We start from the raw sequence: 53,952 nt of genomic DNA, 5'->3' as shown, positions 1-53,952 counted from the left end.
GTCACCGGATGGTTACAAAATCTTGAACGGAGGCTGAGCGGAGCCGAAGCCGGAGAAGGTGCCATCGCCATCATTTTATTTTCTGACGGATATTTTTATAATTGAAAAAAAGTAAGATGCTCAAAACAGCTGTTTAAATATATCATACAGATAATCAGTCTTTTAATGTCACTTGTTTAACGAAAAGTGCCGATTTTTGCCATTTTTGAAGATCAAACGCTGCGAAGCCGCTAAAGGCGGCACTTCTGTGTCTTTGTGGAAAACTTTTACATCTCAATCCGCTGTTTTTACGCTCCAGGCCTTTTTTTAAGGGCTTCTATTTTCTATTTTTACATGTAATAGTGCTGCACAAGGAACATACTTCATCAACAAATGTAGGTTTTAAAGTACTGAAAATAAAATCTTTACCTGAGTAAACTTTTTTACGGTACACCGCAGTTTTTAATAAATATTAAATTTTGAGTACTTCAACTATGGACGAAAGAGACAGACAAAAAAACCGACCTTCCTTCAGAAAAGTTCCACAGCAGCAAACCGAGCGCCGCCGTGCACTGGAATACCTATACTTCGACAACCACGACATGATGGTGCAGTTCAAAGTATCTCTGCGGACCCTGCAGCGCTGGCGCGATGAAAAAATGTTGCCCTTTAAAAAAGTAAGTGGCAAGATCTTCTACCTGGCGAGCAAAGTGGAGGAGTTTATGGAAGGCGACACCGAAGATTAAACGCTGATCTTCAACAACGGCAAAACCGCAGAATTTTTCGATTTCTGCGGTTTTTGCTGTCTCCGTGGTACTGCAGTTTCCTACTGCACCATCAAAGTTCCCAGGTAAACTGAGTTGCAGGCTTCATCCTGCTCCTGCGTCTGAAAGAATGCATAAACATGCACCGTTTTTTCAGCCCAGATCTCGGGCAGCACCACCAGTGCCGCAGCCGCAACGCGGGTTTCCGGCCCTTCGCTAATCGCAAATTCTCCGGATTCCTCCTCATAAACCGCGGTACAGAAAATGTCTGTAGCTTTCGCCATCATCTGGCTGCTGTTGTCGGTCCAGGTAAAGTTCAGCGTCTGGTCTGCGGCATCAGCTACGGCGAGATTCTGGAAACCCGTAACCACACCTTTGGTGACGATCACCTTTTCCATGCGCAGTACCGCCTGGTCATTCACATAATCAACCACTTCGCGCAGCAGATAGCTGGCTGCCAGGTTGACTCTTGATTTCACACCGGCGTTTTCACCATACAGGCGGCTCTGCATGGAGCGGAGCGAGTTTTGAAATTTCACTGCCAGCGCAAACTTTGCGCGCTGCATCAGTTGAAGCGGCGTGCCTTTGCCGCCGGATGATTTCGGACGGCTTCTGATAACGTCCATCCCGCGCCAGTTCGCGCCTACTACCGTTCCTACGGTTCCGCTGAATCCTCCCAGGATTCCTTTTTTAATACGTGCCATAACTTTGAAGTTTAAATTAGATACAAATATAATTCGGCAAAAAGTTAAATGCAAGTAATTGATATACAGTGGCTTCACGTTTCGCTGATCGTCCTTTCATTTCTGCTTTTGGCACTCGCTGTCATCACTTGTCTGCGGAAATCTACATTTTTCCCTGGTTGTCGGAATCTGGCTTTCATCGGCGCGGTTTTGCTTCGTTTATCTTCATATTTCCATTAAAGTCTTTCATTGTCTTTAATGAACAGTTGCTGTCACTTAATGGCCGGGAATGTCTGCAAATGTCACTTTCTGTCCTTGTCAGAAAGCAGTTTGTTGCGGGATTGTTTCGGGATTGTTCGGGGCTGCTTCGGAAAAAGGCCGATTTTGGAAACAAGTCCCGAACGAGTCCCGAACGAAACTGCCGGAAAATAACTAAAAACAGAAAGGTCATCGCTGACAGGAATTCTGTGAATCGCGTTTTTTATTTTTCAAAAATCCTATTACAGAAACGGATCGCTTAGATAATTGCATAACCGGCGCTGAAAGATGTGTCAGCGCCCGGTTGGCCTTTAAAAATGATTATCCGGTGCCGCAGTACGTTCGTTGTACCGTTTAAAAAAGCGTTATTTTTACAAACCTGAACCTCCACATAAAAACCGGTTCTGTTCACCAGTCTGAAGGAATGAAAATGATAAAAAGCTTTACACGAAACGAATTCTGCCATCTGTTTGTCCTGGTTCTCACCACTACTGCTCTTTACTCCTGTTCCGCGCGCAGCGTTAACACCGACTCATCTTACCGGTCGACCACCGTGTCTTATTATGCCGACAAGTTCAACGGTAAGCAAACCGCAAGTGGCGAAGTTTACAGACATTCCAAAATGACAGCCGCCCACAAAAGTCTGGCTTTCGGCACCGAAGTGGAAATCATTAATCCCGAAAATTCAAAAAGGGTAGTTGTAACGGTCAACGACCGGGGTCCCTTAAAAGCCGAACGGACTTTCGATCTGAGTCAGGGTGCCTTTAAAAAATTAGGAGACTTGAAGGAGGGAATTTTGAAGGTGAAGTATAAGGTGCGGAAGTACTCTGCACCTGGTGATCTGAAAATTGCCACTTTCATAAAATAATGTTAATTTTAGGGATTACGAAAAACATTAAATGGCCAAGAAAATTACGAAGTCGAAATCCATCGAAGAAACGCTTTGGGATTCCGCAAATAAACTCCGCGGATCTGTAGAATCTGCAGAATATAAACACATCGTCTTAAGTTTGATTTTCCTGAAATTTGCAGGAGATACCTTTGAAGAACGAAAACAGGAACTCATTGCAGAGGGTAAAGAACAGTTTACCGATATGGTGGAATTCTACACCATGAAAAATGTCTTTTATCTGCCGGAAGAAGCACGGTGGTCTTACATTATGCAACAGGCAAAACAACCGGATATTGCCCTAAAAATTGACACCGCACTTTTTACCATAGAACAAAATAATCCAGCGTTAAAAGGCGCTTTGCCTGATAACTATTTTTCCCGTTTGGGCTTGGATGTCAGTAAATTATCTGCTTTGCTTGATACCATCAATCAGATTAATACGATTGCAGATAAAGAGCACGATCTGGTCGGTCGGGTGTATGAATATTTTCTTTCCAAATTTGCTTTGGCGGAAGGGAAAGGAAAAGGCGAATTCTACACGCCAAAATCTATCGTTAATCTTATTGCAGAACTCATTGAACCTTTTGAAGGAAAAATCTATGATCCGTGTTGCGGTTCTGGTGGGATGTTTGTGCAGAGTGTGAAATTTGTGAACGAACACCAAGGCAATAAAAAACAGATCTCGGTGTACGGACAGGAATATACGAATGCGACTTTTAAACTGGCAAAAATGAATCTTGCCATTCGTGGAATTTCTGCGAATCTGGGTGACACGGCGGCAGACACTTTTTCTAACGACCAGCACAAAGATTTGAAAGCCGACTTCATTATGGCAAACCCGCCTTTTAACCAAAAAGACTGGCGCGCTGCAAATGAATTAACCGATGATCCACGCTGGAATGGTTATGATAGTCCTTCTACAAGCAACGCCAATTATGGTTGGATTTTGCACATGGTTTCTAAACTTTCAGAAAATGGAGTGGCTGGATTTATTTTGGCTAATGGTGCTTTAAGTGGTGATGGAACAGAAAAAGCCATACGCAAAACTTTGGTTGAAAATGGTTTGGTTGAAGCGGTTATTATTCTGCCGAGAAATATGTTTTATACCACCGATATCAGTGTAACTCTGTGGATTATTAATAAAAATAAAACGCAGAGAACCGTTGAAAAAGGAAGCGAAGTTCGGCGCTACAGAGATAGAAAAGACGAAGTTTTATTTATGGATCTACGGGAAATAGGCGTTCCTTTTGAAAAAAAATTCATAGAATTTTCGAAAGATAACATTAAAGAAATTACTGCCACATTTCACAACTGGCAAACGGAGAAAGCCTACAAAAATATTCCTGAATATTGTTACGCTGCCAAAATAGAGGAGATCCAATCTAAAGATTATTCTTTGGTGCCAAGTAAATATATTGAATTTATAAACCGCGATGAGAATGTAGATTACCACGAAAAAATGACAGCTTTGCAGGAAGATGTAATGAGTTTGCTAAAAGCAGAAAAGGAAAGCAATGCGGATTTAAAAAATGTGTTTGAAAAATTAGGATATGAAGTCGGGATATAAAAGATTGGGGAATTATATCCGATTATTGGATGAGCGAAATAGAGATCTTGAGGTAAAAACGCTTTTGGGTGTAAGTATTAGAAAAATGCTGATTCCTTCCATTGCTAACGTTGTTGGCACTGATATGTCGACTTATAAAATTATTAAAAAAAATCAGTTTGCGTATGGAACGGTAACTTCCAGAAATGGAGATAAAATTTCTATTGCTTTACTTAAAGAATTTGATAAAGCGATAGTTTCTCAAGTCTATTTAGTTTTTGAAGTGATCGATAAAGAATTGCTATTACCAGACTATCTAATGATGTGGTTTCGCAGACCGGAGTTTGATCGATATGCAAGGTTTAAAAGCCATGGAAGCGCACGGGAAACTTTTGATTGGGCAGAAATGTTGGAAACAGAATTACCAATTCCTTCTCTCGAAAAACAAAAAGAAGTGATAGCAGAATATGAAGTTATCGAAAACCGCGTACAACTGAATAAAAAACTCTGCGCTACTTTAGAAGAAACTGCACAAACGATTTACAAACATTGGTTTGAAGATTTTGAATTTCCTGTTCAATCAAAGTCGGACCCTGAGCTTGTCGAAGGGTACAAATCTTCGGGCGGTGAGATGGTGGAGTGTGAGGAATTGGGCAAGGAGATTCCGGTAGGTTGGAGAGTGGATAATTTAGGAACAATTTGTGAAAATTTTGATTCTAAACGAATTCCGTTGTCGTCATTTGAAAGGAAAGATTTAAATAAGATTTATCCATATTATGGCGCATCTTCAATATTAGATTATGTCGATAGATATCTTTTTGATGGAACGTACATTTTGCTTGGTGAAGATGGAACAGTTATCACAGAAAACGGCACACCAATATTGCAATATGTTGTTGGAAAATTTTGGGTTAATAATCATGCTCATGTCTTAAAAGCAACAAATAATTTTACTGAAGAAAGTCTATATTTATTTTTAAAAAACAAGAACATAACAAATAAAATTACTGGAGCGGTTCAATTAAAAATAAATCAAGCAAATCTTTTATCCATTAGGATGATTATTCCAAACAATAATATTATATCTAATTTTAATATTATTGCTGAAATAATCTTTAAAAAGAACCAGAATTTAAAAGATCAAATCGAAAAACTGGAAGAATTGGAAAGTTTGCTCTTGGGGAAAATGGCGGTTGAAGATTAAAAACACAAAACAATATGAGCGAACTTTATCCAAAATTTTTAAAAAACGAACCCCTAGGGAAAGATCAATTTGAAGGGAAGTCTCAAGAATCGATGGCTGATATTATTTCTGAAACTCTGAAAAAACCTGATTATGGGATTATTGGAATTGATGGAAGTTGGGGTTCTGGAAAAAGTAATTTAGTTAGAATCATTGAAAAAAAACTTATTGAAAAAAAGTATAATTTTTTCATCTACGATGTATGGGGACATCAAGAGGATGAACAACGTAGAACAATTTTAGAAGAAATTACAGAATATATTAGTTTAAACAAATTAGTAGATCAAGAAAAATGGAATACTAAACTTAAAAAATTGCTTGCAAAAAACAAGGAAACTACAACAAAGCGAAAACCTATTTTAAGTTTAGGAATAATTCTGTCTTTATTTTCTCTGTTATTACTGCCATTTTTAAAAGTTTTGGGAGATAATGTGGATTCTGGTTTTAAATATTTTATTTATGCTTTTCCAGCACTAATTTTAGTAGCAGGTTATCTTTATTATTTTTTCAGATATTTTAACGTAAACGCGAACGTTTATTTGTATGCATGGAATAAATTATTTGAAATTTACAGTAAGGATAAAATTGAAGAAACAACTTTTGTAACTATTACAGAAGAAGAACCTTCAGTTAAAAAATTTAGAGATTGGATTTTGGAAATCAATATGGATTTGCAAGATGAAAAAGTTGTAGTTGTTTTTGATAATTTTGATCGGCTTCCAAAGCAGAAAATATTAGGTTTATGGTCATCAATTCATATATTTTTTGCTGAACAAAAATATGAAAACATTAAAGTGATCATACCATTTGATCGTGAACATATAAAAAATGCTTTTGGTGATTTAAACCACTCAAAAGATAAGACAGAATTTGGCGATTATGCAGAAGATTATATCAATAAAACATTTGATATAGTTTATCGCGTTGCTCCCCCAATTATGACTAATTGGAAATCTTTTTTTGAGATAAAATGGACTGAATGCTTTGGGGTTGATTATGATCGAGAAGAATTTAGACGAACTATACAAGTATATGAAATTCAAAACAAGAAAATAACACCAAGAGAAATAATAGTTTTGACTAATGAAATTGCAACTTTAAAACAAATTCATAAGGGTAAAATTCCAGCACAATATCTTGCTCTTTTTGTAATTAATAAGACAAAAATATTAGAGGATCCCGTTTCAGAAATAAGCAAACCCTCCTTTATAAAAGGTTTGGATTTTATTTACTCAAATGATATTGAATTGCCAAAATATATAACTGCGATAGTTTATCAGCTTGATCCAGAAAAATCTATGGAGATAATATTTGAGCAGAAACTTTATGATGCATTAATTAAAAAAGACCAAGAAGAATTAAATACAATTGCGGAATCAAACATTTTTACTTCGATCCTCGAAACCACATATCCAACGATTAATGATGAGTTTTTACCTAACGCTATTGAGTCTTTAAATACAGTACCATCCGACAAATTTAAATCAAATATAAGTGAAAATTTAATTTGGGAAGATTTAATAAAAAGATCATACTCTTTAGAAAATACAGATCATAAAATTAAAAATTTCCAAAAAGTTATTTTAAGCAAAATTGGAAGTAAAGAAGAACGGTTAGTATATGTTCAGCACATTATTTCAGAATTATCTTACGATGAAAATTGGGATACTTTAAAGTATGCTAATAATATTGACGAATTGCAGCAATATTTAACAGATCAAAAAATTGAAATAGAAGTTTTGGAAAATTTAGATTATCACGAAATAGATAATGTTAATGCATTTATTGAATTAGTTAGATCTAAAAAAGAACACTATGAAAGCTATAGAATTGATGTAGATGAAAATGAATTAGATGAATATTTAGCACTTATTAAAACCGAAAAATTACAAGAGATAGACTTTACCAAATATTTAAATAGAGATGAGTACAAACTTCCAAAATTTGAAAAGCAATTATATGCTGATCTCAAAACTAATTTCGCTGACAATGAATTGCTGGCAGAAATTTTAAGACTTTTAAAAGAATTTGGAAAGTCAATTAAGACAGATGGTTTAACAGACGTTAATTTATATTCTAGGTTTACAACCGTTACTGAAGAAGATGAACTATATTATGATTTACTCGCAATGAGATTGTCGCGAGATTTGGCTTTAGGCGGTTATAAATCTTATTTCACAGCAGCATTAGATAAAACAGAGGACTCATTTGTTGACAAAGTTGCGAAGGAAATTTTAAATTATAATTCTTTTTCCGATTTTATTTTAAAACATGAAATATTTAAAGACGTCCCTCTTTATAAAGAAGTTTTAAATAAACTTGTAAATGATGATGAAGATATTTATGGTTCTTACAGATTACTATTAAGCAAAGTTTTACCGCCGATAGAACTTATTTCAGAAAACACAGATATAGGATTAGAAAATTTAGTTAAAAAATTTAATAATTGGTCGCCATCTGATTTATCTAAAGCTTCTGTCAAAAATCTTTCAAATAATTTTTTTGAAAAAGCAATTGCAATTAATAATAGATTGACTTTAAAATGTATTGAACTAAAAGTACAGTACTTTGATGAACTGACAAAAGAGGAATGGAAAGAGGTTTTTTCAGATTCAGATTCAGAAGATTTTAAAATATTACAAACCATTGATTATAATAATTGGTCGAGCAGTTCTTTTGAAGCGCTTAAAGAAAATCTTGTGGAAAAATCCAACAATTTTTCTGCAGATGATATAGACACAAAGGATGATTATTCGAGTTTAATAAAGTCAATGGAGAGTAAAAATCATAAATTTAAAAATACTTTTGATAATATTAGAGATGAGTTTATAAAAAATAATAATATAGATAACGATTCTTTTTATTTCTATGGTGATTGGTTATTTAAGTATGCAAATTTGAAAGTAGAAGGTGCTGTGCGTACCATTTTTAAAACTGATTTTTTAAGTGATGAACATTCAATTGAGATATTAAACAATAACGTAAAAAAATTAAAAACGATTTTAGAATCTGCTGCAGATGAGGCACAAGATTTTATAAACGCTATTAAGGATAAATCAGAAAATAGTGAAGATGTAAAACTTTTAGGTGGACAATTAGGATTGATTAAAAAATCTAAAGGCAAATAATTACTATGAAATTCACAGAAGCCCAATTAGAACAAAGCGTCATTTCCCTTTTAGAAAAAGAGGCAATTCCGCATACGTCTGGGTTGTACATTCATAAAACTTTAGAAGAAGTTTTACTTCAGGACGATTTAAAGAATTATCTCTATCAAAACTACGCAGATATTTCGCCGAACGAAATTAAGCAGATCATTCTTCAACTTAAATATTTTTCTTCTTCAGCTTTGTACGAAAGTAACCGCGATATTCTGCGCATGGTTTCAGATGGTTTTTTGCTCAAAAGAGAAGATGCCACCAAAAAGGATCTGTTCATCCAATTGATCGATTATTCTTCCGCAGATCAGAACACGTATCGCTTTGTCAACCAGTTAGAAATAAAAGGTTTAGAAAAAAGAATTCCCGACGGTATATTCTACATCAATGGAATCCCTTTGGTTGTTTTTGAATTCAAAACAGCCATTCAGGAAAACACCACTATTAACGATGCTTATAAGCAACTCACCGTTCGCTACAAAAGAGATATTCCGGAGTTGATGAAATACAATGCTTTCGTAGTTTTAAGCGACGGCGTAAACAATAAAGCAGGTTCTCTTTTTGCACCTTATGAATTCTTTTACGGGTGGCGTAAAGCAGAAAGTGACGAGAAAATCTCCAAGGACGGAATTGGTTCTTTGTTCACCATGATCAAAGGGCTTTTTAATAAAAACAGATTGCGTGATGTCATTCAGAATTTTATTTATTTCCCCGATACGAGTAAGAAAAATGAAAAAATAGTTTGTCGTTATCCACAATACTATGCAAGCAGAAAACTCTATGAAAATATTCTGCTTCACCGTAAACCGGAAGGCGACGGGAAAGGTGGAACTTATTTTGGAGCAACAGGTTGTGGTAAAAGTTACACTATGCTTTATCTCTCGCGGCTTCTAATGCGAAGTACAGAAATGGCAAGTCCAACCATCATTCTCATCACCGACCGAACGGATCTGGACGAACAGCTTTCGGGAACTTTTACGAATGCAAAAAACTTTATTGGCGATAATCATATTGTTACGGTTTCCTCACGAGAAGATTTACGAAACCAATTGAAAAGTCGGGAAAGTGGTGGTGTTTTTCTTACGACCATTCACAAATTTACAGAAGATACCGAACTTCTTTCTAACAGAAATAACATCGTCTGTATTTCTGATGAAGCACACCGTTCTCAAATTAACCTGGATAAGAATCTAAAAATTACAGATACAGAAGTGCGCTCCAGTTATGGATTTGCATACTATCTGCATCAGTCTTTACCGAACGCCACTTATGTTGGTTTTACTGGAACACCGATTGATAAAACGCTTGATGTTTTTGGAGAAGTTGTAGATGCTTATACCATGAATGAATCGGTGCAGGATGAAATTACCGTTCGTATCGTGTATGAGGGCAGAGCTTCCAAAGTTATTCTGCAAACAGAAAAATTAAAAGACATCGAGGAGTACTATGCGACTTGTGTAGCAGAAGGATCCAGTGAATATCAGGTAGAAGAAAGCAAGAAAGCCACAACCAATATGAATGCAATTTTAGGTGATAAAGACCGCTTAAAAGCATTGGCTCAGGATTTTGTCGACCATTACGAAACCCGGGTAAAAGAAGGTGCAACTGTTTGCGGAAAAGCCATGTTTGTGTCCAGCAGTAGGGAAATTGCATTTAAATTTTATAAAGAACTTATGGTGCTCCGTCCGGAGTGGGGAATTGTTAAAACTCATGATGAAACTCAGGAACTTTCAGATAAGGAGATGAAAGAGTTAAAGCCTGTCGCTAAGGTAAATATGGTGATGACACGGGACAAAGATGACGACGATGATCTGTATGAAATTCTAGGAACAAAGGATGATCGAAAAGGACTGGACCGCCAGTTTAAGCAGGAAAAGTCTAATTTTAAAATTGCGATTGTAGTCGATATGTGGTTAACTGGTTTTGATGTTCCATTTCTTGACAGTATTTATATTGATAAACCAATCCAAGAACATTCCTTAATTCAGACTATTTCCAGGGTGAACAGAAAGTTTAAAGGAAAAGACAAAGGTTTGGTCATTGATTATATCGGCATTAAAAATAATATGAATTATGCGTTGGCAAAATTCAATAATGCGGATCAAAATGAATTTGAAGATATTGACAAAGCCATAACCATTGTCAAGGATCAACTCGATTTATTGCGGAAGATATTTCACAACTTTAATAGCAAATTATATTTTGAAGGAAGTCCGATAGAGAAATTAGAAAACTTAAATCTCGCTGCAGAATTTGTTCAATCCACCCAGGATTTAGAAAAACGTTTTATGCGCATTGTGCGGAAGATGAAAGAGGCGTATAATATTTGCTGTTCATCCGAAGCCTTTACCACTTTTGAAGCTGATGAATTGCATTACTTCACTGCCATTCGCTCCATCATCTATAAACTTACCAAAAAAGAAGCTCCAGACATCGCACAGATGAATGCCAGAGTTGCTAAGATGGTGGAAGAGGCCTTGCAAAGTGATGGCGTAGAAGAAGTCTTTAGAATGGACGAAAATGCAGGAGAGAAAATCGACATTTTCGGCGAAGAATATTTAGAGCGAATCGATCGGATCAAACTTCCGAACACCAAAATAAAAGTCTTGCAGCGACTTTTGAAAATGGCAATTGATGATTTCAAAAAAGTCAATAAAATAAAAGCAGTTGATTTCAGCAAACGGCTGCAAACTATTGTTGACCGTTATAACGAAAGAAGCGAAGACATGGTTTTAGCCAACGATGTTTTGGATGATCTCGCAGGACAAATGGCAGATTTACTTCGGGATTTAAAAACCGAAAAATTCTCCTTCGAAAAAATGGGAATTGACTTTGAAGAAAAGTCTTTTTATGATATTTTAAAAGCCATCCGCGATAAGTACAAATTTGAGTTTACAGAAGAACAATTGATTGCTTTAGCGAAGGACATTAAGATCATTGTCGATGACAAAGCCAAATACACAGACTGGAGCGAACGTGAAGACATCAAAGCGGAACTGAAAGTAGATCTTATTTTAAAACTGGCTGCGCATGGTTACCCTCCCGTAACACGCGATGAGGTTTATAAAGAGATTTTTGAGCAGGCGGAGAATTTTAAGAAATACAGAGAATAAAATACTTTTACCTATATTAATTTATTGGCCCACCATTGCAAAAAGTCGCGGCTATTCTATGTTCCTTTGGCCCATAGCAGGCATTATTTCATTCAAAACCACATTACCTTCCTCCAGTCTATAGGCGTTCGTCACCTCGCAGAGCACTATGTCGGTTTACAGGTTTTACCTGTTAATTTTAGCACTGTAAAACCGTCATACTGTCTTCTTTTCCAACTCGTTTCCAATGCAGATTTTTGTTATAAATCAGGCGGTACTAATTATACATCTTATGGCTTATTCTATTGAATTACAAAAAACAATCGATGCTCTTGGAATTTCCAAAGAGAATATTCTCTATCTGACTTTAGAAAATATTTATATGCAGGAAATGCGGGAAGGCATTAAAGATACTGAATATCGGGAGGGCAGTGAATTTATTTTGAGCAGACTGTTTAAAAGAAATAAGGATAAGAAATTTCAGTCACTGAAACCAAAAACACATATACTTTTTCAGGGGGGTTATAATCCTGACAGCCCGCGGCTGCTGATCGAAATGCTTGGTTTTTCCGTAGGAGGTCAACAATTTCCTCCGGATAAAGAATTAAAACAAGGTTATCGTCTTTATGAGGATTTAGAACTTTATTTGGGAAAGATAGCGTACGACAGTCTGGCGGATTCTGCCGCAATTCCCGCCGAGAGAAAACCGGCAAAACAGCGAATTAAAAGAAAACCTGCAGACTTGGATACTTCAACGAAAAAATCTCAAACCGCAAATTCGGTTCACTATCCTGACCTCCCTAAGTACAAAGATAAACGGCGACTGAAAATTATTTATAATATTACTAAAGAGTAAAGGAGTTACTGCTGCGCACGGGGCCTTCGACAAGCTCAGGCACCGCTTCGACAAGCTCAGGCACCGCCTTCGACAGGCTCAGGCACCGCCTTCGACAGGTTCAGGCACCGCTTCGACAAGTTCAGGCACCCCCATTGGCAGGTCCAGGCACCGCTTCGACAGCCGCAATGGCAGTTATAAATATTGAGAAATCTCCTACCGGTGGCTGAGCCTGTCGAAGCCAAAGGATGATACCCCCGGAGGGAAGCCGAAGCCGGAGTAAGTGACTTCGGCTCCGCTCAGTCACCGGCCTTCGACAGGCTCAGGTGCCGCGTCCGACAGGCTCAGGCACCACCTTCGACAGGTTCAGGCACCGCCATTGGCAGGTTCAGGCACCGCTGCGACAGCCGCAACGGCAGTTATAAATATTGAGAAATCTCCTACCGGTGGCTGAGCCTGTCGAAGCCAAAAGATGATACCCCCGGAGGGAAGCCGGAGTAAGTGACTTCGGCTCCGCTCAGTCACCGGGCCTTCGACAGGCTCAGGCACCGCCTCGACAGCCGCAATGGCAGTTATAAATATTGAGAAATCTCCTACCGGTGGCTGAGCCCGTCGAAGCCAAAGGATGATACCCCCGGAGTGAAGCCAAAGGATGATAACCCCGGAGGGAAGCCGAAGCCGGAGAAAGTGACTTCGGCTCCGCTCAGGCACCAATTCAGCAGGTTCAGGCACCGTCATTCACAAGCTTAGGCACCGGCCTTCGACAGGCTCAGGCGCCACCTATTTGTAGCTTCGATCACATTTACTCATTGACAAATATCGGCAGCGCGCCCTTTTCTACTATTTCGCCAATAGGTTCGGAATGAAGTCCCCTGCTTTTCAGGATCGCGCTCACTTTGTCAGCTGCTTCTTTTTTTACAGCAATAAGCAGCCCACCACTGGTTTGCGGATCACATAAAATATAGCGTTGCCTTTCGTCCTCAATTTCAAGCTGATCACCATAGCTGTCCCAGTTTCTGAGTGTTCCGCCCGGAACAAATTTCCGGTCAAGGTACTGTTCAATTTCTCTGAAGACCGGTACTTTGCTGAAACTGATATGCGCAGATACCTGGCTTCCTTCACAGACTTCGAGCAAATGTCCCATCAGGCCGAATCCGGTGACATCAGTCAGGGCGGTCACTTCCTGCATTTCCGAAAGTTCGAGACCCACATCATTTAAAATGACCATTGAGTTTGCTGCGATGTCTTTATGCGCCTCTTCCAGGACACCTTTTTTTTGTGCGGTGGTTAAAATCCCGACACCTAATGGTTTAGTCAGAAAAAGTATGTCGCCGGCTTCCGCTTTGTCATTGCGTTTTAACTGTGATAAGACCACCGATCCCGTCACAGCTAGACCAAAAACAGGTTCGGGATTGTCGATACTGTGCCCGCCGGCGATGATAATTCCCGCCTCAGCGCAGGCTTTTCTGCCGCCTTCCATCACTTCGGCCGCCACTTCCGGGGTTAATTTATCAATTGGCCAGCCTAAGATGGCAATCGCCATCAGGGGTTTCCCGCCCATGGCATATACATCGCTCAAAGCATTGGTCGCAGCGATCCTTCCAAAAGTAAAAGGATCATCAACAATAGGCAGGAAAAAATCAGTCGTACTGATGATCCCGGTGCCGTTTCCCATATCATACACCGCGGCATCGTCTCTGGTATCGTTGCCGACCAGCAGGCGGGGATCCTCGATATTTGTAGTGTGGGATTTCAGTATGGTAGTCAGTACCTTTGGCGATATTTTGCAGCCGCAACCGGCACCGTGGCTGTAGCTTGTCATTTTTATTGGTTCATCCATTGTCTGGGCTGTTAGGCTGATTAAAATATCCGCAATCTCTTCATGATCTGCGGAACTGATTTCTATCTCTTTTATTAATGATTTCGGGCGTTTTTGCAGGCCTTTGCTGTAGTATTTGTCGTAGTAGAACAGCACGATCTCCACGACTTTCGGATAGTTTCGGTTTCCGAGCGCCTCCAAAGCGGTCTGGGCTTTATCCGTTCCAAGTCTTTTGCCTATGCGGCTGATGGCGTCCGCGAGTTTTTCCTGGTCGAGGTGGGCGTAGATTTTTACCAGATGCTCAATCCTCTTCTCTAATGGGACGTTCAGGAAATAGACATCTGAATTACACATCCGCAGGTAAAACGCGTTCGGAGTCGCTACATTGCCCACCATTTTACTTTCATCTTCCAGCCAGATGGGTTGGCTGATATCGAACGTTCTTAACAACGAAAACAGTTTCGCTTCAAACTGCTCGGTGGTAGGCTGCGGCGGTAGGTCAATTCCTCCAAAGGCAGATCCCCGGTGATTCGCCAGACCTTCAAGGTCCACCACCTGCCGGCCTTTCTTTTCCAGAATGTGCAGGATCTCCGTTTTACCGGTTCCGGAATACCCACCCAGAACCTGAAGGTTGAAAGGCTGCTCAAAAAACTGCAGCACATAATTTCTGAAAGCTTTGTATCCTTTTTCGATTACATACACTTTTTTAAAACCGTGCGCGACAAGGTGCTCAGCGAAGGCATTACTGCGCATGCCACCTCGCCAACAATGCACTACAACTTCCTTTTCGGGGGCAACCTCAAGAGCCTGTGTAATAAAACCATCCAGTTTTGACGTTACAAATTCGTAGCCCAGTTCAACCGCTCTTTCTTTGGACTCCTGCTTATAGGCCGTTCCTACGACTGCGCGCTCTGCGTCGGAGAATAAAGCGATATTGTGCGCATTGGGCAGATGTCCTTTTGCAAACTCGCCCGGCGAGCGGACATCAATAACCGGGATATGCTCCAGCTGCTGAAAATAAAAATCGATGGTAATGATCTGCTTCATTGTAAGTCTGTAATTTTCAGCGGTCAGCCTGTTCTGGCAGGAAATTTCTTGTTTATAGTATCGGTTAGGTCAGGTATCTGCAACGCCAGCCCGCCAAGTTTAGGTAAATTCAGCGCATGATACTGAAGTCGTAACTCCGTTAGCATTAGGAAAGATACCTCGTCATTGCGGTACGCACAGCATTGCGTTCAATAGCTGATACGTAGCCTTAATGGCTGCGCAAAGATAGTTAAAATAGTAAAAACCATGTAAGCCGCCTTGTAGTTCCACCGCGGTAAAGCCCGTTCCGTTGACTTTAAATCTAACTGTTTAAAAGTCTGTAAGCGCGGGTACTTTTGCTTTTAGAAAAAATCTTTTGTAAAGGAGCTGGTGAACATTATTTCTAAAAATCGCGCGACAAATTCGGTCTCTGAAGCCTGGCGGTGGAAGTGTTAAAACCTCAACCATCGGCTCCGGACTGCCAGCTCCTGAAAAACCGTTACTTTTTTGCGCGTGTGCGCGCTCTGAAAATTTTGGATGTCAGTTTACAAACCCTGTTTAAAGGCAGCCGTTTTCTCATCCAGCGCCGCCTTCAGGTCCGGAGCCGTAATCTCAGTTTTTTCCACATCGAAATTTTCGATGAATTTTGGCAGCGAAAAAGTTTCACGTATATCGGCGCCAAACTGCGGGAAGAACTTCTGTGCGGTGGCCATCACATTTCCGCCGCCATAACCGCCGGGTGATGTAGAAAGCAGGAACATGGGTTTGTCCTGCCACACTTTCACATGGATGCGCGACGCCCAGTCGAACACATTTTTGAAGGCCGCCGTATAACTGCGGTTGTGTTCCGCCAGCGAACAGATAATGGCGTCGCATTCTCCGATTGCTTTCAGGAAGTCATGCGCAGCCTGGGGATATCCGTTTTTTTCGCGGTCCACCGAAAAAACGGGCATATCGAAATCGTTCAGGTCGAGCAGATTGATGTCGTGTTCGGTGAAATCCTTCAGGACATATTTCACCAGTTCGAGGTTTCGGGAAGTGGAAGAGGAACTTCCTGCAAAGGCAAGTATTTTCATTGTTTTTTATAAATATTTACTTTTTGTGGCTTCGCCGTCGTCTTTTTTGCTGTCGAATACGGAGCGTGGCAGCGGCACATATTCCTGATCATCACCGGGAACCATTGGAAAGGCGTCGTGGTTTTGGTCGTACCAGTCTTTTTTGGCTTTTTCCAGACGTTCCTTGTCGGAATTCACGAAGTTCCAGAACATAAAACGTTCCTCCGGAAAAGGTTCGCCACCGAAAATATAAACTGACATTTCGCCTGTCGTTTCAAACTCACAAAGTGTGGCGTTTTTAGCGATCAGCAGCTGCTTGGTGCCGAATTCCTGACCGTCGATTTTCACTGTACCATCCATTACATACATACCGACTTCGCCGAAAAGATGTTCACCGATATTGATCTTTTGCGGGCTTTTCGTTTTTATTTCCAGAAAATACATCGGACTGTGAACCGGCACGGGAGACTTTTTACCGATGATTCCGCCTGCTATGAGTTTGTAATATACACCATCTTCTTCCCATTCGGGGATTTCTTCTTTAGCGATATGGTAAAACGAGGGTTCGCCTTCTTCCAGCGCTTTGGGAAGGCCCAGCCAGATTTGGAAACCGTGCAGGAACATAGAAGATTCCCGGAGATATTCCGGTGTCCTTTCAGAGTGTACCACACCTTTTCCGGCCGTCATCCAGTTCACTTCACCGGGTTTTATTTCGATGGCGTTTCCCAGGCTGTCGCGGTGAAAAATAGAACCCGACAAAAGATAAGTGAGTGTCGACAGGCCAATGTGCGGGTGCGGCAAAACATCCAGGTTCTGATATTCTTTGAGGCAGGTCGGCCCCATGTGATCGATAAAAACAAAAGGTCCCACCGCTCTTTTCTCGCGGAACGGCAGAAGCCTGCCTACCAGGAAATTGCCGATATCGGCAGATTTCTCTTCTAAGATAAGTCCAACGTTTGACTGCATTTTTTTTATTTTAATTAATAATTAAAGTGAATCATAACCTTTGAAATGGGGATCGACAATGCGTTTCCACGCCGGATGTTTTTTGATGTAGGCGAAAACATACGGGCAGAAGGGCAGCAGTTTTTTACCTTGCGATTCGATGTATTCCAGGGTTTTTTCGACTACTGCGGTGGCGGCGCCTGTGCCCTGCAGTTCCGGTTCTGCTTCGGTGTGCACGAGCGCAATCTCATTTCCAAAATCGCCGTAATTAATAAAGGCAAGATGCCCGTTGAACTCCATCTCAAAGCGCTTCTTCTTGTCGTTATTCACTAATGGTAAACTCTCAAATTCGGGTTTCATTGTGGTGGTTTTAATGATAATGATACTTACAAAAATACGGAAAATCATTAAAGGCTGAAAAAACTCCAGTCGCTGCCAATTGCCCTTGAGAACGCCTGACCTAAATAGTGAGGGAGAATGTGGTGAAACTTATTTACTTCAACGTTCCTCTTTCCAAGTGCTTTTCACTCCGTTGTGAGCCGGTAAAAAAAATTCGCCGATGGCAGCTGATGATCATTAAAAGCCCATTGAAAATAAAACGCGGATTGCAAGGATAAAAAGAAGTGGTGAAAACCGTCGTTATCTTTTGGTGTTGTCGGTTTCAGGAAAAAATCAAAGGAATGTCAGGGTACAGCTTATCTGCGAGGTCTTTTCCTGCCACTGACTAAGTCAAAACACCTGCTCAACAGGTAACTTTTCTGCTTTTGTGAGCAGTTTTTAAGGGTTTTGTGTAGAATGTTTAAACAATATCAACAACACTTAAGGCAGCAGCAGGCAGCCATCGCCATAACTCAGAAAACGGAAACTGGCTTTTAGTGCGTGGTCGTACATGCGCCGCCAGTCCTCACCGATCAGCGCTGCCACCAAAAGCAGCAGCGTGGAATTCGGCTGATGGAAATTCGTCACCAGACCGCGTGCCAGCTGAAAGCGGTAGGGTGGTGCAATGATGATCTCCGTCTCCACCGAAAACTCCTGCAGACTGTGCCCGCGCATCCAGTCCAGCAGCGCACCCAGGGCCACCTTCGCACTGTGCGTTTCTGCCGTTTCGTAAGGTTCCCACTGCCGGACTTTCAGTTCTGCCGCGGTCAGGCCAGGTTGGTTCCGGATTTTGTTACCCATCCAGTAAATACTTTCCAGCGTGCGCATGGAGGTGGTTCCTACGGGAATTATGGGTTGGTCGGTCACCGCAAGCAATGCTTCCAGAAAGTTGGTGGTGATGTTGATATATTCGGCATGCATGGCGTGGCCATTCATTGTAGCGCTTTTTACGGGCATAAAAGTTCCGGCGCCGACATGCAGTGTGGTAAAAAGGGTCTGGATGCCGCGTGTTTTCAGATCTTCGAAAACCCTTTCGGTAAAGTGCAGGCCGGCAGTCGGTGCCGCGACGGATCCCTCATGTTCTGAATATACGGTCTGATAAGCCATTTCATCTTCCTCGGTAGCAGTTCGCCTGATGTACGGCGGCAGCGGCATTACGCCCGAATTTGCCAACACCGATCCAAATGTAAATTCAGGTGGACTCCAGTTGAAACTTACCGGATAAGTGTCGCCCAGCCGTTCCCCAACTGTGGCTTTCAAGGTTACTGCCGTGCCGCCGATGGTTACTTTTTTTACAAGCGTGACACCCTGGACTTTTCCGGCCCGGCGTACCAGACATTTCCACTGCGCACTGCCTCTGCGGTTGAGTTCTTCTTCGAAATGAAGGTTTTCTCCCACAGGTTCCAGACAGAAAATTTCGACATTGCCGCCGGTTTCCTTTTGAAAGAGCAGCCGGCTTTTGATCACCTTGGTATCATTAAAAACGAGCACCGCACCGGTCGGCAGGTGCGCGCCAATATTGCGGTAAGTATCTTCGGTGAAATCTTCTTTGCCGTAGATCAGCAGGCGTGCAGAATCCTTGGGCTCAGCAGCGTGATAGGCGATGTGGCTGTCGGGTAAGGTATAGGTAAAATCTTCGATCTTTAGTTCTTGTGGATGCATGGCGCAAATTTCTGAAAAAAATAGTTGGCGACTCCACTACATCAGCTGATTTTTAAATAAATGCCGGTGCGGAGGAGCTTTTGGTTAATGCGAGCGTAGATCTTCTGCCGTGATGCGAAATGCGGATTGTAATTATCCGCAACTGAAAGGTTGGTGCCTGTCTTTTTTAAGCAAAGAAAAATGCCACCTTTTCGGTGGCACTCCAATTAATTGTGATCGGGTAAGAAACTGTAATCTTTCGCATACTGCAGCATCTGTTCTGCAAAGGTTTTCGGATATTTCAGGACATAATCCGTTACTTTGCCATTAGTGCCTGCTACCGGTGTGATGTATGGATTTACAAAACCACGGTAAGGCGCTTCGCTGTATTTCGCATTCCGCGCCAGCACTTCCTTATGAATCGCCTGATCGACTTTCACGCCATAATTTTCGACCAGATTTTTAGCAGCGTTGTAGTCGCCTTCGGACTTGATGCGTTGCGTTTCGCGCAAAAGTTCACCGAAAAGTTCGTGCAGTTTTGCATAATCTGTAATGTTGAAATAGGTTTTGCCGTTGCGCGTCAGCTTTTCAATGACATTGTCTTTCCTGCCTTTTTCAAAAACCCAGGCGCTGACCCACTGTCGGTTCCGCATGTGGGCTTCTTCGATATCGGCTCCGGGATCCAGGCGCACGAGCTGTGTCATCAGACCATTACGGATGTAGCTGTCGTAAGCCTCCATGCCTACAGCTTTCCAGTCATCAACCAGGCCGAGCTCCTGAAGTTTGGGACTGTAGAGGAAATAAAGACCTACCAAATCCGCACGGCCTTCTTCCATGGTAGAGGCATAGCTTTTCAGCGTTTCTTTCGGTGTGCCAACACCGGGATTGATCTGGCCGGAAGCGTGACCTACCACTTCGTGCAGGGCCGTGTGCAGTTTGCTGGCGAGTTCACCGTATTTCTGCGCCAGGCGAAGTTCCTCTTCATCGTTTACAAATTCTTTCAGACGGCCGGAGCCGGCAGCTTTATCATAAGCATCGATGATATTTCCAAGCGATATAGATTTAGAGCCGTGTTCGGCGCGGATCCAGTCGGCATTGGGAAGGTTCACACCAATCGGTGTGCTTGGTGAAGAGTCACCGGACTCCGAAGCTACGATCACGGTTTTATAACTTACACCCACCACATTCTTTTTCTTATGTTGCGGCAGAAGAGGCGAGTTGTCCTCAAACCACTGCGCCTGTTTTGAAAGGACTTCCATTTTTTTCGACATATCGAAATCCTTGATCTGCACCACGCTTTCATACGAACCTTTGTGGCCGAGCGGGTCGCTGTACACTTCGATGAAACCGTTGTTATAGTCGATATTTCCCTCTGTTGCATTTACCCAGGCGATGTTGTAGTCGTCCCAGGATTTCAGGTCACCGGTTTTATAGTAGGCGATGAGCAGGGCCAGCGCATCAGCCTGTTTCTGGTTTTCGGTAACGGTACGTGCCTTGTCGAGCCAGTAAATGATCTTATCAATGGCAGCGCCGTACATACCGCCACTCTTCCAGACTTTTTCGGTGAGTTTGCCGTTTTCCTTTACAAGTTTTGAATTCAAACCTGTAGAAAGCGGACGTTCGGGATCCGGACTTTTCATATTGGCATAATAGGAATCGGCTTCATCAGCAGTAACACCTTCACCGTAAAAGTTGACGGCTGAACCTTCCAGCAGTCCTTTACTCAAATCCAGGTTTACTTTTTTGTTGTCTTTATCATTAAAGAGCACATCGGCTACTTCAGAACTCAGCGGTGTTTTGGTTTCCTTTAAAAGTTGCTCAAAATACACCCGGCTAAAAGCAGGTTTCATTTTTTCGTTGGAATAATGGTGATGGATCCCGTTGGCAAACCAAACCCTTTTCAGATAGATTTCAAAATTCTGCCAGTCAGCAGTGGACTTGTCTCCGCTGTACGTGGTGTAAATATGCTCAAGCGCGCGGCGGATGGTGAGATTGTTTTTGTAATTCTGATCCCAGATGATGTCGCGGCCTGCATAACCGGCCTGGCTCAGGTAATATACGTATGATTTTTCCTTTAATGTAAGGTCGTTCCAGCCCGGTACGTCATAACGCAGGACTTCGATATCTGCAAAACGGTCGATGCTGTTCTGAGAATTCTGGGCAGCTTGCTGTTGCGTGGTGGAGGTGGTATTCTGCTGCGCCGTACAGGAAAACAAAAGTACGGACGCCAGGGCCAGAAGGGTGATTTTGGTTCTTTTCATAATAAATTATTTACACAAAGATATTTAATTTCTTTTCAGGCGGGAACGGATATGCTTTTCCTGAAGGTACTCTGGCTGGAAGAATTCACCTGATACAGGAAATATATTTTGGTTTTTCCTCCTTTAAAAATGCTGAAGAAGCATAATTAAAGTTTAACGACCAGACGTGAATACTTACGAATAATAACAGACTTGTCCTTTATACCGCAGCTGCAAAAACCAACCATTAAAACTGAAAAAAATAAACGCAGCCGGATGTCATGTAACGGTTTATATAATTTTCAAGCAGGAGATCGATACCACATTCAGTTATTTTCAGGACACAGATAATTTTAAAATCATCTCAGTTAAGTACATTTTATTCTTATCTTCGTTATTGATCTGCGGATTGCAGACATCCAATAACGGCTTTTTGGTGTCTGCCCCTTCAATTAAAAAACTTAAAAATATGCTGGTTTTTCAGGTTAATTCAATCCCGCTGAAAGATGTGATCATCAGTCTTGCAAAGTCATTCAAAGTAAAACCACAGCATTTCTGCGGCGAGTATTCGCTGACTTTGCCCGAGCATCTAGGTACGGGGGAAATACGCGGTATTAATTTTGAAAACGGCCTGGCATTGCTGATTTATAAAGTCACCTTTAAAGAAGACATCCGCCTGGAGTTTACTTTAAATGAAGTACATCCGGTAAAATTCCTGAACTCCGTGCAGGGTCCGCTGATCCACGAATTCGGAAACGAAAACAAAACCCACCTCATCGAAGAATTTAAAAGCGCCATTGTAGCCAGCCAAAACAGAAGCGGCCACATCATCGAATTCCGAAAAGATACCAGACACGAAGTAGTGAGCGTGGAGATCGACCGCGAACGCTTCTGCACCCAGGAATCCTGCGAACTGCAGGACTGGAATTCCCCGCTGAAAGAAGTGCTTACTGATACCAAGGGGAAAAAGCAGTTTTACCATATCGCTTCTTCCGGTGTGTATTTTAAAACAATTTTGGGCGATGTAGGCAAATATAAAAAGCAGACCGTAGTAAGAAAATTTAATTTGCAGAGCATCACCATACAGATGTTTATACAGCAGTTGGTTCAGTTTCAGGATGATCTTCTGCATACGAACAAACGCAGTGTGCTGCGGATTCAGGAATTGAAACGTGTGGAAGAACTCGGTGAACTGATCCTGAAGAATCTGGCAGACGATCATTCGATAAAAAAACTGTCTCAGATTTCGGGGCTGAATCCGGCAAAACTGCAGCACGGCTTTCACTACCTGTTTGGCCAAAGCATCAGCGAATATATAACCCACGCGAGACTGGAGCGCGCCAATGTGCTGCTGAAGGACAAGGAATACAGCGTACGCGACGTGGTGGCCGCCATAGGTTTGGAAAGCGGCAGTTATTTTTCGAAGATTTACAAAGAAAAATACGGCATCACGCCCAAAAAGTATAAGAGTATTTACTGTTAAGTCTTCCTTTAATCCTTTATCGGCTCATTGCAAAATTTATTGAGATTTGCGGGTGAAGTTGCAATCCGTTCATTAAATTTACGTTATAGGGTATAATAAATGTTATTGCGCTGTTAATCATTTCATAATCGTCATTTTTTGCTCATACCGTTTTTAATTTTACAGTATTAAAAATAAACGTTATGAGCAATTATCTGTATCAGTCCGATGGAGTTCCCGCGTACGACATGCTTATCTTTTGTCATCTGCGCTGGGATTTCGTATACCAAAGGCCTCAACATATCATCAGCAGACTGGCAAAACAGTTCAGGATTCTCGTGATTGAGGAACCTGTAGGTGTATATAATGATGAGCAGTCTTATTTTAAAGTCCGCGAAGTGGCTCCAAATATTCACATTTGCCAGCCGCTTGTCGAAAACCTCAGCCAGCTTGGGGCATACCTGAAAAAACATCTGCACAAAAATACATTTCCAATAGGCTGGTTCTATTCCGCCGCATTTGTATCTGTATTAAGTGACCTCGATTTTGACAGCGTCATTTATGACTGTATGGATGAGCTTTCCTTATTTAAAGGCGCTTCCAGCGAACTTCTGGCGCAGGAGGATCAGCTTCTGGCGGCCGCGGATATCGTATATACCGGCGGCAGATCGCTTTTTGAATCTAAATCCCGAAGGCACCACAATGTTCACTGTTTCCCGAGTTCCGTAGATATACATCATTTCTCCAATCATTACACCGAAAATATCGAGAGACCTGCGGATCTTGATTCTGTATTTCTGCCGATTGTCGGTTATTACGGTGTGATCGATGAACGTATTGATCTGGAACTGCTGCGCGGTGTGGCGCTGCTCCGGCCGGATTTTGCCTTTGTAATGATCGGTCCCCTGTGCAAGATCGATGAAAGCGATCTGCCCAATGCAGAAAACATTCATTATCTCGGTATGAAAACCTACGAAGAACTGCCGAAGTATCTGCACTTCTTTAAAATTGCGATGATGCCGTTTGCGCTCAACGATGCCACCCGCTTCATCAGTCCGACAAAAACGCTGGAATATATGGCGGCCAACAAACCGATTATCTCTACCCGCATCAGAGATGTGGAAAGGTCGTACAGCAGCTGCGTAAACCTTGTTGATAATCCGGAGGAATTCAGCGCGGCGATACAGAAACCGTTCCGGAATTTCAAACAGCATTACCGAAGCATACTTTCAGAAACGTCCTGGGACCGGACGGTACAAAGCATGTCCACACTGATTACCGATGTTCCCGCTTAAATCTGTTCGCTTTTTATATGAAAAATTTTGATATTGTAATCGTGGGTGCCGGTATTTCCGGTGCTGTACTGGCCGAACGTTACGCGGCGATCGGAAAAAAAGTTCTGATCATTGAAAAAAGGGATCACATTGCAGGAAACTGTTATGATTTTGTAGATGAAAATGGCATATTAACTTCGCAATATGGCGCCCACTTATTTCATACCAATGATGGTGGCGTGTGGGAATATGTAAACCGTTTCAGCGAGTGGTATCCATGGCAGCACCGCGTCATAGCGAGAGTGGACGGTAAAACGGTGCCCATTCCTGTAAACATCACTACCGTGAACATACTCTTTAACAAAAACTTTACAAAAGAAGCTGAAATGCAGCAGTGGCTGGCAGAAAACCGGATTCCGTTTGATGAACCCCGAAACGGTGAGGAAGCTGTGCTGAATAAAGTAGGTGAAGTCCTGTACGAAAAAATGTTCCGGCATTATACCAAAAAGCAGTGGGACAAATATCCCGCAGAACTGCACGCTTCGGTACTGGACCGAATTCCCGTACGGGAGAATTTTGATGACCGCTATTTTTCGGACCGCTATCAGGCGCTGCCAAAGGCAGGTTATACCAAGCTTTTCGAAAAAATGCTCAGCAACCCGAATATTATGGTACTGCTGAACACCGACTATTTTGAAGTTGAAGACCAGCTTGGCGACTACGATAAACTCTTTTACACCGGACCTATCGACCGTTTTTTTAACTTTAGAAAGAAACTGAAGGAAAAACTGGAATACCGCTCAATCAATTTCGTCACCGAACATTTGGATCAGGAATATTTTCAGGAAAATTCCGTGGTTAATTATCCGGGTGAAGAAGTGGAATATACGCGGATTGTGGAATACAAACATTTCGGTAACCAGCAATCTGCGAAAACAAGCATTGTAAAGGAATACACGGTGGATCACGGCGAACCGTACTATCCGGTGCCGAACGATAAAAACCAGGAGATCTATGCAAAATACAAGGCAGAAGCGGATAAATTAACCGATGTGTATTTTGTGGGCCGCCTGGCGAACTATAAATATTTCAACATGGATCAGGCTTTCCGCAATGCGCTCGACCTGTTTCTACAGCTCGAGCGTAGAGATACGGTGCGCGTGGCCAATTCCTGAGTTCCGGATGAGTAGTGATGATGAACGCGTTTTAACAGGAGATTGAAATTCTGAAGGAGTTCCAAATTGTCTGCCTACCCGGAATTCTATTTCCCTATATATTTCAAGACTACCTCTTCGAAAAGATCTATATCAAAAGGTTTAGCCAGAAAATCCTCGGCGCCGGCCTCTGCGGCAAGTTCACTTATATTGCTGTTGGCGGAGAAATAAATTACAGGAATATGTCTTAATCTCTGATTTGCTTTAATGAGCTGTGTGGCTTCGATCCCGCTGATGTCGGGCAGCCAGTTATCCATAAAAATAAGGTCCGGCATAAACTCCAGTACCTGCGTTTCAATATTGTTCGTGGTGGGCGAGGTCTTCACTTCGCAACCCAGGTCCTGCAGAATTTCTGTACAGAGTTCCAGAATTTCCAGGTTGTCATCAAAAATAAATATTTTCTTTCTTTCTTTAAAAGTGTTATTATCTGTCATTTTGATAAATCATTTATAAAATTAGCCATTTCGCTGGGCTTCAGGATCCGGTCCACCTCTAGATTTTCCAGGGCTGAATCCGGCATAAAACGCGAAATCGCGGTGTCCGGTGCCTGCACTGCTGTTAAGCCGCCGTTTTCCTTTACTTTTTTCAGCCCGTTGGTGCCGTCGCTGTTTGCCCCCGATAAAAGCAGGCAGACAAGTCTGTTGCCGTACACTTCGGCAGCGCTCTCAAAAGTCACATCGATGGAAGGACGCGAAAAGTTGATCTTTTCGGAAGCATCCAGTGAAAAGGTTTTGCTCTTTTCAATGAGCAGGTGATAGCTGGGTGGCGCAATATAGATCATTCCGGCGCGCAGTCTTTCCTTTTCTTCAATTTCCTTTACAGTCAGCTGGGTTTTGGCATTCAGCAGGTCGGTAAGCAGATTCTCCTTACCGGTTTTGCGGTGCAGCACAATGATCACCGGAAAGTTCAGCACAGAAGCCAGATTGGGCAGCACTTTCAAAAGTACGTCCAGGCTTCCGGCAGATCCGCCGATAATCAATACTTCACATTTTTCCATTTACTGAGTTTTGCGCCAGATCTTTCCGGTGGTATGTCTTTCAAAATTTTTCGAGACCGAAGAAAAATCAAGTGTTTCTTTCGTTCCCAGGGCGAGGTATCCGAATTTTTCCAGACTGCTGTCGAACAGGTTGAAGACTTTGGACTGCAGCGGTCTGTCGAAATAAATCAGCACATTGCGGCACATGATCAGCTGAAACTCATTGAATGAATTATCGGAAACCAGATTGTGGGTAGAAAAAATAATGTTGCTTTTCAGGTCGTCTTTCAGTTTTCCCAGAGAGTAATTCGCGGTATAATATTCCGAAAACTGTTCACTGCCGCCGGCTTCAATATAATTTTCGGTGTACATTTTAATCTTGCTCATAGGAATAATGGCCTGGGCGGCCGTTTCCAATACGGTGGGATTAATGTCTGTGGCATAAATGAGCGACTTGTGCAAAAGATTAAGTTCCTTTAAAAAAATCGCTACCGAATACGCTTCCTCGCCCGTGCTGCAGCCGGCGATCCAGATGCGGATAAAAGGGTAGGTGCCGAGCCGCGGCAGGATATCTTTTCTTAAAGTCTGAAAAAACTCAGGATCACGGAACATCTCCGTCACATTGATGGTGATCTGCTCCATAAACCGCTTGAAATATCCTGAATCAGTACGGATACGATACCGAAACTCGGCAAAACTCACAAACCCGTCGAGTTCGTACAGGCGGATCATGCGGCGTTTCAGCGATGCGCGGGAATATCCCGTAAAATCATAACCGTACACTTCCAGAACATCTGCAAGTAAAATTTCTACAAATTTGTCGTTTTCGGTGGATTTCAAGGCAGGATATTTAAATTGTTGAGCACAGTGAGCAGCTGATCCACATCTACGGGTTTGGAGATGTAATCATCGGCACCTGCAGCCAGGCATTTTTCGCGGTCGCCTGCCATTGCCTGTGCGGTCACCGCAATTACAGGAATATCTTTCAGCTGCCCGTTGCCTTTTATTTTGTTAATGGCTTCGTAACCATCCATTTCAGGCATCATCATATCCAGCAGCACTACGCCGATATTGGTATTGGTGTTGAGCATCTTCAACCCGTCAACTGCATTCAGGGCAGAAACGCACCCGTACTTTTTTGCCTTCAGTACTGCGCTTAAGGCAAATATATTTCTGCTGTCATCATCAATGATGAGAATTTCTTTTTTCATACGCAGGAACTTTAAATTTTATCGTAAAGCCAAACTCTTAACAAAGACACCATCTGATCGATGTCTACAGGTTTTGAAATGTAATCGGAGGCACCTACAGCAATGCATTTCTCACGGTCACCGATCATCGCCTTGGAAGTGACTGCCAGGACCGGCAGATTTTTAAACTGATGCATCGACCGGATCTCGCGGATGCTTTCATAACCGTCCATCTCAGGCATCATCATATCCATCAGTACCACATCGATGTTTTTATTTTCCTTTAAAATTTTCAGCGCTTCTTTGCCGTCGATCGCCGGAATGACTTTCATCCCCTGGATTTCCAGTGCTTTTGTCAGCGAGAAGATATTCCGCACATCATCATCTGCAATAAGCACGGTTTTATCTTTCAGAATATTCCTTAAAGCACCGAGGTTTTCGAAATCTGAAGACCTGTCTTTATTTTTCCGGTTTTTTTCCTCGACAAGATGAAGGAAAAGCCCCGCCTCGTCCAGAATCCGCTGATAAGAATAGGCGGTCTTTACCACGATGGAATCTGCGTACTTTTTGATGCGGCTCTCTTCACCCTGAGACAGACTTTTTCCGGTAAACACAATGATCGGAAGCTGCTCCAGACCTTTGTGCTGTTTAATGGTTTCCAGCGTTTCGTATGCGTTTTTATCCGGCATTCCCATATCCAGGATCACGCAGTCGATCTCTTTGTTCTGCAGTGCTTCCAGACTTTGGGACACGTTGTTTACAATATCGGTGTTGATGTTGTTGGCGGCCAGAAAATAACTCAGGGCCTTTGCATGCTGTTCGTTTTCTTCTACGATAAGGACTTTTTTCGGTCCGGCACTCCATACGTCTTCCAATTTTTTGAAAATGTCCTGCATTTGCTCCAGGGCAAAAGGCTTGTCGATGAAATCTACCGCGCCGCGCAGTAAACTTTCCTGCTTAAACTGCATGCTCGACATGATGTGAACCGGGATCGGCTTCGTCTGCGGATCAGATTTTAGAGCTTCCATAACCTGCCATCCGTCCATTACAGGCAGCTGAATGTCGAGCAGAATCGCGAGAGGTTTAAACTGTTGGGCCATTTCTATTCCCACGTCGCCGCGCACCGCCACAATTACTTTGTAGTTTTTGGTCCGTGCATAATCGCGCATGACCTTTGCGAAAGGCGTATCATCTTCAATGATCAGAATGATCTTATCATCTTCTACGATATGGTCGCGGTCATCTTCAATAGGTTGCGGAATGTGTTCGGCGATGAACCGCACCGGTTGTGGCTCGCTTTCTTCCACAGGATACACCGGTCTTTTTTCCGGCTTTTTTGTGGGCTGTTCTTCTTCGGTTTTAGTGTACACCACGGGAATTGTCAGGGTAAACTCACTGCCGACGCCTTCGGTACTTTCCAGGTCGATCTCACCGCCGAGCAACCTGGCGAGTTCGCGGCTGATCGAAAGACCTAAACCGGTTCCGCCATATTTTCGTTGGGTGGTTCCGTCGGCCTGCTGGAAGGCTTCGAACACCATCCGCAGTTTATTTTTTGCAATGCCAATTCCGGTATCGATGACTTTGAAAATAAGTTTCTGTTTCGCCTCATCATTGGAAATGTGTAGGGTAATACTTCCTTCGGAGGTAAATTTAATGGCATTCGACAGCAGATTCTTTAAGATCTGTTCGAGGCGGAGTTTGTCGGTATTCACCATTTTTGAGGTGTCCGGAGCTATTTCAATATTTAAAGCCAGATTTTTCTCGCGGGTTTGCGGGCTGAAAAGCATGCGCATATCCGTTGCCACCTGTTCCACTTCAATACTGTCGATCTCCAGCGTCATTTTGCCGGATTCAATTTTCGACAGGTCCAGGATCTCATCGATGAGCGTCAGCAATCCCTGTCCGGAACTCTGCATCACCGCGCCATATTCCACGTATTGCGGATCCAGGTCCTCGCTTTCAGTCATTAATTTAGAGAGCAGAAGTATTGAGTTCAAAGGTGTGCGAAGTTCATGCGACATATTTGCCAGAAACTCCGATTTATATTTGGTGCTTTGCTCAAGCTCGAGTGATTTCTGCTGAATGCTGATATTGTGTTCTTCGATCAGGGCATTTTTCTCTTCCAGTAAACCTGTTCTTTCTTCCAGTTCCTGATTGCTCTGCAAAAGCTCTTCCTGCTGTACACGTAACTCTTCTTCGGAAGCCAACAGTTTTTGGGACTGTGCTTCAAGTTCTTCGTTAATGTTTTCGAGCTCAGAATGCTGCGTCTGCAACTCTTCCGACTGTGCCTGAGTTTCTTCCAGAAGTTCCTGCATTTTCAGGCGGCTTTGAACACCATAGAAAGCCAGACCAATATTGCCGGCAACCGCTTCCAAAAACTTTAGCTGCTGCCCGCCGTACTCCTGCGTAGAACCTAATTCTACCACGCCCATCGGCAGACCATTTCTGGTGATCGGCAATGCCAGGATGTTTGTAGGTTTGGTTTTTCCGGTCGCGTAACTGATGGTCGCATCAATATCTTCGATATCTTCCACCAAAATGTGTTTTCCGGTGCGGAATGCTTCGCCCAAAATGCCGTCGCCGACTGCGATCCTGGTCTTTACAAGATCTTTGGCCAGCGCATAACTTCCCATCAGATGCAGGTAATTATCGTCACCATGCAGATAAATTGCTGCCACACGGCTTTCGGTAAGTCCCGTGATGATACCCAGCACATCCGCGGCAAGTTCTTCCAGACTTTTTTCACCCATCACGCCATCATTTAGCTGTGCGACGGCAGAACTGAGCCACTCTTTTTCCTCCAGAAGGTTAAATGAGGTCTGCAGAGATTCTGCCATGTGATTTAGTGGTTTGGCCACGCTGCCCAAACTTTCTTTCACTGTGGGATCCAGCAGAATATTGTAGTCGCCGTCCGATATTTGCCCGGCTACTTTCTCTATTGCAGTCAGGCGGTCCTCGGTTTCTCTGTTTTTTTCCTCAAGTTCTGTGGCAAGTGCGTTTTTTTCACTGAAATCGCGCGAAACTTTCCGGTAGAATGTAAGTGTGATCGCAAGGGCGAGGAGGGCGGAAAAGATGATAAGTAACGGAGTAAAGGAGGCAAACTTCTCCATGGTTTCGGTGCGTGTCTGCAGTATTTTCTTTTCTTCGTTCTGCATGGCAGAAACCGTTTGCCGGATATCATCCATAAACTTCTTACCGGCAAGCAACTGTTCGGCAGTCACAGTTTGCGTTTGTTTTCGGTAATTTAAATTCTCCTCCAGGATCTGCATGCGGGAATTTACACTCAACTGGAGTTTTGCAAATTTACTTCGCTGCGCATCGGTATCGCTCAGTTCGCGGGACAAAGTGGTAATGGCTTCTGAAATCTGCAGTTTGGCGGTGTTGTATGGTTTCAGAAAGACTTCGTTGCCGGTCAGCAGATAGCCGCGCTGCCCGGTTTCAGCATCTTTGACCAAAGACAGCACATTGTCCAGATCCTTGATGGTTACATTGCTTTGCCGCACCATCTGTGCATTGCTGATCAGATTGGTGATACTGAGGTAGGAAGCAACTGAACTTATAATGAGAAGTAGAACCGAGAGGCCCAGTCCAAAGAGTAGATTTTTCTTAAATGTCATACTGTAAGTTTTTTTGTTCTGCCATTTCCGGATGCAGAGGAATTTTAAAATAGAAAGTTGAGCCTTCACCCAGCGTACTTGTAACACCGATCTTGCCTTTGTGCCGGTCGATGATCTCCTGGCAGATATACAGACCGATACCTAAGCCCTGAAAACGCTCAGAAGACTCCTCGATCCGGTAAAATTTCTGGAAGATTTTCTGTTCATGCTCTTCGGACATACCAATACCGAAATCGCGCACTGAAAAAAGAATCGTTTCACCGTCGCTATGGGAGGTGACATGAATTTCATCGCCATCGGGGGCGTATTTTATGGCATTGGTGATGAAGTTGGTGATCACCTGCTCGATACGCATTTCATCGCCGAAGACTTCGGTTTTTGTACTTGCCTTTGTGAGGATTTTCACATGCGGATTGTTTTCCTGTACCGCCTCCAGAATGTGATCAAGCAACTGACCAAAACAGAAATATTTGCGGTTAAGCTTGAGTTTTCCGCTTTCGATCTTGGAAATATCCAGAAGATCAGCGACGAGGAGATTCAGTTTTTCTACCTGGTTCTGTACTTTATGAAGTCTTTTGCGTACCGTCTCAATATCATTCTTATCCAGACTTCGCTCCAGCAGCTGTATGTAACCTTTAATGCTCGTCATCGGAGTTTTCAGTTCGTGGCTTGCGATACTGATGAATTCATCTTTTTTGCGTTCGGCTTCTTTCCTGAAATCTATTTCAGCGCGCAGGGCATCCTGCATTTCATTTAGAGCGCGGCTCTGCTCATAGATCCGGTAAAAGGTTTTCACTTTCAGCAAAAGGATATTCATATCCACGGGTTTGCTGATATAATCCAGACCGCCGGAGGAGTAACCCCTTGTAATAAGATTCACATTTGCACTGGCGGCAGAAAGGAATATAATGGCAGTTTCTTTGGCTTTGCTGTACCCTGATATTACTTCAGCTACTTCAAAACCGTCCATGCCCGGCATCTGAACATCCAGAATGATAAGGACATAAGATTTTTTGAGTATTTTTTTTAAAGCCTCTTCGCCGGAAGAAGCGGTATCCACTTCGAAATCATTTTTCTCCAGCACCATTTTTAGGGAGATAATGTTTTCGGGAGAATCATCGACAATTAGGATCATTTTTCAGGACTGAATTTTAAGTTGTACAACAATAGATCTCAAAGATAACACTTTTAACTTTTTCACGAACGCTGAGAGGCATTAATGCACGCGGTTTGCTGCTGAATCTGTGGCTAATGAAACGTACACTTTCATTAATGAAGAAAATAAGACGGCATGATCCCTAATAGAAAGAAGTCGCTTGCCAGGATGAGCTTAAGTATATGTCCTTAAATTAAAGCGTAAAATAAAATTACAGATAAAGGATTTCTAATCATGCAGATGGTCGGGTTCTTGTTGCGGTTCATACTGATTAAATTACATCAACATTAAAACTAAAGGAAAATGCAATACAGAAAATTAGGAAACAGCGATTTGAAAGTTTCAGCCATAACATTTGGAGCCTGGGCGGCAGGCGGCTGGATGTGGGGAAGTACCGACCGAAATGATGCCATCGAAGCCATCAGAACCTCGTACGATTTGGGTGTCACTTCTGTTGATACGGCGCCGGTTTACGGACAGGGAACAAGTGAAGAGATCGTGGGTGAAGCAATTAAAGGCCTGCCACGCGATACGGTTCAGATCCTTACCAAGTTCGGTATGCGCTGGGATCTGGAAAAAGGAAAACTCGCCATGCATTCCCAGGATAACAGCGGCCGCAAGATCGACATTTACAAATATGCGGGCAGCGACAGTGTAATTTATGAATGTGAACAAAGCCTGAAACGGCTGGGTACCGATTATATCGATCTCTACCAGATCCACTGGCCGGATGTTACCACGCCGATCGACGAGACCTTCGAAGCTGTAGCCAAACTGATCGAACAGGGAAAGGTGCGATACGCCGGCGTCTGCAACTATAATGCACAGCAAATGGCTGAAGCAGGACAAAGTGTATCACTGGTTTCTAATCAGATTCCGTTCAGCATGGTTAACCGCAGTGTGGAGGATGAAACAGTTCCGTACTGCATAAAAACCGGGAAATCTGTGCTGGCTTACAGCCCCATGGAAAGAGGATTACTGACCGGGAAAATTAAATCGGGCCACCATTTTAAAGAAGGTGACCACCGGGCGGACCTGCCACATTTTCAACCCGAATTCGTAGAGAAAACGAACGAACTGCTGGCGAAAATTAAACCCATCGCGTCGGAACATAACGCAAGTTTAAGCCAGCTTGTTTTACGCTGGACCATTGAGCGGCCGGGAATTACAGTAGCACTTGCAGGAGCGAGAAATGCGCGACAGGCAAAGCAAAACGCAGAAGCTTTAAATTTTGACCTCAGTGCGGACGAACTGAATATTATTAATGAATTTGTAGACTACTTTTAATAAGGAATAAAGAGACACTAGTTTTGCCCACGGCTAGGTTTATAGTGGAATAGGCAAAAACGAAATATGCTTCAGAAAAAATGAAAAAGGTGTTTTGTTGCACAGTCTTTGCTTTTATACCCGCGGAAAACCTATTAAACCACACTCAGAAATATTATGAAAAATACCTTGAAAAATTTCGCTGAAAACGCAGAACGCACTGCCAAAAAACAACAGGAGATTCAAAAGCATATTGACGAACTCGACGCGAAATCACCTAAAAAAGAAAAAAGTAAGGAAGATGATGAAAAACAGAAGGCAGTTCAGGCCGGTTCCCAGGTAGAGCCGGCACCACCATTTCCCGGACAGAAACTGAAAAAGCCGGGCCTGGAAAAAGATATGGAACTGGAACCGCGCTACGAGGCTCCGAATTATAAAGGTTCGGAAAAATTAAAAGGTAAGGTTGCACTTATCACCGGCGCCGATTCCGGAATCGGGCGTGCCGTGGCTGTGCTGTTTGCACGGGAAGGTGCCGATGTGGCCATCGTTTATCTTAATGAGCACGAAGATGCTGCCGCTACCAGAAAAGCAGTAGAAAAAGAAGGCCGGCGGGCGCTGACCATTGCGGGTGATGTGGCCGATCCCGGGTTTTGTAAAGCGGCAGTGGAAGAGACTGTGAAAGAGTTGGGAACCATTAATATTCTGGTCAACAATGCAGCTTTTCAGGCGCACGCAGAAGGTCTCGACTGGATCTCGCCCGAACATTTCGACATGACAATGAAAACCAATCTTTACGGTTATTTTTATATGGCGAAAGCCGTGTTGCCTCATCTAAACGAAGGCGACAGTATCATCAATACCAGTTCGGTAAACGGCCTCTTTGGGAATGAGAAAATGATTGATTATTCGCTGACCAAAGGCGGCATTAATGCGTTTACGCAATCCCTGGCCAAAAATCTCGTGGAAAAAGGAATCCGCGTAAATGCCGTTGCGCCAGGTCCTGTGTGGACACCGCTGAATCCGGCAGACCAGAAAAAAGAAGACGTGAAAAAATTTGGCGCCGAAAATCCTATGAAGCGCGCTGCGCAGCCCGAAGAACTTTCACCTACTTACGTATTTCTCGCCGCACCAGCCTGTTCCTCTTATATTACAGGACAGATCATCGGAGTTTTGGGCGGTGTTTCAAACTAACCGGAATTTTAGGCTTTAGTGTGATTTTATTTGAACGGTATTGCAGTCACAGTTCGGCAGAAAATATATATAACTTATAATGGCACCGGGATTTTACTGATGTCATTTTTTTTGAAGGGTAAATAGCAATTTTGCAGGTGAGTCAAATAATGAACTGAAGCAGGTTGGAACTTTACTTTTTAAAGTTTTCCAGCTCTATATTTCCTTTGGTTTTTATACGAAGTATTGTCCTATGAATTCGAAAGGATTTATAGTTCCACCTGGCACGAATAAATGTAATAACCTTATTTACGCAATGTTCTATATTTCTTCCTGTAAAATAAAGCGCCAGGGTTTCAGACGCCATTCATCGCCGGCATAATCTACGCCGACGCGCGGGCCGGTGATCAGCGCACCCGCAAGTTCGGACTCTTCCAGCCACAGCCGTTGCGAAGTGTCAAGATCTTCGCCGTAAAAACTTCGGTCGAGCTCCAGAAGATTGCCGATTCTGCCCGGGCCGCTTACGGTGGTGAGTCCGCGGATCAGAACGGCTTCGGGAAGATCCTCTGTACCGGTAACAATATTCAGTAGCCAGTACTTGCCGTAAATGAGGTACACATACACCGTACCGCCGGCACCGAACATTAATTCCGTGCGTGGTGTGCGGCCTTTGCTGGCGTGGCTCGCCTGATCATCCGGGCCGAAATACGCTTCTGTTTCGGTGATCTGCGCACGGAATTCACGGCCATCTGCAAACTTCCGGACAAGCGTTTTACCCAGGAGATCCTTCGCAAGCGCAACGGCATCATTTTGCTGAAAGTAGAGTTTGGAAAGTCTTGCTGACATCTTTAAAAAAAAATTAAAAAGCTACTCAGGAAATCATTAAATATAAAAAAAGCCCCTCGCGGAGCTAATAGTTGATTATCTGATCACCTTGATGTCGACTGCAGTGAGTCCTTTTGGTGAACGCTCGATTTCGAATGAAACTTTGTTTCCCTTTTTTACCATTTCTGTGCAGTTGTTGCTGTGAAAGAAAATATTATCTTTCAAAGTATCTGCGGTAATAAAACCATAGCCTTTTTCGCTCAGGAACGTCACGATCCCGATCTTAACTACTTCTTCAGCCTCCCGTGGCGCGGCGCCCAGCTGTATGCTGTCCAGATCCACATCGATCTTGTCGTTTTTATCCGGTGGTGTGCTGGTAAGCTGACCGTAAGCATCCACGTACATGATCATGTCGTCGAGCTCCTTGCCTTTGTCGTTACTTTCTTTTCTCTCCTCGCGTCGAAGGGCTTTTTCCTTTTGTTTCTGAAGTTTTTTCTTAAAGTTTTCCTTTTTTGAAAACGAATCTGCCATTATATTATATGCTGTTTTTAAATTATCTGATAAGGTACGAAAAAAAATAAATGCGATGCAAGCAGAACAGCAAAAATTTTACATTCACTGCGGAATTCTATCTGTATTTATTGCTCATTCCGGTCATCAATGTCATGAGAATCACTGCTGACAAACATTTCATTGCGTTTCTCGGAAACAATATCGAGGAACCGGTCATAATGTTTCAAAACATCGGAAATAAGTTCGTTCTTGGTGAAATACTGTATATCATAACTCTCACGCGTATCGCCAAAATACGCTTTCGGATAGAAGGTGCCCATCTCCTGAACTTTGGGTAAATTTTCCTGGCCAATGAGGTAATCTGCAATCTGTTTCGATGTTGTTTTCACGCCGTAGACAAAGTTATTGATGACATCATATTTGATTTCAAGTTCAATATGCCCGGGTTCATTTCCCATGTTGATGTTTGCGGTGATACCATTTTCAGCAAACTCAGCCTGCAGTTCTGTAAACGCCTGTTTTACCACCGTATTGATAAAGTAGTCCACTGAAGCGCGGTTCTTGGTTGCCACGATTTGCTTCAGCCGTTTTTTCCAAAGTCTGCCGGACCAGGGAATGGTGGTTTTGGAGAAATTCCTGTCGTAGTAGGATTGGTCTATGCTGAGACCTTTGAGCAGGCTGACCATAAACAGGATCATGATCATTGAAAATGGCAGCGCGGTAATGAGCGTCATACTTTGTAGCGCTTTCAGTCCGCCGGCATTCAGCAGGAGTAATGACAGTACTGCCAGCAAACTGCCCCAAAGAACCGTTTGCCATTTTGGCGATTTCCCGGCATTTTTTGTGGCAATATTATTCATCACAAATATCCCGGAATCTGCAGATGTCACAAAGAATATGATCACAATAAGTATGGTGGCAAAGCTGGCAATTTCGGTAAAGGGCAGATATTCTAAAAAACGGAACATCAGCGCATCGGGGTTTCCCGCCAACGCACTCAGAGCGCCATTGCCGACATTCACGTCAAACCAGATGGCGCTGTTTCCGAAAACGGTCATCCAGATAAAATTGAAAAGCGACGGAATTATCAGTACAGCAAGAATAAACTCACGGATCGTTCGGCCTTTAGAGATCTTGGCAATGAAAATACCTACATAAGGCGACCACGAGATCCACCACGCCCAGTAAAGTATGGTCCAGTCGTAAAACCAGGGCAGCGCTTCGCGGTCGTATACGTGGGTTCCAAAAGTCAGATTAAAAAAGTTGTTGATGTAATTTCCCAAACCTTCGGTGAAACTGCCAATAAGAAAAACAGTGGGACCGAAAAAAAGCACAAACAAAAGCAGACAAACCACGAGCGTTACATTCAGGTTGCTCAGGATCTTAATTCCTTTGTCCACGCCGGTCAGCGCTGATACGATCGAAAGCCCAACCAAGACTCCCACAATCATGACTTCGTAGATAAAATTGGTGTCGGGCAGAATGTTAAGAATCTGAAGACCGGAATTGATCTGAACCACACCAAATCCTAAAGTTGTAGTAATTCCGAAAAAAGTACTGCACAGCGCAAAGACATCGATCACATTTCCCCAGGCACCGCTGGTCCTGTTCTTCAACAAAGGGTAAAAGCAACTGCGCAAAGATAACGGCATTTTTAAGCGGTATGCAAAATACGAGAGCGACAAGCCCACCAAACCGTATATCGCCCAGGCGTGTATTCCCCAGTGAAAAAAGGTATAAAGTTGCGCGTTCTTCGCTTTGTTCACATAATGTGTAAGACCGAAAGCTTCGGACGTATAGTGCTGCATGGGTTCTGCGACACCAAAATACATGAGTCCGATTCCCATTCCGGCGGAAAACAGCATCGCGATCCAGGAAAAAAAGGAGTGTTCCGGTCGGCTATCGTTGTCGCCCAGCCGGATTTTGCCGTATTTGCTGAAGAGCAGGTAAACCAGGAAAATTACAAATAAGGTCACGGCCCAAACATAGACCCAGTTCAGATTGACGAAGATAAAATTCTTGATGAGGTTCAGGATCTGATCTGCCAGTACCGGATACAGTACAGAAACAACGGAAACCAGAGCAATAAAAATAATACTCGGTAAAAAAATTCCCCTGCGCAAAGTAGTTTTAAACATGTTAAAATTTTTTAAGATGAAAAACACCGAATTTTCAGCTGGCCCTTTTCAAAGGCACCGTTTGGAAAAAGGCTGATGAATCAGAGGTGAACAAACCAGCGGCGGTCTGCAAAGTCTGCACAAATTTAAGACTTAATTTTTTTTCATTTTTGAAGTCCCCATGCGCCCGGTTTTTTTTAAGGCTAATTATTCCTATGTTCGCAGTATGAAATCAAAAACTTTAGCAATTGTCGGCTGCGGCAAGCTCGCAAAAATTGTGTTGGAAGCCTTAATTAAAGGGTTGCTTCCGGATTACCAACTCATCGCTACCTATTCCAGGACATTTGAAAAAGCGGAAAATATCGCGTCGAAAATCAATGAGTCGCAGGATATTTACACATGCTCGCCCTGCCGCTCACTTGATGAAGTGTTCGCCCTGAAACCGGACTATATCGTGGAAACTGCATCGCCGTCTTCTTTAAAGGAGTTAGCTGTGCCCGCGCTGCAAAACGGTTTATCAATTGTCACCCTTTCGATCGGTGCTTTTGCAGATGAAAATTTTTACAGCCTGGTACAGAAGACCGCGCTGACCTATGGCACCCGCGTGCATCTGGCTTCCGGCGCTATTGGCGGTTTTGATGTATTGCGCACGGTTTCATTAATGGAGAAAAGCGAAGTGACATTTACCACGATGAAAGGGCCGAACTCTCTAAAAAATACGGAAGTTTATACCGAAAAGCTTCAAACCGAGACCTGCGAAGTTTTCAGTGGAAACGCCGCGGAAGCGATCGCACTTTTTCCAACCCGTGTAAATGTAGCTGTAGCAGCTGCTTTGGCTTCTACCGGACCTGAAAAGGTGAAGGTTTCCATTAATTCGCTGCCGGGTTTTGTGGGCGATGACCACCGCATAGAAATTAAAAGCGACCAGATCCACGCCGTGGTTGATGTGTACAGCAAAACCGCTCAGATCGCAGGTTGGAGTGTAGTGAATACGCTCCGGAATATCACCTCGCCGATTGTTTTTTAAGATGCGCGGTTAAATTGGCCAAAACTTTTTCACTCAGACGGATGAATGCCTGGCTTGTCCGCCCGGAAGAAACCTGCATGCAGTTCACCTTCGGATGGTTCAGTAATTTTTCCGAACCAAGCGCGCCTAAAGTATCACAATATAAAAGGTTATCTCCTTCGAGCCATTTTATGAGCGCTTCTTCCTGCCATGCCGGCGACAGACCGGTATTGAAAACTATTTTTCGGTTTCCTAAATGCTGAAATTCGCTTTCGTACAAGAGCACGGTATTTTTATTCAGGCACGTAATAAGCACTTCGTTGTCCTGCAAAAGCTCGCGAAGTGGTAAATAACGGAAACCTTTATTTTCGGCTTCAGGTTTTCTTGTGCGCGAAAAGTAGGAGAGGTCTGCTCCAAAAAAATGGAGTGCATCAGCGATCATACCGCCCGATTTCCCCAGTCCGATGATTCCTGCTTTAAGGCCGGTAATCTCGCGCGGTATGCCGCTCCAGGGTTTTCTTGGCTTGCCGCTGGGGAGATTTCCAAAACCATGCAGGCAGCGGATGAGTTCGCTCACCACATATTCCACCACACCTTCATCGCCATAATCGCGGATGCCGTCTACCGCGATCCCACGGGAGTTGGCGTAGGAAATATCTACATTGGCACTTTCGGGACTGTAAAGCGAACAGCACATGCCGATATACTTAAGGTTCGGGCAGTACGCCAGAGAATCCTTACCCAAAGTTGTCGTATAGCTTACCAACACCGCGTCGGCATCGCCGATACGCTGTATAATTTCGGTGGCAGTTTGTGGCCGGTCGCGGTATATGATTACTTCTTCGGCAAAACTGCCGAGGTCATTTTCGGCAGAAGGAATTAAGTTTAATGGTTCAAGTGCGACCAGTTTTCTGAATTTCATGAGATATATAATTTAAGAGAACTGCACACGACAGCATGCAGTTCAGTAAATACGGCTGGCTCAAAAGCCAGTGGAAATATTATTTTACTTTTTCGAAAAGATAGAGCTTACCGCCGGATAACGCATAATTCTGCATCAGGTTACCTTCTAAGACCATTGTTGTGTTGGTGACATCAATAATGGAAATATAGTTGGAGGAATTATATTTTATGTAGTTTTCCTTTTCTTTTGTCTGTGGGTTTTTACCGAATTTAAATTTGTATTTGATCCAGTCTTCATCAGTGGACTGGCAATTAACAGGTTTGAATTTCTCCCGGTTGGCTTTAAATTCAATAACTTCAAATCCGTCGGTACAGGAACTGGTAAAAGTGTTATCAGGTTCAGTGTCTTTTGAGAACTGCTCATAACTGCCGTTGTATACGCCAACTACTTTCCAAACACCATCCAGACGGTCTTCGTTGATTTTACCTTCGGCTTTCTTCACGGCCCAGCTTACACCTTTTACGGTTCCCTTTACAGCGGAGTAGCCGATCTTTGCCGTGGTGGTGACGATCTTTGCGGCAGTTGAAACAATGCATGAGCTCAGAAAAAAACTGACGACAAACAGCAGGAGTATTTTATTTCTTTTCATAATGCAATATTAAACTGCAAGTTACATCAATTTATATTTTTAATGAACAGATTCCTTTTTTAAGTACCCTAACACGTTTTTAGCTGGTCTTCTTTAATGAAAGAGGCTAACCCAAGATTATCTTAAAGTTCGTTTTTCTGAGTTGATGGCTCAGTTTCTTTTTTTAAATAATTCGCAAGCGGAAGATTTTGTTTTTTAAGTTCCTGCACAAACAGTTTGGCCACCTCGGTAGCGCCCAAAACGGAAAGGTGTGTATTGTCATCCAAACCTTTTGGCACGTAAGTGTTTTCATTGGGTTCAAAATGAAGATGCAGCTTTTTAGAACCTTCTACACCAAACTTTACTTCCATTTTCTCAGTAAGATACTGCATATCGACAAATGGAACTTTCATTTCCTGCGCCACAAGACGTGCGATCAGCGTATAATTACCATGTGCATCGAGCAGAACACCTTCTTTGTTGAATTTCCGGCGCGCGATCGACGAGCACAGAATCGGGATTGCACCTTTGGCGCGCGCTTCTTCAATATAAGCCATCAGGTTATAGCGGTAAGCTGTCTGTGGATTGGTGTAGCGCGCGGGATCGGTTTCTTTACCGTCGTTGTGGCCAAACTGAATAAGGAGATAATTACCGGGTTGCAGCGAATCTACAACCTTTTTCCAGTGACCAAGTTCGCGGAAACTTTTGGTACTGCGGCCGTTGACGGCGTGATTTTTTACAGTCACATTTTCATTGAAAAACTGAGGCAGAACCTGTACCCAGCCGCGCTCCGGATTTTTGTCGGGATCCGGTTTATTGGCCATCGTAGAATCACCGATGGTATAAATGGTTATTTTCTTTGAATGGTTTTTGGCAGAATCCACGCCGGCGCAGTTCATTAGTAATAAAAATGCGAGAAATAACAGAGGGTAATTTTTCATTGTAAATAATTTTTTAAGGTAATAAAGCCCGGAACCATAACGGATGCGCATCATCTCTGAGGACTTTTTCTTTGGCAAACCGTAGCGCTTCTTTTTTGCGAAGCCGGTGAGACCATTTCACTCTTTCCCCGGTTGCCGCGCCGGGTCCTTCATTCTTAAATTCCGCGTAATATGACGTTTTTTCGGCGGTTTTGTTGTTCCAATTGTCCCAACCTTCAGCAAGAATATGGGATCCGAGATAGGAGTTCAGTACAGCTGTTTTTGCATAGGTACGCCACGGTCTTCCCAAAAATACTTTTGAAACATCCGGCACCGCAGTAAACCTGCACTGCCTGAACACAAGTCCAAAGGCGTTTTCCCTCGGTGTGGAAGCTGCTGTGATAAAAGAATCTTTTTTACTGAAAATTTCGCAGTTCTCAAAAAACGCAGTGGCATTGCCGAAAATAAAGTCTGTTGTGCCGGCGATATAACAGTCTTTGAAAAACTGCGTGCCTCCACCGGACACATAGAGTGTATCCTGATTTCCCAAAATTCTGCAGTTTAAAACTGCGGTCCTGTCTCCGGAAAGACTCAGCGCAATGGCCTGACCAATATCGCCCGCCGTATTTTCGATGGTTAGATTTTTCACGACTGCGTCATCAGCCTCAACTGAAAGTGTGGGCGTAAAGAAAGTGCTGTTTCTGCCAAGATTTATTTTACTGAAATGATCATCAAAAGAAATCACCGTAGAATCGCGGCTTTCACCTACCAGGTGCAGTTGCGGATTCCAGGCGTGTAGTTTTACTTTTTCTTTGTAAATACCTTTTTTAATGTAGATGGTTTTTACGTTTTCGGGGAAAGCTTTGGTATTGTCAATGGCTTGCTGCACCGAAGTGTAGTCGCCTGAACCGTCCTTGGCCACAACAAGTGTATCTTTCTCCTGTGCAAAGACCAAAGAGGAAATCAGGAAGACAAAGCTGTAAAGAAAGAACCTTTTCATGGCTTAGCGGTCAAGTTCCAAAGCTGCGAGAATAAAAGGACCGGTCGCTTTGGGATCGTTGTCTTTTTTACGCTCGTTCACGTAATATTCAAAAGAGCCGTCGCGGTAAGGCTTTCCGCCCAAACCTGCAACAGCGCAAGCCTGAGTAATGGTCGCCAAACCATCGGGCGAAACCTTTACGAGATCTTTGATCATACCGTCGAAACCTTTCTGGGCCAGGGTTTTATAATTTTGTGGCAGGTAACCTTTGTTGGCACCTTTTGCAAAAGCATAAATAAACATGGCAGAACCTGAAGCTTCCAGATAGTTTCCGCCACGGTTTCCCTGATCTGTGACCTGATACCAAAGACCGCTGTGGTCCTGATATTTCGCCAATGCCTGAGAAAGCGATTTAAAGTACCCAACCAACTCTGCGCGTTTCGGGTGATCCTTCGGAAAATAATCGAGCACATCTACAAGTGCCATTGCATACCAGCCAAGAGAGCGCGACCAGAAAGTAGGCGAAGTGCCGGTTTCGGGATTTGCCCAGGCCATTTTTTTACTTTCGTCCCAACCGTGATACAGGAGTCCGGTTTTGGGATCTACGAGGTGTTTCTGAATGATCTCAAACTGCAGTGCCACATCGTTCAGATTTTTGCCGTTTTCGAAAGTTGCGGTATAGTGCGCATAAAAAGGAGCACCCATGAAGAGACCGTCCAGCCACATTTGGTTTGGGTAGACCTGTTTGTGCCAGAAACCACCTTCAGTTGTGCGCGGCTGCGCTTCGAGCTGACTTTTCAGCGTTTGCATGGCAGTAAGATATTTCTGTTCCGCGGTTTCACTGTAAAGGTAAAAAAGGATATTTCCCGCCTCGATCATATCGATATTGTAATTCGCGAACCTGTACGACGGTATTTCACCATTTTCGTTAATGGTTGCATCGGCATAGCCCTTCAGATACTGAAAATACTTTTGGTCGCCGGTCTTTTTATATAAATGCTCAAAGCCGGACATCACCAAACCGTGTACGTAATCCCACTTGGGTTCGGTTTTATCGTCAAGTTGATAGGCTTCAGGATAATCATGCATCAGCGTTAAAGCCATTTTTTCGGACCATTTTTTTTCAGCGGGTATCACCATGTGATCTTGTTCCGAAACTTTCTGCTGAAGCGTGCACGATACAAAAGTCAGCATAATTGCTGCGAAGAAAGCGAATGAAAAAAGCCGTGTATTCAGTTTAAGCATTTTATATCTTTAAAGTTTGTTTTTCGAATTAAGTTCCGTCAGTTTATTGTTGATGTACGCCTCGAATTCGGCTTTTGTCGTGATGCCGTGCGCTTCTTTTTCCCAGGTAGCGAGAAAATAATAGGTTATCGGTTTTGTGGTCGGTTTAAAGATGACAAGATGATCAAACGGACCTGCTTTAACTTCGGCTGCTGTTGATTTTTCGTAAAAGAGAACCATGCCCAGCGCGTCGTCAAACATCGATTGGTTTCCGAAAGTGGCGATATATCCCCAGTTTCCCGCGGCATCAGTTTTCTCCCAATATTCGGAATTCTTCACCTTTACAATTCCTGTGCAGATCCCCGAAACAGGTGCCGAAGGGGTGAAGCTGTATTTCGTAAACCGCTCGTCCGGAAAGATGGATAAGGACGCATTTACATTGATCTTGTCGTTAAGGGTTTTCCAGCCTTTATAGAAAATATCTACACCGGAGCTTTTCGCAGCATTATGGACTTTTACAGTAGTTTTATCCACGCTTTCGAAGCGGTACATTTCATTGTTTACGATCCGTGAGATTGAACCGAGACCGACACCTTTGCCTACTTTCAAGATATCGGAGCCCCAATCCTGTTTCAAGTGGTATGAATCAAAACCGTCCTGACCCACTTCCGGCAGGATTATCTTTTCTGTAGTTTTACCGAAAATATCAATCGCATTTCGCCAGTCGAGATACAGGCGGTAGGCGATCAGATTGCTTTCCCAGCCGGGACCTTCGTATCGTATATCAAAAGAATGGTCGGTATGCCGTGGATCAATCGTGTGCTCCTGTACATTTTTGAAGGTACCGCCCGCATATTTTCTGCCGGTCCAGCTGCCACCCTCCTTCACTGATATTTCCGCATAGGTTTTGGCGCCGGGTACGGGAGCGGTTGTGTGCGTGGCGCAGCTGATCTGTGCAAGTATCAGCGCAAAAGCCGCGGCTGTTGTATAGATTTTCATTTTTTTTATTTTTTGAAATTTAAATATAGAAAATTATTGATGTAGCGTAATGTCGTATCAAACCACGGTTCGAAAAGCCAAAAGGTATGCGGACTGTTTTCGATCTTTCTGTCTTCGGAGTAAATTCCGTACTGGGTAAGTTTTTCAGTCATTTCTGCTTTTCCTGCGGTGAAGCGCTTGAACCGGCTGCTGATGAAAAGGAAAGGTGGTGTATTTTCAGAGACATGGGTGAGTGCAGATGCATCTTCCCAAATTTTTGGGACCACTTCATAAGTCCCGCCCAGCCAGTCCGCAGCGGATTTTCCTTCTTCCGAATCAGGATGGTGAAAAGCCAGAAGACCGTCGATATCGATGACGGCATTTATTTCCTTTGGATATTTTGTGCCAATCAGTGAGGCCATTTGGCCACCGGATGAACAGCCGAGAAGTGCTATTTTTTTTGGAACTACATTAAAGGAGGCAGAATTCTTTTTTATATAATCAATGGCGGCACGTATGTCATTGATTCCCGCCGGATATGGCGCTTCTGCTGAAAGCCGGTATTCTAAGGTAAAAGTCTGATAGCCTGAAAGTGCGATCTGCTGTGCCAGCGGTTTCTGCAGCTCCTTGCTGCCGGATTTCCAGCCGCCACCATGTATGAGGATGACTGCGGGCAACAGTTTTTTTTCTGGATGGATGAATGCATCAAGATGTACGTCACGCCCGGAAAGAGTAGCGTACACAATATTATGTTCCTCTTTGAGTGCAGTCTGAGGTGTCGGATTTACTTTTTTAATGAATGGGTATTTTCTTATCTGTTTAGCGAATTCCGAGTTTAGGGTAAAAGCAGTATCCTTTTTTCCCTGCGCACTGATGAACACCAGCATGCCAAGGGTTATAATTAAGAGGATCTTTCTGGCGAGGGAATCATTCATAATTAAAAGCAATCGATTACACAAATCTATATAATTTTGTTTTAAGGGCAAAAGAAAAGTCGTCATTTCGTGAAAGTTAGCAATAATCAAGCATCAGAAGCGGACCAGATAACTGTTTTTCACGGTTTCCGACTGAATAAATCACCTTTTTAAAAATAATTCACAATTCTGTAATGATGATTCAGAAATATTTCTACATTTGTGTAATCCATTACATTAATGGAAAACGCTAAAATTAAATTACCCGAACAATGAGAAAAATTGTATTTTTTATGGCATTATTTCTAATGTCACTGGGCTTGGAGGCACAGTCTGTAACGATTACCCAGCAAACCGGCTGGCTGGAATCAGCCTACGTGCAGTGGACGCCGGTGGAAGGAGCCCAAAGTTATAATGTGTATTATTCCGGCCAGGGCGTGAGCGATCAGAAAATCGATACGCAGCTGATCCGGAGTTACGGTTCTTATTTCCGCGCAGATGCCCTGGGACTTGCCGCCGGAGTTTACACCATGAAGGTGGTGCCCGTAATTGGCGGAACAGAGGGAGATGCCACTGTTTCAGCACCTGTAACTGTGGTTGCGCATGACCGTACAGGTTTTGCTTACCGTGGTGGCAGACTGCCCGGCGCCTATAAATTTGACGGTACTTTGAAGGATAACGCCCAGATCATTTACGTTACTCAAAATACCAAAAACACGGTTTCACTCAATGTGACCGGTGCAACGACCAACCCTTGCGTAGGGCTGCAGAATATTTTAGACGGTTTTAAAAAAGGTTCTGATTCCCGGCCCCTGGTCGTCCGCATGATTGGAAATATTACTGATCTCAGCAACATGCAGTCCGGAGATATTGTAGTAGAAAACAAGAATAACGCAAACGGCTCCATTACCATAGAAGGTGTAGGTTCGGATGCGGTGGCCAATGGCTGGGGAATACGCATCAAGAATGCCAGCAATATTGAGATCAGAAATATCGGCTTCATGCTGACCGACTCCAATGAAGGTGATAACGTAGGACTGCAGCAGGGGAACGACCATATCTGGGTTCACAACTGCGATATGTTTTACGGCGCGGCAGGTGGCGATGCTGATCAGGCCAAAGGTGACGGCGCGCTTGACTGTAAAAAATCTACCGATGTCACTTTTTCTTACAACCATTTCTGGGACAGTGGCAAAAGCAATCTGCTGGGTTTGAGCGAAGGAAGTATGGCGAATTTATATATTACTTACCACCACAACTGGTATGACCACTCAGATTCCCGGCACCCGCGGGTTCGGTATTATTCTGCCCACGTGTACAACAATTATTACGACGGAAACTCAAAATACGGTGCAGGTTCTACCATGGCCTCATCGGTTTTTATGGAAGGAAATTTTTTCCGCGCCTGCAAATATCCTATGCTTACCTCGATGCAGGGAAGCGATGTGTACAACGGTGCCCAGGGAACATTTTCAAGTGAAGCCGGCGGCGTGATCAAAGCTTTTAATAATGTAATGAGCGGCCAGCAGAGGTTTGTAGGCTACGATCCTGTAAATTATCCAGTTGAATTTGATGCCTATGTTTCGGCGACGCGAAATGAAGTGGTTCCCAACACCATTAAATCAAAAAAAGGCGGAAACACCTACAACAATTTCGATACAGACCCGACTTTATACATCAGTTCACTGGTGATCGATGAGCCGGAAGTGGCAAGAGATAAGACGATGATGTACGCAGGACGTGTTTCCGGCGGAGACATTTCATTTGCCTTCAACAATGCAGTGGATGATGCTTCGTACGCTGTAAATGCGGCTTTGAAAGCTTTGCTGCTTAATTATACTACTCAGCTTGTCTATGTACAGGGTGAAGATCCTGTGAACCCAAGCAGCCAGACGCTGACTGTGCCGAATAACAATGACCAAACCGTCATCACGGGCACTGCGATCAGCGATATGGTTTTCACCTGGGGTGGAACCGCAACCGATGCCACTGTAATCGGTCTGCCGGCCGCAGGAATTACTGCTGTTAAAGATATGGCAGCGCAAACGATCACTGTATCGGGAACGCCGACTGAAGATGTAAGTTTCACCGTGGTCACCTCCGGACCTACAGGCACACCGGTGGAGGGTTCAGGAAACATATCTGTAGAAGAACCAGGTTCACAAGGCAACCAGATTCATAACTTCACGGTATCCGGTCTGAACAGTACATTCTACACCTTTACGGGTGCGAATATGAACTCTACGCCCGGCAATACCACCTACGACGGACTGATACTTACGGCAAGAATGAAAATGGAATCTGCAACCATCGTATCATACGATACCATGGAACCGTCCAAACTTACACTTGTTTTCGATCCCACATTCTCGGGTAAGGTAAAAATCGACAATGCGACTTATTACCCAAGTAACGGTGTTTTAATTATACCTTCACTGGCTGCAGGAAGCCATACGATTAAAAAAGGTGATACCACAAATCTGTACTACATCAAAACGGAATTTACCACACTTGCGGCAGATGCGGCAACTGCAACTGCAAAAGCAATAAAAGTGTATCCGAATCCGGTGACTGATGTGTTGAATCTGGTCATTCCGGCAGAAGAAAAAGTAACCCAGGTCTCTGTCTTCAATATGGCAGGTCAGCAGATGAAAACTTTCAGTGGAGGAAATACCTCACTGAATCTGCAAAATCTGACAGCAGGATTATATCTGGTTAAAATACAGACAACCAAAGGTGTGCACATACAGAAAATCATTAAAAAGTAAGATTTACTTTTTAAGTACTGAAGGATGGCTTTTTGCCATCCTTTTTTTTATTTAAAGTAGAAAGAATTTATAAGAAGTGAAATTTATAAAAACCAAAAATGTCCGGTTTGGGAAGGAACCTGATGAGAAAAAATAAGCTATACATCTTTTCGGATCCCAGCGGAAATTTTCGGTCTCATTTATTCAGCTGATGACAGTTTAGAGATCAGTTCAGGACTTTAGATAAAAATTCATTATATGGTTGTGGAGTATAAATCCTGTAAAAGAAAATACCAGGCACTGAACGCGCGTTCTGTTTAAAATCCGCCACCGGTTTTTTTTCGTGTACTTGAGGAATTATTTTCGTATTTCGGAAGGGTAGTTGCAAATATCTACGCTGGACTACTGTGGAAATTCTGTTTAATTTTCATAGAATTTAGTTAAAAAAAAACTGCAAAATTACCGGGTATTTAATTACCAAAAAACGCAGACGCTGACTTTTTATAACAGCATCACAGTTAAATTTTAATCAAGATAATTCCAAGAGTATTTACAAAGAAGCATCATTAAAAATAAAAAAGAAAATGCGCTGTATTCCGGACAAAAACTTAATATCCACCGAAAACTTACATTAAATGTCCATTTAATGACCATTAATAAATATATAAATCCAGGATGCCACCAAACGGTGAACCAAGAATAAAAAGAGCAACAAAATAAATTGCTGCCCTCTCCGGATGTGTATTGATAAACCTTAACTAAAGACTTTTTTGGTGATAACCTTAAACGGTATTTTTGGATAGGGTGCTGCGCAAACTCATCAGATCCAAAAAGCAGAAAGCAGCAATACGACTTGCTGCTTTCTGTTTCACAAAAAAATATTAATCACAAAAAAACTATCTTACTGAGACTTTTTGAGAAACAGTTTGGTTCCCGGATTTTACATTAACAATATAAATTCCGGTATTTAAATTAAATGAAGTATCTGCTTTTGCGCTGATTGTTTTTACAAGTGCACCATTCATGGTATACACTTCTACAGTCGCGGGACCGCTAAGTTTGCTGACAAAAACCTGGTTACCGGCTGCATAAACTGTTGAAGATTTTTTGTTTGCATTTGTTACTCCCAGAACAGTCGTAGTAGCCAGGTTGGTAGCTGAAATCTGATAGAAGTTAACAGCCTGGTCATCTGTAATATAAATTTTGGTAGGACCGCCCACATAATTGTAAGTCACGTACTGGCCGACAGTGGAATCGGTGTAAGGGAATGACGTAAGAACCGATGTTCCGTTGGTGATATACACAGTACGGGTACCGCCACCACCGTTCTTATACCATATTTTAATGGTGGAATTACCGTTTACATCAAAATACATTGCGCGCTGCGAAGGCATTGCGAAATTTGTCTCACCGGAAGTGTAACTGCCGCCGTTCGTTTTCAGTCTTTGGGTAAAGCTGATTCCGTCGATTGTAGCGGTGTTGCTTTCAATAGCACCCATTAAATTGGAGCTGTTGCTTGGGCCGGGAAGAAAGCCAAGATTGTTTACTACAGTAGATTCTGTATAGCCACTTTGTGCCGGCCATTCAGAGAAATTCCAGGTGGTAGTCTGCGCTGTGGCAATTCCTGAAAAAAGCAGAAACCCTGCTACTAAGGAAAGGAAAGATTTTTTCATAACATTGAGATTTTAAGTTCTTGATTTTTACTATTATATGATTAGATTAATCGATTGCACAAATGTATAATTTATTTAAAAACTCTGCAACACCTGTGCTTACATTTTTGAAGATTTTTAAAGGAATCTAGTGTTTAAGGAACTTTCCGCTAAAAGAATCGGTAGCTGCCTGCGCAGATATGTAATATACACCGCAATCCAGCGCGCCCACATTCAGCTGAACCGCTGACGATTTAGAAAGATCCATTTCCGCAGACTTCACTGTCTGTCCGAGTGCAGAAAATATTTTAACGTTCGCTACGCCTTTTATTCCCTTCGGGAAATTAAGAAACAGAACATCCTGCTGCAGTGTTGCTGTCAGTTTTTTCATTCCGGCTTTTTGTGATGCCTGCGTTCCGAGGTTTGTACATGCACTTGGCGAAACCACACCATCTGCAGTTATCAGCAGAGAAGCACCTGCACCGCAGGTCGGATCAGTTAGAAACTGCGCAACTTCTGCTACGGGAATGGGCGTTGTACTGTATGTGGGTTTTGGTACTGTGCCGATGTTGGACACGCCGCCCATCGAATTCACAAATTCTATTGCAACAGTTCCGCCATCGCCGGGATAACCCTGATATACCGTTTTTACTTTTGCGAAGTTGGAATTCTCCACATAGCAGGTCGTATTGTTGATGCCGCCGCCTAAACCTATGGCTACAGCCCCAGCCACCGAAGTATTGAAATAACTGCTCAGAATGTGCAGTTCCGCATTTCGGGCGCGTGGCATTCTTCCTTTGATCCCTTCGGCCCAGTAACAGTTTTGAAATGTGATGCTGTAGTGGCCGTCGCCCGGCGCATCAGTTGGACCGGAACCGACCAGGTTAGAAAAACGGTGATCATTGGAACCGCCGGAGCCGCCCGCAACCGGAGGTTTTAAGTAGGTGAATTTGCACCACGAAACACTTATGTTGTCAGAAAGTCCTTTAATATCAAAGTTTCCGTCCTGGCCATCCTGGAATTCGCAGTGATCCACCCACAGACGTGAAACACCATCTGCAGTTAAGTTGTCTTTGCCGTCGATATCATAAGCTCCGGGGCCCACGAAGACTAAATTACGGATGATGATGTTGGAAGAGCCAGGCTTTAAATACAAAATGCCGGCACCGGTAGTTTGGTTTTCATTAATGAGTCTGGCACCCGGCAGTCCAATAATGGATTTGTTCGAAATAACTGCACTGATCATCTGACCGGACGGTACGGTGATTTCGCCGGAAACCAAAATTACTTTTGAGCCGGCAGAAGTCAGGTTGGATTTTAAAGCTGTATAGGTGGAGACCGTCACCGGCGTGGAGTCGCCGCCGCCCGTGGTGGCCGCACCAAAACCTTCGGGCGCTGGCAGATAGTAATTTTGGGCAGAACTGAAAGCGGCAAATAATAATGTGGCAGCTGTGAGTATATACTTTTTCATGTATTTGTAATTAAGAATTATTTGGATAAAATAGCTGTTGCTAAAAATCTGCGGTGATTTTATTTAAGGAGTAAAACCATCAGAAAAAAAGAAAGAAGTACATTAAATAAAAAACCTGCCAGCTCTCAATTTGGTTATTGAAAAATGGCAGGTTTTATTATATAAATTTTTTATGAACTAGTAACCGTAGTCGTTGACCAACAAACCGTTACTCGAATCCAGGAACACCTGCCAGATCGGCCAGAACTGTTTGGTGTCGGGATTGTTCCGGTAGAGTGAACTGATCTTCGAATCGCTTAAGGTTGTCCATGCAAATGAAGTATAACCGGCTCCGGGATCATTGAATTCTCCGCGGTTAAGCCCGTAAATAATTAGGGATACGTTGTCTGGAGCGTATTTGTAATACAGCACACTTGGCACATCGGCATAAGCGCCGGTTCTGTTTTTAAGGTCGGTCATGGCAAGTTTTGCTTCTGCCATTTTGGTTCCTAAAAGATTCCATCGGATCAGTGCCTGTTTTCTTTCCATTTCGCCGGTGAATTCAAATTCCTGTTCCCGCACGATGGCGTTGAACATGGCTGTTTTGCTGGAGAGTGAATTGATATAAGCATCTACTTTCACGGCCTGATCTTCTGCAGAGAAAGCACGCTTGCGAAGCATTTTAAGATAAACGGCCGCTGCGGAAGGACCTTCGAGTTCGTTTGCTGTTTCGGCTGCCATTAATAAAACTTCACCGTAGCGCATGTACATTTTGTTTACTCCGTCGTCATTGGTAGATGTTACGCGTCTGTTCATCCATTCGTAACGGTATTTACCGAAATACCAACGGTTCAGCGCACCCAGCTCCTGTTTTGCAGTGGGGAAGCCATTGGTAAGAACTGTAGAGCTTGGTGCTCCCCATTTGTAAGGTACACAAGTCACATCGCGGCGAAGATCCTTCACATCATAATCATAGAAAACAGTTGGCAGTGGACCGCCCTGGCCTCCTTTATTGGAGCCGTTGGCCTGATACTGGTCTACATTGGTATGATTCACAGCGAAGGTAAACAACATTCTTCCGCGGCCTGCACCGAAGGGGATTTCCCAAAGGGATTCACCACCGGCAGCGGTATTTTCCTGATTGTATTTTTTCCAGAGTCCTTCAAAAGAAGGTTCCAGTTTTGCGGTTCCGCTGTTGATCACATCGCGGCATTCCTGCAAGGCAAGTGTGTACATTTTCTGCACGGTAAGTTCGGGATCATTGCTTCTGCGCACCCCATCTGGATATTGCTGGTAACCGGAAGCTGCCAGTGCCAGTTTAGCACGGAGCCCTTTTACGAAAGCCTTGTTCACACGTTCTACAGATGAAGTGGCTGCATTACCGTTTGGCCACGGCACCAAAGTTTCCGCTTCGCCAAGGTCTGCAATGATTTGCTTGTAAATGATATCTCTGCTCGATTTTGGCAGGTAAACCGTTTCCGGTGTAATGGGTTCGAATCTTGCCGGTACATCGCCCCAGGCTTTTAATAGATCGGCATAATATACGGCGCGCAGTGTAAGTGATTCGCCCAACAAATACCCAAGTTCAGAACCGGGCGTCGGGTTGCCGTAAGTCCTTAATCCACGAATACAGATATTGGCTCTTTCAATTCCCGCGTACATTCCGGTAGCCCAAACATTCGTGACTTTATTCATCTCACTGTTATTAGGCTTTGCATCGTAGGTGGCCAGATCTGCCTTGTCATTGGAAGTAGATTCAGAAGAGTTGTACCACTCTGTATCGGTATTCATACCATACCACGGCAGAAAACGGCCACGATACGATTCTGTATCACCGAAAGGAATTTTAATACCATCAACCGCGCCGGCCGCGAGACCTGGTGTAGAGAAGATCTTAGCCTCATCCAGCGACGAGGGAGATTCCGTGGTGAGAAAATCATCGGCGAAATCTGAGCAGGACGCAAAGACAGAGGCGAGGGCAAGTCCTGATATTATTAGATAATTTTTCATTTTAAATTGAATTTAGTAATTAGAAATTTACATTTAGGCCCAGAACGTACATTCTGCTTTTTGGATATGGTGAATAATCAACGCCAGGCGTGAGCGCAGTTTTTCTTCTTGTAGAAACCTCCGGATCCAAACCTGAATATTTAGTCAATACAAAAACATTGTTCGCTGTAGCATACACTCTGATCTTGGAAAGACCGATCTGCGAG

General features: G+C 43.3%; 41 protein-coding genes and 1 pseudogene (1 of these 42 cut by a window edge). 14 read left to right on the top strand and 28 right to left on the bottom strand.

Annotated elements, in window-relative coordinates:
- Positions 1-458 precede the first annotated feature (458 nt).
- On the top strand, positions 459-725 hold the full coding sequence (locus tag H562_RS15150) for a MerR family transcriptional regulator (protein WP_156832007.1): 267 nt from the start codon (positions 459-461) through the stop codon (positions 723-725).
- An 80-nt stretch (positions 726-805) separates the two neighbouring features.
- Here the strand turns inward: H562_RS15150 and H562_RS0113085 are convergent, their stop codons facing one another.
- Complete coding sequence (locus H562_RS0113085; RefSeq protein WP_027377920.1) at positions 806-1,447, bottom strand: DUF6266 family protein; 642 nt, start codon at positions 1,445-1,447, stop codon at positions 806-808.
- Positions 1,448-2,114: 667 nt separating this feature from the next.
- Here H562_RS0113085 and H562_RS15145 point away from each other — a divergent pair.
- The 6 genes from H562_RS15145 (at position 2,115) to H562_RS0113045 (ending at position 12,471) form a co-directional block, all read left to right on the top strand.
- The gene (locus H562_RS15145) at positions 2,115-2,552 is read left to right on the top strand and encodes a septal ring lytic transglycosylase RlpA family protein (RefSeq protein WP_169463283.1); all 438 of its coding nucleotides are present in this window, start codon (positions 2,115-2,117) and stop codon (positions 2,550-2,552) included.
- 31 nt (positions 2,553-2,583) lie between these two features.
- On the top strand, positions 2,584-4,143 hold the full coding sequence (locus tag H562_RS0113065) for a type I restriction-modification system subunit M (protein WP_027377918.1): 1,560 nt from the start codon (positions 2,584-2,586) through the stop codon (positions 4,141-4,143).
- Positions 4,127-5,326: a restriction endonuclease subunit S gene (locus H562_RS15140; protein ID WP_034691191.1), complete on the top strand. Its 1,200-nt coding sequence runs from the start codon at positions 4,127-4,129 to the stop codon at positions 5,324-5,326. The genes H562_RS0113065 and H562_RS15140 overlap by 17 nt, the downstream gene beginning before the upstream one ends.
- Before the next feature lie 14 nt (positions 5,327-5,340).
- Positions 5,341-8,493, top strand: coding sequence for a P-loop NTPase fold protein (locus tag H562_RS0113055; protein ID WP_027377917.1), 3,153 nt, complete (start codon positions 5,341-5,343; stop codon positions 8,491-8,493).
- Between the two features lie 5 nt (positions 8,494-8,498).
- A complete protein-coding gene (locus tag H562_RS0113050) occupies positions 8,499-11,636 on the top strand; it encodes a type I restriction endonuclease subunit R (protein WP_027377916.1) in 3,138 nt (1,045 codons plus the stop codon).
- Between the two features lie 271 nt (positions 11,637-11,907).
- Positions 11,908-12,471 carry a hypothetical protein gene (locus tag H562_RS0113045; RefSeq protein ID WP_156832006.1) on the top strand — a complete coding sequence of 188 codons (564 nt, stop codon included), beginning with the start codon at positions 11,908-11,910 and terminating at the stop codon, positions 12,469-12,471.
- A gap of 781 nt (positions 12,472-13,252) precedes the next feature.
- Here the strand turns inward: H562_RS0113045 and selD are convergent.
- The 7 genes and pseudogenes from selD to H562_RS0113000 all read right to left on the bottom strand — a co-directional run bounded on the left by selD (position 13,253) and on the right by H562_RS0113000 (position 21,575).
- The gene (selD, locus tag H562_RS15880) at positions 13,253-14,290 is read right to left on the bottom strand and encodes a selenide, water dikinase SelD (RefSeq protein ID WP_027378131.1); all 1,038 of its coding nucleotides are present in this window, start codon (positions 14,288-14,290) and stop codon (positions 13,253-13,255) included.
- A 27-nt stretch (positions 14,291-14,317) separates the two neighbouring features.
- Positions 14,318-15,316, bottom strand: a pseudogene (gene mnmH, locus H562_RS15875) (tRNA 2-selenouridine(34) synthase MnmH); the annotation flags it as partial.
- A gap of 524 nt (positions 15,317-15,840) precedes the next feature.
- Positions 15,841-16,371 (bottom strand): NADPH-dependent FMN reductase, encoded by a 531-nt coding sequence (locus H562_RS0113025; RefSeq protein ID WP_027377913.1) that lies wholly within the window; start codon positions 16,369-16,371, stop codon positions 15,841-15,843.
- Positions 16,372-16,377: 6 nt separating this feature from the next.
- Positions 16,378-17,316, bottom strand: coding sequence for a pirin family protein (locus H562_RS15130; RefSeq protein WP_051190512.1), 939 nt, complete (start codon positions 17,314-17,316; stop codon positions 16,378-16,380).
- Between the two features lie 21 nt (positions 17,317-17,337).
- Positions 17,338-17,655 (bottom strand): GNAT family N-acetyltransferase, encoded by a 318-nt coding sequence (locus tag H562_RS0113015; protein ID WP_027377912.1) that lies wholly within the window; start codon positions 17,653-17,655, stop codon positions 17,338-17,340.
- 459 nt (positions 17,656-18,114) lie between these two features.
- A complete protein-coding gene (locus H562_RS0113010; protein ID WP_027377911.1) occupies positions 18,115-19,335 on the bottom strand; it encodes an S-adenosylmethionine:tRNA ribosyltransferase-isomerase in 1,221 nt (406 codons plus the stop codon).
- Between the two features lie 206 nt (positions 19,336-19,541).
- The gene (locus H562_RS0113000; protein ID WP_027377910.1) at positions 19,542-21,575 is read right to left on the bottom strand and encodes a dipeptidyl-peptidase 3 family protein; all 2,034 of its coding nucleotides are present in this window, start codon (positions 21,573-21,575) and stop codon (positions 19,542-19,544) included.
- A 448-nt stretch (positions 21,576-22,023) separates the two neighbouring features.
- On the opposite strand from H562_RS0113000, the gene H562_RS0112995 reads away from it, so the two are divergent.
- The 3 genes from H562_RS0112995 (at position 22,024) to glf (ending at position 25,465) form a co-directional block, all read left to right on the top strand.
- Positions 22,024-23,037 (top strand): helix-turn-helix domain-containing protein, encoded by a 1,014-nt coding sequence (locus tag H562_RS0112995; RefSeq protein WP_156832005.1) that lies wholly within the window; start codon positions 22,024-22,026, stop codon positions 23,035-23,037.
- Between the two features lie 182 nt (positions 23,038-23,219).
- Positions 23,220-24,311, top strand: coding sequence for a glycosyltransferase (locus H562_RS0112990; RefSeq protein WP_027377908.1), 1,092 nt, complete (start codon positions 23,220-23,222; stop codon positions 24,309-24,311).
- A gap of 17 nt (positions 24,312-24,328) precedes the next feature.
- Positions 24,329-25,465 carry a UDP-galactopyranose mutase gene (gene glf, locus H562_RS0112985; RefSeq protein ID WP_027377907.1) on the top strand — a complete coding sequence of 379 codons (1,137 nt, stop codon included), beginning with the start codon at positions 24,329-24,331 and terminating at the stop codon, positions 25,463-25,465.
- 86 nt (positions 25,466-25,551) lie between these two features.
- Here glf and H562_RS0112980 read toward each other — a convergent pair whose 3' ends face one another.
- The 6 genes from H562_RS0112980 to H562_RS0112955 are packed head-to-tail and all read right to left on the bottom strand — an operon-like array spanning position 25,552 to position 32,422.
- Entirely contained in the window at positions 25,552-25,938 is a 387-nt protein-coding gene (locus H562_RS0112980) for a response regulator (RefSeq protein WP_027377906.1), read from the bottom strand.
- Positions 25,935-26,501: a chemotaxis protein CheB gene (locus H562_RS0112975; protein ID WP_027377905.1), complete on the bottom strand. Its 567-nt coding sequence runs from the start codon at positions 26,499-26,501 to the stop codon at positions 25,935-25,937. The genes H562_RS0112980 and H562_RS0112975 overlap by 4 nt, the downstream gene beginning before the upstream one ends.
- Positions 26,502-27,320 carry a CheR family methyltransferase gene (locus tag H562_RS0112970; RefSeq protein WP_027377904.1) on the bottom strand — a complete coding sequence of 273 codons (819 nt, stop codon included), beginning with the start codon at positions 27,318-27,320 and terminating at the stop codon, positions 26,502-26,504.
- Positions 27,317-27,691, bottom strand: coding sequence for a response regulator (locus tag H562_RS0112965; RefSeq protein ID WP_034691186.1), 375 nt, complete (start codon positions 27,689-27,691; stop codon positions 27,317-27,319). The genes H562_RS0112970 and H562_RS0112965 overlap by 4 nt, the downstream gene beginning before the upstream one ends.
- An 11-nt stretch (positions 27,692-27,702) precedes the next feature.
- On the bottom strand, positions 27,703-31,287 hold the full coding sequence (locus H562_RS0112960; protein WP_027377902.1) for a response regulator: 3,585 nt from the start codon (positions 31,285-31,287) through the stop codon (positions 27,703-27,705).
- Positions 31,277-32,422 (bottom strand): ATP-binding response regulator, encoded by a 1,146-nt coding sequence (locus H562_RS0112955; protein ID WP_027377901.1) that lies wholly within the window; start codon positions 32,420-32,422, stop codon positions 31,277-31,279. The genes H562_RS0112960 and H562_RS0112955 overlap by 11 nt, the downstream gene beginning before the upstream one ends.
- Before the next feature lie 324 nt (positions 32,423-32,746).
- Between H562_RS0112955 and H562_RS0112950 the strand changes: the two genes are divergently transcribed.
- Together H562_RS0112950 and H562_RS0112945 are read left to right on the top strand one after the other, a co-directional pair.
- Positions 32,747-33,730: an aldo/keto reductase gene (locus H562_RS0112950; RefSeq protein ID WP_027377900.1), complete on the top strand. Its 984-nt coding sequence runs from the start codon at positions 32,747-32,749 to the stop codon at positions 33,728-33,730.
- A 156-nt stretch (positions 33,731-33,886) separates the two neighbouring features.
- Positions 33,887-34,900: an SDR family oxidoreductase gene (locus H562_RS0112945; protein ID WP_051190511.1), complete on the top strand. Its 1,014-nt coding sequence runs from the start codon at positions 33,887-33,889 to the stop codon at positions 34,898-34,900.
- Between the two features lie 300 nt (positions 34,901-35,200).
- On the opposite strand, the gene H562_RS0112940 is transcribed toward H562_RS0112945, so the two are convergent.
- The 3 genes from H562_RS0112940 to H562_RS0112930 all read right to left on the bottom strand — a co-directional run bounded on the left by H562_RS0112940 (position 35,201) and on the right by H562_RS0112930 (position 38,355).
- Positions 35,201-35,725 carry a DNA-3-methyladenine glycosylase gene (locus H562_RS0112940; protein WP_027377898.1) on the bottom strand — a complete coding sequence of 175 codons (525 nt, stop codon included), beginning with the start codon at positions 35,723-35,725 and terminating at the stop codon, positions 35,201-35,203.
- A 75-nt stretch (positions 35,726-35,800) separates the two neighbouring features.
- Complete coding sequence (locus H562_RS0112935; protein WP_027377897.1) at positions 35,801-36,235, bottom strand: cold shock domain-containing protein; 435 nt, start codon at positions 36,233-36,235, stop codon at positions 35,801-35,803.
- Positions 36,236-36,342: 107 nt separating this feature from the next.
- Positions 36,343-38,355: a BCCT family transporter gene (locus tag H562_RS0112930; protein ID WP_034691184.1), complete on the bottom strand. Its 2,013-nt coding sequence runs from the start codon at positions 38,353-38,355 to the stop codon at positions 36,343-36,345.
- Between the two features lie 205 nt (positions 38,356-38,560).
- Between H562_RS0112930 and H562_RS0112925 the strand changes: the two genes are divergently transcribed.
- Positions 38,561-39,361, top strand: coding sequence for an aspartate dehydrogenase domain-containing protein (locus tag H562_RS0112925; protein ID WP_027377895.1), 801 nt, complete (start codon positions 38,561-38,563; stop codon positions 39,359-39,361).
- Here H562_RS0112925 and H562_RS0112920 read toward each other — a convergent pair.
- From H562_RS0112920 to H562_RS0112890, 7 genes are all read right to left on the bottom strand, one after another.
- Positions 39,339-40,262: an NAD(P)-dependent oxidoreductase gene (locus tag H562_RS0112920; protein WP_034691182.1), complete on the bottom strand. Its 924-nt coding sequence runs from the start codon at positions 40,260-40,262 to the stop codon at positions 39,339-39,341. The two genes, H562_RS0112925 and H562_RS0112920, sit on opposite strands and share 23 nt — an antisense overlap.
- 79 nt (positions 40,263-40,341) lie before the next feature.
- Complete coding sequence (locus H562_RS0112915; protein ID WP_034691181.1) at positions 40,342-40,893, bottom strand: hypothetical protein; 552 nt, start codon at positions 40,891-40,893, stop codon at positions 40,342-40,344.
- Between the two features lie 122 nt (positions 40,894-41,015).
- Positions 41,016-41,813, bottom strand: a complete 798-nt coding sequence (locus tag H562_RS15125; RefSeq protein WP_084466384.1) for a rhamnogalacturonan acetylesterase — start codon at positions 41,811-41,813, stop codon at positions 41,016-41,018.
- Positions 41,814-41,826: 13 nt separating this feature from the next.
- Positions 41,827-42,792 (bottom strand): pectinesterase family protein, encoded by a 966-nt coding sequence (locus H562_RS0112905; RefSeq protein WP_027377892.1) that lies wholly within the window; start codon positions 42,790-42,792, stop codon positions 41,827-41,829.
- A 3-nt stretch (positions 42,793-42,795) separates the two neighbouring features.
- A complete protein-coding gene (locus H562_RS0112900) occupies positions 42,796-44,016 on the bottom strand; it encodes a glycoside hydrolase family 88/105 protein (RefSeq protein ID WP_027377891.1) in 1,221 nt (406 codons plus the stop codon).
- 9 nt (positions 44,017-44,025) lie between these two features.
- Positions 44,026-44,994, bottom strand: coding sequence for a DUF4861 family protein (locus H562_RS0112895; protein WP_027377890.1), 969 nt, complete (start codon positions 44,992-44,994; stop codon positions 44,026-44,028).
- 5 nt (positions 44,995-44,999) lie between these two features.
- Complete coding sequence (locus tag H562_RS0112890) at positions 45,000-45,908, bottom strand: alpha/beta hydrolase (RefSeq protein WP_034691179.1); 909 nt, start codon at positions 45,906-45,908, stop codon at positions 45,000-45,002.
- A 272-nt stretch (positions 45,909-46,180) separates the two neighbouring features.
- On the opposite strand from H562_RS0112890, the gene H562_RS0112885 reads away from it, so the two are divergent.
- The gene (locus H562_RS0112885; RefSeq protein ID WP_233702002.1) at positions 46,181-48,655 is read left to right on the top strand and encodes a pectate lyase family protein; all 2,475 of its coding nucleotides are present in this window, start codon (positions 46,181-46,183) and stop codon (positions 48,653-48,655) included.
- 875 nt (positions 48,656-49,530) lie between these two features.
- Here H562_RS0112885 and H562_RS0112880 read toward each other — a convergent pair.
- The 4 genes from H562_RS0112880 to H562_RS0112865 form a co-directional block, all read right to left on the bottom strand.
- Positions 49,531-50,307 carry a T9SS type A sorting domain-containing protein gene (locus tag H562_RS0112880; RefSeq protein ID WP_027377887.1) on the bottom strand — a complete coding sequence of 259 codons (777 nt, stop codon included), beginning with the start codon at positions 50,305-50,307 and terminating at the stop codon, positions 49,531-49,533.
- A 127-nt stretch (positions 50,308-50,434) separates the two neighbouring features.
- Positions 50,435-51,757 (bottom strand): pectate lyase family protein, encoded by a 1,323-nt coding sequence (locus tag H562_RS15120; protein ID WP_051190510.1) that lies wholly within the window; start codon positions 51,755-51,757, stop codon positions 50,435-50,437.
- 177 nt (positions 51,758-51,934) lie between these two features.
- Positions 51,935-53,746: a RagB/SusD family nutrient uptake outer membrane protein gene (locus tag H562_RS0112870; protein ID WP_027377886.1), complete on the bottom strand. Its 1,812-nt coding sequence runs from the start codon at positions 53,744-53,746 to the stop codon at positions 51,935-51,937.
- A 19-nt stretch (positions 53,747-53,765) separates the two neighbouring features.
- A protein-coding gene (locus H562_RS0112865; protein ID WP_084466377.1) for a SusC/RagA family TonB-linked outer membrane protein crosses the window boundary here: on the bottom strand, positions 53,766-53,952 show its 3' portion. 2,822 nt of this gene lie beyond the right edge of the window; 187 of the gene's 3,009 nt are visible here — the last part of the coding sequence; its start codon lies beyond the right edge, outside the window — the gene reads right to left on this strand; its stop codon occupies positions 53,766-53,768.

This window comes from Kaistella palustris DSM 21579 (assembly GCF_000422265.1).
GTDB lineage: Bacteria > Bacteroidota > Bacteroidia > Flavobacteriales > Weeksellaceae > Kaistella > Kaistella palustris.
The sequence above is the reverse complement of the archived record's forward strand: the minus strand, read 5'-3'. Positions and strand labels throughout refer to the sequence as shown.

Bases quoted from the DNA above. Each gene is read 5' to 3' on its own strand.
- H562_RS0112975 (WP_027377905.1), bottom strand. From the start codon at position 26,501: ATGGAAAAATGTGAAGTATTGATTATCGGCGGATCTGCCGGAAGCCTG.
- H562_RS0113050 (WP_027377916.1), top strand. From the start codon at position 8,499: ATGAAATTCACAGAAGCCCAATTAGAACAAAGCGTCATTTCCCTTTTA.
- H562_RS0112885 (WP_233702002.1), top strand. From the start codon at position 46,181: ATGGCATTATTTCTAATGTCACTGGGCTTGGAGGCACAGTCTGTAACG.
- H562_RS0112980 (WP_027377906.1), bottom strand. From the start codon at position 25,938: ATGACAGATAATAACACTTTTAAAGAAAGAAAGAAAATATTTATTTTT.
- H562_RS0112915 (WP_034691181.1), bottom strand. From the start codon at position 40,893: ATGAAAAGAAATAAAATACTCCTGCTGTTTGTCGTCAGTTTTTTTCTG.
- glf (WP_027377907.1), top strand. From the start codon at position 24,329: ATGAAAAATTTTGATATTGTAATCGTGGGTGCCGGTATTTCCGGTGCT.
- H562_RS0112935 (WP_027377897.1), bottom strand. From the start codon at position 36,235: ATGGCAGATTCGTTTTCAAAAAAGGAAAACTTTAAGAAAAAACTTCAG.
- H562_RS0112925 (WP_027377895.1), top strand. From the start codon at position 38,561: ATGAAATCAAAAACTTTAGCAATTGTCGGCTGCGGCAAGCTCGCAAAA.
- H562_RS0113045 (WP_156832006.1), top strand. From the start codon at position 11,908: ATGGCTTATTCTATTGAATTACAAAAAACAATCGATGCTCTTGGAATT.
- H562_RS0112955 (WP_027377901.1), bottom strand. From the start codon at position 32,422: ATGATCCTAATTGTCGATGATTCTCCCGAAAACATTATCTCCCTAAAA.
- H562_RS0112890 (WP_034691179.1), bottom strand. From the start codon at position 45,908: ATGAATGATTCCCTCGCCAGAAAGATCCTCTTAATTATAACCCTTGGC.
- H562_RS0112920 (WP_034691182.1), bottom strand. From the start codon at position 40,262: ATGAAATTCAGAAAACTGGTCGCACTTGAACCATTAAACTTAATTCCT.
- H562_RS0112905 (WP_027377892.1), bottom strand. From the start codon at position 42,792: ATGAAAAGGTTCTTTCTTTACAGCTTTGTCTTCCTGATTTCCTCTTTG.
- H562_RS15130 (WP_051190512.1), bottom strand. From the start codon at position 17,316: ATGCAGTCAAACGTTGGACTTATCTTAGAAGAGAAATCTGCCGATATC.
- H562_RS0112965 (WP_034691186.1), bottom strand. From the start codon at position 27,691: ATGAAAAAAGAAATTCTCATCATTGATGATGACAGCAGAAATATATTT.
- H562_RS0113010 (WP_027377911.1), bottom strand. From the start codon at position 19,335: ATGCATCCACAAGAACTAAAGATCGAAGATTTTACCTATACCTTACCC.
- H562_RS0113085 (WP_027377920.1), bottom strand. From the start codon at position 1,447: ATGGCACGTATTAAAAAAGGAATCCTGGGAGGATTCAGCGGAACCGTA.
- H562_RS0113025 (WP_027377913.1), bottom strand. From the start codon at position 16,371: ATGAAAATACTTGCCTTTGCAGGAAGTTCCTCTTCCACTTCCCGAAAC.
- H562_RS0112870 (WP_027377886.1), bottom strand. From the start codon at position 53,746: ATGAAAAATTATCTAATAATATCAGGACTTGCCCTCGCCTCTGTCTTT.
- H562_RS0112880 (WP_027377887.1), bottom strand. From the start codon at position 50,307: ATGAAAAAATCTTTCCTTTCCTTAGTAGCAGGGTTTCTGCTTTTTTCA.
- H562_RS15125 (WP_084466384.1), bottom strand. From the start codon at position 41,813: ATGAAAAATTACCCTCTGTTATTTCTCGCATTTTTATTACTAATGAAC.
- H562_RS0112960 (WP_027377902.1), bottom strand. From the start codon at position 31,287: ATGACATTTAAGAAAAATCTACTCTTTGGACTGGGCCTCTCGGTTCTA.
- H562_RS0113015 (WP_027377912.1), bottom strand. From the start codon at position 17,655: ATGAAACCCGAATTTGAGAGTTTACCATTAGTGAATAACGACAAGAAG.
- H562_RS0112945 (WP_051190511.1), top strand. From the start codon at position 33,887: ATGAAAAATACCTTGAAAAATTTCGCTGAAAACGCAGAACGCACTGCC.
- selD (WP_027378131.1), bottom strand. From the start codon at position 14,290: ATGGATGAACCAATAAAAATGACAAGCTACAGCCACGGTGCCGGTTGC.
- H562_RS0113000 (WP_027377910.1), bottom strand. From the start codon at position 21,575: ATGAAAAGAACCAAAATCACCCTTCTGGCCCTGGCGTCCGTACTTTTG.
- H562_RS0113065 (WP_027377918.1), top strand. From the start codon at position 2,584: ATGGCCAAGAAAATTACGAAGTCGAAATCCATCGAAGAAACGCTTTGG.
- H562_RS0112900 (WP_027377891.1), bottom strand. From the start codon at position 44,016: ATGCTTAAACTGAATACACGGCTTTTTTCATTCGCTTTCTTCGCAGCA.
- H562_RS0112995 (WP_156832005.1), top strand. From the start codon at position 22,024: ATGCTGGTTTTTCAGGTTAATTCAATCCCGCTGAAAGATGTGATCATC.
- H562_RS0112940 (WP_027377898.1), bottom strand. From the start codon at position 35,725: ATGTCAGCAAGACTTTCCAAACTCTACTTTCAGCAAAATGATGCCGTT.
- H562_RS0113055 (WP_027377917.1), top strand. From the start codon at position 5,341: ATGAGCGAACTTTATCCAAAATTTTTAAAAAACGAACCCCTAGGGAAA.
- H562_RS0112990 (WP_027377908.1), top strand. From the start codon at position 23,220: ATGAGCAATTATCTGTATCAGTCCGATGGAGTTCCCGCGTACGACATG.
- H562_RS0112895 (WP_027377890.1), bottom strand. From the start codon at position 44,994: ATGAAAATCTATACAACAGCCGCGGCTTTTGCGCTGATACTTGCACAG.
- H562_RS15120 (WP_051190510.1), bottom strand. From the start codon at position 51,757: ATGAAAAAGTATATACTCACAGCTGCCACATTATTATTTGCCGCTTTC.
- H562_RS15140 (WP_034691191.1), top strand. From the start codon at position 4,127: ATGAAGTCGGGATATAAAAGATTGGGGAATTATATCCGATTATTGGAT.
- H562_RS0112930 (WP_034691184.1), bottom strand. From the start codon at position 38,355: ATGTTTAAAACTACTTTGCGCAGGGGAATTTTTTTACCGAGTATTATT.
- H562_RS0112950 (WP_027377900.1), top strand. From the start codon at position 32,747: ATGCAATACAGAAAATTAGGAAACAGCGATTTGAAAGTTTCAGCCATA.
- H562_RS15145 (WP_169463283.1), top strand. From the start codon at position 2,115: ATGATAAAAAGCTTTACACGAAACGAATTCTGCCATCTGTTTGTCCTG.